The organism is Microbacterium sp. LWO13-1.2 (assembly GCF_038397725.1).
Lineage (GTDB): Bacteria > Actinomycetota > Actinomycetes > Actinomycetales > Microbacteriaceae > Microbacterium.
This window is the reverse complement of sequence record NZ_CP151634.1, coordinates 1696690-1753467: the sequence shown is the minus strand read 5'-3', so window position 1 is coordinate 1753467 and position 56778 is coordinate 1696690. Positions and strand designations below refer to the sequence as shown.

At 65.5% G+C, this 56778-nt stretch carries 53 protein-coding genes, 1 tRNA gene and 2 pseudogenes (1 of these 56 only partly in view); 13 read left to right on the top strand and 43 right to left on the bottom strand.

Annotated features, from left to right (window positions below):
- The 6 genes and pseudogenes from MRBLWO13_RS08190 to MRBLWO13_RS08165 form a co-directional block, all read right to left on the bottom strand.
- A pseudogene (locus MRBLWO13_RS08190) lies at positions 1-250 on the bottom strand (AAA family ATPase); it reaches 579 nt to the left of the window's first position.
- A gap of 255 nt (positions 251-505) precedes the next feature.
- Positions 506-649, bottom strand: a pseudogene (locus MRBLWO13_RS08185) (Mu transposase C-terminal domain-containing protein); the annotation flags it as partial.
- Positions 642-1436, bottom strand: coding sequence for a transposase family protein (locus tag MRBLWO13_RS08180; protein WP_341977799.1), 795 nt, complete (start codon positions 1434-1436; stop codon positions 642-644). The gene MRBLWO13_RS08180 and the pseudogene MRBLWO13_RS08185, both read right to left, overlap by 8 nt.
- A 66-nt stretch (positions 1437-1502) precedes the next feature.
- Complete coding sequence (locus MRBLWO13_RS08175) at positions 1503-1664, bottom strand: helix-turn-helix domain-containing protein (protein WP_341977797.1); 162 nt, start codon at positions 1662-1664, stop codon at positions 1503-1505.
- Positions 1665-1671: 7 nt separating this feature from the next.
- Positions 1672-2268 carry a recombinase family protein gene (locus MRBLWO13_RS08170; RefSeq protein WP_341977794.1) on the bottom strand — a complete coding sequence of 199 codons (597 nt, stop codon included), beginning with the start codon at positions 2266-2268 and terminating at the stop codon, positions 1672-1674.
- Between the two features lie 196 nt (positions 2269-2464).
- Positions 2465-4633, bottom strand: coding sequence for a glycoside hydrolase family 3 C-terminal domain-containing protein (locus MRBLWO13_RS08165; RefSeq protein ID WP_341977792.1), 2169 nt, complete (start codon positions 4631-4633; stop codon positions 2465-2467).
- 192 nt (positions 4634-4825) lie between these two features.
- Here MRBLWO13_RS08165 and MRBLWO13_RS08160 point away from each other — a divergent pair, with 192 nt between their 5' ends.
- Positions 4826-5362, top strand: a complete 537-nt coding sequence (locus MRBLWO13_RS08160; RefSeq protein WP_341977790.1) for a helix-turn-helix domain-containing protein — start codon at positions 4826-4828, stop codon at positions 5360-5362.
- 236 nt (positions 5363-5598) lie between these two features.
- Here MRBLWO13_RS08160 and MRBLWO13_RS08155 read toward each other — a convergent pair whose 3' ends face one another.
- A complete protein-coding gene (locus MRBLWO13_RS08155; protein ID WP_341977788.1) occupies positions 5599-6549 on the bottom strand; it encodes a LacI family DNA-binding transcriptional regulator in 951 nt (316 codons plus the stop codon).
- 223 nt (positions 6550-6772) lie between these two features.
- Here MRBLWO13_RS08155 and MRBLWO13_RS08150 point away from each other — a divergent pair, with 223 nt between their 5' ends.
- Positions 6773-7987, top strand: a complete 1215-nt coding sequence (locus MRBLWO13_RS08150; RefSeq protein ID WP_341977786.1) for an MFS transporter — start codon at positions 6773-6775, stop codon at positions 7985-7987.
- A 52-nt stretch (positions 7988-8039) separates the two neighbouring features.
- Complete coding sequence (locus MRBLWO13_RS08145; RefSeq protein WP_341977784.1) at positions 8040-10463, top strand: glycoside hydrolase family 2 TIM barrel-domain containing protein; 2424 nt, start codon at positions 8040-8042, stop codon at positions 10461-10463.
- A gap of 650 nt (positions 10464-11113) precedes the next feature.
- Here the strand turns inward: MRBLWO13_RS08145 and MRBLWO13_RS08140 are convergent.
- From MRBLWO13_RS08140 to MRBLWO13_RS08130, 3 genes are all read right to left on the bottom strand, one after another.
- A complete protein-coding gene (locus MRBLWO13_RS08140; RefSeq protein WP_341977782.1) occupies positions 11114-12493 on the bottom strand; it encodes a hypothetical protein in 1380 nt (459 codons plus the stop codon).
- A 689-nt stretch (positions 12494-13182) separates the two neighbouring features.
- Positions 13183-15153, bottom strand: a complete 1971-nt coding sequence (locus MRBLWO13_RS08135) for a hypothetical protein (RefSeq protein WP_341977780.1) — start codon at positions 15151-15153, stop codon at positions 13183-13185.
- A gap of 44 nt (positions 15154-15197) precedes the next feature.
- The gene (locus MRBLWO13_RS08130) at positions 15198-15581 is read right to left on the bottom strand and encodes a hypothetical protein (RefSeq protein ID WP_341977778.1); all 384 of its coding nucleotides are present in this window, start codon (positions 15579-15581) and stop codon (positions 15198-15200) included.
- A gap of 772 nt (positions 15582-16353) precedes the next feature.
- Here MRBLWO13_RS08130 and MRBLWO13_RS08125 point away from each other — a divergent pair.
- The 3 genes from MRBLWO13_RS08125 (at position 16354) to MRBLWO13_RS08115 (ending at position 19437) form a co-directional block, all read left to right on the top strand.
- Positions 16354-17367: a zeta toxin family protein gene (locus MRBLWO13_RS08125; RefSeq protein ID WP_341977776.1), complete on the top strand. Its 1014-nt coding sequence runs from the start codon at positions 16354-16356 to the stop codon at positions 17365-17367.
- A gap of 442 nt (positions 17368-17809) precedes the next feature.
- Positions 17810-18955 (top strand): ImmA/IrrE family metallo-endopeptidase, encoded by a 1146-nt coding sequence (locus MRBLWO13_RS08120; RefSeq protein WP_341977774.1) that lies wholly within the window; start codon positions 17810-17812, stop codon positions 18953-18955.
- A complete protein-coding gene (locus MRBLWO13_RS08115) occupies positions 18955-19437 on the top strand; it encodes a DUF4411 family protein (RefSeq protein WP_341977773.1) in 483 nt (160 codons plus the stop codon). The genes MRBLWO13_RS08120 and MRBLWO13_RS08115 overlap by 1 nt, the downstream gene beginning before the upstream one ends.
- A 115-nt stretch (positions 19438-19552) precedes the next feature.
- Here MRBLWO13_RS08115 and MRBLWO13_RS08110 read toward each other — a convergent pair whose 3' ends face one another.
- From MRBLWO13_RS08110 to MRBLWO13_RS08085, 6 genes are all read right to left on the bottom strand, one after another.
- On the bottom strand, positions 19553-20593 hold the full coding sequence (locus MRBLWO13_RS08110) for a hypothetical protein (protein WP_341977771.1): 1041 nt from the start codon (positions 20591-20593) through the stop codon (positions 19553-19555).
- Positions 20594-21066: 473 nt separating this feature from the next.
- Positions 21067-21327 (bottom strand): hypothetical protein, encoded by a 261-nt coding sequence (locus MRBLWO13_RS08105; protein WP_341977769.1) that lies wholly within the window; start codon positions 21325-21327, stop codon positions 21067-21069.
- Positions 21328-21341: 14 nt separating this feature from the next.
- A complete protein-coding gene (locus MRBLWO13_RS08100; protein ID WP_341977767.1) occupies positions 21342-22184 on the bottom strand; it encodes a hypothetical protein in 843 nt (280 codons plus the stop codon).
- 43 nt (positions 22185-22227) lie between these two features.
- A complete protein-coding gene (locus MRBLWO13_RS08095; RefSeq protein ID WP_341977765.1) occupies positions 22228-22554 on the bottom strand; it encodes a glutaredoxin family protein in 327 nt (108 codons plus the stop codon).
- Positions 22551-22796 carry an AAA family ATPase gene (locus MRBLWO13_RS08090; RefSeq protein WP_341977763.1) on the bottom strand — a complete coding sequence of 82 codons (246 nt, stop codon included), beginning with the start codon at positions 22794-22796 and terminating at the stop codon, positions 22551-22553. The genes MRBLWO13_RS08095 and MRBLWO13_RS08090 overlap by 4 nt, the downstream gene beginning before the upstream one ends.
- A complete protein-coding gene (locus tag MRBLWO13_RS08085) occupies positions 22786-23016 on the bottom strand; it encodes a helix-turn-helix domain-containing protein (protein WP_341977761.1) in 231 nt (76 codons plus the stop codon). The genes MRBLWO13_RS08090 and MRBLWO13_RS08085 overlap by 11 nt, the downstream gene beginning before the upstream one ends.
- 128 nt (positions 23017-23144) lie before the next feature.
- Between MRBLWO13_RS08085 and MRBLWO13_RS08080 the strand changes: the two genes are divergently transcribed.
- Both MRBLWO13_RS08080 and MRBLWO13_RS08075 read left to right on the top strand, forming a co-directional pair.
- Positions 23145-23723, top strand: a complete 579-nt coding sequence (locus MRBLWO13_RS08080; protein ID WP_341977759.1) for a hypothetical protein — start codon at positions 23145-23147, stop codon at positions 23721-23723.
- The gene (locus MRBLWO13_RS08075) at positions 23716-24837 is read left to right on the top strand and encodes a tyrosine-type recombinase/integrase (RefSeq protein WP_341977757.1); all 1122 of its coding nucleotides are present in this window, start codon (positions 23716-23718) and stop codon (positions 24835-24837) included. The genes MRBLWO13_RS08080 and MRBLWO13_RS08075 overlap by 8 nt, the downstream gene beginning before the upstream one ends.
- A 50-nt stretch (positions 24838-24887) precedes the next feature.
- Here MRBLWO13_RS08075 and MRBLWO13_RS08070 read toward each other — a convergent pair.
- Positions 24888-24978 (bottom strand) — tRNA-Ser (locus tag MRBLWO13_RS08070).
- Positions 24979-25071: 93 nt separating this feature from the next.
- Between MRBLWO13_RS08070 and MRBLWO13_RS08065 the strand changes: the two genes are divergently transcribed.
- The 3 genes from MRBLWO13_RS08065 to MRBLWO13_RS08055 are packed head-to-tail and all read left to right on the top strand — an operon-like array spanning position 25072 to position 28235.
- Complete coding sequence (locus MRBLWO13_RS08065) at positions 25072-26004, top strand: ornithine cyclodeaminase family protein (protein ID WP_341977755.1); 933 nt, start codon at positions 25072-25074, stop codon at positions 26002-26004.
- Positions 26005-26018: 14 nt separating this feature from the next.
- The gene (locus MRBLWO13_RS08060) at positions 26019-27002 is read left to right on the top strand and encodes a proline racemase family protein (RefSeq protein ID WP_341977753.1); all 984 of its coding nucleotides are present in this window, start codon (positions 26019-26021) and stop codon (positions 27000-27002) included.
- Positions 27003-27050: 48 nt separating this feature from the next.
- A complete protein-coding gene (locus MRBLWO13_RS08055) occupies positions 27051-28235 on the top strand; it encodes an amidohydrolase family protein (protein WP_341977751.1) in 1185 nt (394 codons plus the stop codon).
- Between the two features lie 18 nt (positions 28236-28253).
- On the opposite strand, the gene MRBLWO13_RS08050 is transcribed toward MRBLWO13_RS08055, so the two are convergent.
- From MRBLWO13_RS08050 to MRBLWO13_RS07990, 13 genes are all read right to left on the bottom strand, one after another.
- Positions 28254-29744, bottom strand: a complete 1491-nt coding sequence (locus tag MRBLWO13_RS08050; protein ID WP_341977748.1) for an aldehyde dehydrogenase family protein — start codon at positions 29742-29744, stop codon at positions 28254-28256.
- 10 nt (positions 29745-29754) lie between these two features.
- Positions 29755-30756, bottom strand: coding sequence for a proline racemase family protein (locus MRBLWO13_RS08045; RefSeq protein ID WP_341977746.1), 1002 nt, complete (start codon positions 30754-30756; stop codon positions 29755-29757).
- Positions 30756-31685 carry a dihydrodipicolinate synthase family protein gene (locus MRBLWO13_RS08040; RefSeq protein ID WP_341977744.1) on the bottom strand — a complete coding sequence of 310 codons (930 nt, stop codon included), beginning with the start codon at positions 31683-31685 and terminating at the stop codon, positions 30756-30758. The genes MRBLWO13_RS08045 and MRBLWO13_RS08040 overlap by 1 nt, the downstream gene beginning before the upstream one ends.
- 40 nt (positions 31686-31725) lie before the next feature.
- Positions 31726-33102: an MFS transporter gene (locus tag MRBLWO13_RS08035; protein WP_341977742.1), complete on the bottom strand. Its 1377-nt coding sequence runs from the start codon at positions 33100-33102 to the stop codon at positions 31726-31728.
- 86 nt (positions 33103-33188) lie between these two features.
- Positions 33189-34547 carry an FAD/NAD(P)-binding oxidoreductase gene (locus MRBLWO13_RS08030; protein ID WP_341977740.1) on the bottom strand — a complete coding sequence of 453 codons (1359 nt, stop codon included), beginning with the start codon at positions 34545-34547 and terminating at the stop codon, positions 33189-33191.
- Positions 34544-34786, bottom strand: coding sequence for a (2Fe-2S)-binding protein (locus MRBLWO13_RS08025; protein WP_341977738.1), 243 nt, complete (start codon positions 34784-34786; stop codon positions 34544-34546). Before MRBLWO13_RS08025 ends, MRBLWO13_RS08030 begins: the two co-directional genes overlap by 4 nt.
- On the bottom strand, positions 34783-35940 hold the full coding sequence (locus tag MRBLWO13_RS08020) for an FAD-dependent oxidoreductase (protein ID WP_341977736.1): 1158 nt from the start codon (positions 35938-35940) through the stop codon (positions 34783-34785). The genes MRBLWO13_RS08025 and MRBLWO13_RS08020 overlap by 4 nt, the downstream gene beginning before the upstream one ends.
- 42 nt (positions 35941-35982) lie before the next feature.
- Positions 35983-36696, bottom strand: a complete 714-nt coding sequence (locus MRBLWO13_RS08015) for an ABC transporter ATP-binding protein (protein ID WP_341978329.1) — start codon at positions 36694-36696, stop codon at positions 35983-35985.
- Positions 36693-37601 carry an ABC transporter ATP-binding protein gene (locus tag MRBLWO13_RS08010; RefSeq protein ID WP_341977734.1) on the bottom strand — a complete coding sequence of 303 codons (909 nt, stop codon included), beginning with the start codon at positions 37599-37601 and terminating at the stop codon, positions 36693-36695. The genes MRBLWO13_RS08015 and MRBLWO13_RS08010 overlap by 4 nt, the downstream gene beginning before the upstream one ends.
- Positions 37598-38746 (bottom strand): branched-chain amino acid ABC transporter permease, encoded by a 1149-nt coding sequence (locus MRBLWO13_RS08005; RefSeq protein ID WP_341977732.1) that lies wholly within the window; start codon positions 38744-38746, stop codon positions 37598-37600. The genes MRBLWO13_RS08010 and MRBLWO13_RS08005 overlap by 4 nt, the downstream gene beginning before the upstream one ends.
- A 1-nt stretch (position 38747) precedes the next feature.
- Positions 38748-39635, bottom strand: a complete 888-nt coding sequence (locus MRBLWO13_RS08000; protein ID WP_341978327.1) for a branched-chain amino acid ABC transporter permease — start codon at positions 39633-39635, stop codon at positions 38748-38750.
- A 69-nt stretch (positions 39636-39704) separates the two neighbouring features.
- Complete coding sequence (locus tag MRBLWO13_RS07995) at positions 39705-40889, bottom strand: branched-chain amino acid ABC transporter substrate-binding protein (RefSeq protein ID WP_341977730.1); 1185 nt, start codon at positions 40887-40889, stop codon at positions 39705-39707.
- A gap of 123 nt (positions 40890-41012) precedes the next feature.
- Complete coding sequence (locus MRBLWO13_RS07990) at positions 41013-41678, bottom strand: GntR family transcriptional regulator (protein ID WP_341977729.1); 666 nt, start codon at positions 41676-41678, stop codon at positions 41013-41015.
- A 124-nt stretch (positions 41679-41802) separates the two neighbouring features.
- Between MRBLWO13_RS07990 and MRBLWO13_RS07985 the strand changes: the two genes are divergently transcribed.
- A complete protein-coding gene (locus MRBLWO13_RS07985; RefSeq protein WP_341977727.1) occupies positions 41803-42576 on the top strand; it encodes a hypothetical protein in 774 nt (257 codons plus the stop codon).
- 1 nt (position 42577) lies between these two features.
- Here the strand turns inward: MRBLWO13_RS07985 and MRBLWO13_RS07980 are convergent, their stop codons facing one another.
- From MRBLWO13_RS07980 to MRBLWO13_RS07960, 5 genes are all read right to left on the bottom strand, one after another.
- Positions 42578-43039 carry an SRPBCC family protein gene (locus MRBLWO13_RS07980; RefSeq protein WP_341977725.1) on the bottom strand — a complete coding sequence of 154 codons (462 nt, stop codon included), beginning with the start codon at positions 43037-43039 and terminating at the stop codon, positions 42578-42580.
- 56 nt (positions 43040-43095) lie between these two features.
- A complete protein-coding gene (gene cydC / locus MRBLWO13_RS07975) occupies positions 43096-44781 on the bottom strand; it encodes a thiol reductant ABC exporter subunit CydC (protein WP_341978325.1) in 1686 nt (561 codons plus the stop codon).
- Between the two features lie 2 nt (positions 44782-44783).
- Positions 44784-46448, bottom strand: coding sequence for a thiol reductant ABC exporter subunit CydD (gene cydD / locus MRBLWO13_RS07970; RefSeq protein WP_341977723.1), 1665 nt, complete (start codon positions 46446-46448; stop codon positions 44784-44786).
- Positions 46449-46536: 88 nt separating this feature from the next.
- Positions 46537-47568 carry a cytochrome d ubiquinol oxidase subunit II gene (gene cydB, locus MRBLWO13_RS07965; protein WP_341977721.1) on the bottom strand — a complete coding sequence of 344 codons (1032 nt, stop codon included), beginning with the start codon at positions 47566-47568 and terminating at the stop codon, positions 46537-46539.
- Between the two features lie 11 nt (positions 47569-47579).
- Entirely contained in the window at positions 47580-48995 is a 1416-nt protein-coding gene (locus MRBLWO13_RS07960) for a cytochrome ubiquinol oxidase subunit I (protein ID WP_341977719.1), read from the bottom strand.
- A 109-nt stretch (positions 48996-49104) separates the two neighbouring features.
- Between MRBLWO13_RS07960 and radA the strand changes: the two genes are divergently transcribed.
- Positions 49105-50472, top strand: a complete 1368-nt coding sequence (radA, locus tag MRBLWO13_RS07955; RefSeq protein WP_341977717.1) for a DNA repair protein RadA — start codon at positions 49105-49107, stop codon at positions 50470-50472.
- A 40-nt stretch (positions 50473-50512) separates the two neighbouring features.
- On the opposite strand, the gene MRBLWO13_RS07950 is transcribed toward radA, so the two are convergent.
- The 8 genes from MRBLWO13_RS07950 to MRBLWO13_RS07915 all read right to left on the bottom strand — a co-directional run bounded on the left by MRBLWO13_RS07950 (position 50513) and on the right by MRBLWO13_RS07915 (position 56755).
- Entirely contained in the window at positions 50513-50920 is a 408-nt protein-coding gene (locus tag MRBLWO13_RS07950) for a dehydrogenase (protein WP_341977715.1), read from the bottom strand.
- Positions 50921-51149: 229 nt separating this feature from the next.
- On the bottom strand, positions 51150-51797 hold the full coding sequence (locus MRBLWO13_RS07945; RefSeq protein ID WP_341977713.1) for a hypothetical protein: 648 nt from the start codon (positions 51795-51797) through the stop codon (positions 51150-51152).
- A 9-nt stretch (positions 51798-51806) separates the two neighbouring features.
- Entirely contained in the window at positions 51807-52310 is a 504-nt protein-coding gene (locus MRBLWO13_RS07940; protein WP_341977711.1) for an amino-acid N-acetyltransferase, read from the bottom strand.
- A 118-nt stretch (positions 52311-52428) separates the two neighbouring features.
- Positions 52429-52812, bottom strand: coding sequence for a Rieske 2Fe-2S domain-containing protein (locus tag MRBLWO13_RS07935; protein WP_341977709.1), 384 nt, complete (start codon positions 52810-52812; stop codon positions 52429-52431).
- Positions 52809-53123 carry a hypothetical protein gene (locus MRBLWO13_RS07930; RefSeq protein ID WP_341977707.1) on the bottom strand — a complete coding sequence of 105 codons (315 nt, stop codon included), beginning with the start codon at positions 53121-53123 and terminating at the stop codon, positions 52809-52811. The genes MRBLWO13_RS07935 and MRBLWO13_RS07930 overlap by 4 nt, the downstream gene beginning before the upstream one ends.
- Position 53124: 1 nt before the next feature.
- Positions 53125-54390 carry an amidohydrolase family protein gene (locus tag MRBLWO13_RS07925; protein WP_341977705.1) on the bottom strand — a complete coding sequence of 422 codons (1266 nt, stop codon included), beginning with the start codon at positions 54388-54390 and terminating at the stop codon, positions 53125-53127.
- Between the two features lie 33 nt (positions 54391-54423).
- Complete coding sequence (locus MRBLWO13_RS07920; protein ID WP_341977703.1) at positions 54424-55581, bottom strand: ABC transporter ATP-binding protein; 1158 nt, start codon at positions 55579-55581, stop codon at positions 54424-54426.
- Positions 55582-55618: 37 nt separating this feature from the next.
- Positions 55619-56755: an extracellular solute-binding protein gene (locus MRBLWO13_RS07915; protein ID WP_341977702.1), complete on the bottom strand. Its 1137-nt coding sequence runs from the start codon at positions 56753-56755 to the stop codon at positions 55619-55621.
- Positions 56756-56778: the final 23 nt, after the last annotated feature.

Below are 56778 nucleotides of genomic sequence, written 5' to 3'. Positions count from 1 at the left end.
GGTGCGGGATCGGTTAGCGAGGGCGTAGTGCTTGGCGTCGTGGTCGCCGCGCGGCCCCCATTCGTTGATGTAGGGCTCGAGAGCGTCCCAGTTGGCGTAGCGGCGGGCAGAGTTGATCTTACCGACGCCGGCATCGCCATGGCAGATGCCGATGGTGCGTTCTTTCCGGACGGCATTGGCCTTTCCGGACGGCATTGGCGAATTCGGTGAAGCGGCGATGTTCTTTGGTCACGATGAATGTCTGGTTCATTACTCGTCCTCTTTCATATGAGCGTAGGCGGCGCCGGTGTGGAGCGGGCGCGACATCGCGCGGCTCTTCGCGGTGGGTAACGGTGGGGATACGGTCGTTGATCGTGTGCCGGAGTTGTTTGCGGCGGGCTCGGCGGACGGTTTCGATGTGGCGGAGACTCATTCGGAGATTGGGGTGGGCTTCATCGACGGCAATACAGATGAAGGTGTCGCGGTCGTAGACGCGGATCTCGGAGATGTCGTGCGGGTCGTAGCGGACGGTGATGGTGTGCCCAACGAACGGGGCAAGCGTCGGTGCGAGGTAGCGCTGACTTTGGAAGTGGATGCCGTCTCGTTGCACGACGCGGCTTTTAGGGACGGTGAGCAGTAGCCCGTCGAGTTCTTCGAGACTGTCAGGCATTCGAGGGAGCCAGCCTTCGGCGACCCAGTCGTCGCGAGGTGAGAGGCCAAGCTCGCGGTGGGTGCGTTCGTTGTACGTCGAGATGAAAGCAGCGACGGCCTGGTCGAGTGCGGGAGGTCCAGGCCAGGCTGAGGTTTTCTACTGCCTGGGCCGATGTGTCCTGGGAGGGTGGCGAGGAGTTCGGTGTTGATCGTTCGGAAGAAGCGCTCGATTTTGCCTCGGCCCTGGGGCGCCCGACTGTTGAGTGGATGATGCGGATCCGCAGCTCGATAGCTGTGCGCACAAGGTGGTGGCTGGTGAAGTCGGATCCATGGTCGACGTGCAGGATGTCAGGGATGCCGCACATCGCCCATGCGGGGTCGGTTTTTCGCCAGATCGCTTGGCGCAGGGCGAGGGCTGTGTTGAGTGCGGAGGGTGCGCCGGTGAACACGGTGTATTCGCAGATCGCCCGCGAGTAGTCATCCATGACAATCGTCAGCCAGGGCCGGTCTGGTTTTCCGCTGATGCCGGTGACGAGGAGATCGAGTTCTGTGTGGTCCGCTTGCCAGGTTTGATTCGGGCGTTCTGCTCGGCGACGTAACACGAGCTCATGCTTGTCCCGATATGAGGTGGGTCCCTCCAGAGCGAGCGTGACTAGCGCTGGATCCAGCGCCCTGACGATCTGTCTGACGGTGGCATAGCTCGGAGCTGGCTTGTCTGCCCGTTCGACTTTATTGACGGCGACGCGATGCAGCGTCGCGAGGGCAGGGCGCGGCCTGGTCAGCGCGAGCTTTTCGATGAACTTCACTGTCTCGGACGCAGTCCGGCGCAGTCCGGCGCAGTCCGGCGCAGTCCGGCGCGTGCCGGCGTCTGCTCAAGGGCGGGAATCGAAAGCGGCGCCGCCGCGGTCCCGGTACAGCTGGTGCCAGCGCTGCAGGGTGCGCAGGGCGACTCCGGTATCTCGGGCGAGGACGGCGAGGGGTACCTGGTCTTCGACGTGGAGTCGGAGGATGCGCCATCGCTCGTCACCGTTCATGGCATCGCTACACGGCGGTGTTCTCGGGGCCGGCGACGGCTTGCTGGTGACGGTAGAGAGTAGCTCGACTCCAGCCGACAAGCCGAGCAGCTTCTTCGGCCGTGCGCCCCTTCGCTCGAGCATCGGCCGCGATCGCCAGCTTGTCCGCGATCACTGCAGGGTCAGACAGAGGTCGGCCAAAGCGAGTGCCGCTCTGCCTGGCTGCAGCGATTCCGGCGTTGACTCGCTCGACGATCAGTTCGCGTTCGTACTCGGCGAGCGTGGCCAACATGTTGAGCATCAGCCGACCTGTCGATGTCGCCGGATCGATTCCATCGGATATCGACCGCACGTGAATGCCGCGGACGCGCAGCAGGTTCACGGTGTTGAGGACGTCGATCAGGGAGCGGCCGAGGCGATCGACTCGCCACACGACAACCGTGTCACCGGACTCCGTGTGCTCGAGGAGCTTCTTCATCCCTCGACGCTCGATCGCGGTCTTGCTCCCGGAGGTGACGTCGGCGAACACGTCTCGCTTTTGAACGCGGGCGACGACGAGAGCATCGAGCTGCAGCTGCGCGTCCTGACTCGACGTACTCACCCGCGTGTACCCAAGAAGTTTCACGCGCCCAATTCTGACTCAGAAACCCCTGCCGGTCACGAGACTGAGACAGTTTGCGGTAAGACGCCTTTCTAAGACAGAACCCGCCGCGAAATGCCGCGCCGCTGACCGCGCCGTTCTCGCACGAACTCGATGTCTCGAAATGCTATTGCTTTTCAAGATGCCTGCTGTGGGCGCCCCGCCGTCGCGTGGGTGCTTCTCACAGTAGGTCCAGGGTTGCCGTCGCTGCCTCCTTGTCGCCGGAGAATGCTGCGGCTTCGATGACCACCGAGGGGGAGGCGGGGACGAAACCGTCGTCAGTCCACCGGTTGGTGGGGCGGGTCGATCCTTCGACTGTGACGGTCTTGGTTTCGCCGGCCTCGAGCCACACGGGAGTGAAACCGACGAGGACGCGGCGGGGGAAGTCGTTCGCGTCGATGACGGCGTAGAGCTGCACGACGTGTCGGCCGGGCCGATCTCCGGTGTTCGATACAGAGACCGTGGCATCGAAGTGCTCGTCGACGACGGGCGAGACGGTGACCTGGTCGATGCTGAATGTCGTGTACGACAGTCCGAAACCGAGCGGGAATGCGGCGGCGTTTCCGTCGCGGTCGAGGAGTCGTTGTCCGTGCCACCGGTCGTAGGTGATTTCGGTGGCGTCGATGTCGAGGAAAGGGAGGTGGCTTTCGTCCAGGGGTATGGAGTAGGGCAGTCTGCCGGTGGTGTCATGGTGGCCGAGGAGGACGTCCGCGAGGGCGGTTCCGCCCTCGGAGCCGTTGTACCAGCCAATAAGAACAGCGGGAACTTCGTCGCGCCACTCCTCGGTGATGACTGCGCCTGCGGTGACAATGACCACGACTGTGCGCGGGTTGGCGGCGACGGTGGCGCGGATGATGTCTGCGTCGATGGGGCGCAAGCGCAGGGATCGGCGGTCGCCACCGATCGCGCTTCCCATCACCATGCCGCCATCGCTGGCCGCGTCCATCAGCGCGCCCAGATCCACGCCCTCCGGCGCAGGAGGGAACAGAGACAGGAGATTGGGGTGAGAAGTCATGATGTTGCCGAGGTACTCGCCCTCATCAGCAGAGGTGTAACCGACGACAACGATCGCAACGTCCGCGCTGGCCGCGCTGGTCGCGGCGGCGCTTGGGTCATCGGCTTCTACGAAGTCGACGCTCGCGCCTGGCAAGGCGGTGCGGATGCCCTCTAGGGGAGTTGTGACATGCGGCGTATGGACGTTCGAGGAGCCCTCGTCGCCGGTGTTGGCCAATCCTGCGAGGCGACCGATTACCGCAACCTGTCGCAGCGATGACGCATCGAGGGGAAGAAGAGGCTGACCGTTCACGTCGTCGTTCTTCAGGAGTACCGCCGCGGTTGCGGCAGCCTCTCGAGCCAGCGCGCGGTGCTCGTAAGAGAAGACCACATCGATCGAGGGCGCATCGTCGAGTTCGCGCGCGTAGAACGCGATTTGGGTGGCGAGGATGCGTCGACCGGCGCGATCGACATCGGCCCAGGATGCTCGTCCCGCGTCGAGGTCAGCCTCAAGGTGCTGGGCGCGCTGCTGCTGGAAAGGTTCCTCGACATCCAGGCCGGCGTGGAGGGACTTGCCGGCGTCGCGAAGTCCGAGGAGGAAGTCCGAGACGGTAACTCCTTGGAAGTCCCACTGGCCACGCAGAATGCTCTCCATGAGGATCTCATTCTGTCCAGCCCACTCCCCATTGACGCTGTTATAGGCGGTCATGATCCCATCGACGCCCGCTTCAACGGTGCGCCGAAAGTGCGGCAGGTAGACCTCGTGAAGTGTGGCGTCGTCGGCGGTGACGTTGACGACGAAGCGGCCGTTCTCCATCGAGTTCAACGCGAAGTGCTTCGACACGGCCATGGCATGGTGGCGGACACCGCGAGTGAGCGCGCCACCGAACTCACCGAGCGCATAGCTGTCCTCGCCATACGTCTCTTGTGCGCGCCCCCACGCAGGGTGCCGAGGAAGGTTGATGCAGACGCCACCGAAGAAATTCCCGCCTTGCGCGCGAACCTCAGCGCCGATCGCAATCCCGATCCGCTCCTCGAGAGCGAGATCCCAGGTGGCCCCGCGAGCCATGGAAACCGGGAAGGCAGTCGAGGCGCCCATGACAACACCACGCGGTCCGTCACTGAAGCGGAGACCCGGGAGGCCGACCCTGTCGACGCAGCCCATAACGATGGGGGTTCGGTTATATCCCTGGGTCATCTCCGCCATGCCTGACCAGAAGTCCTGATCACCGTCGAGCAGGCCCAGCTTTTCCTCCGCGGTCAATTGCGCGAGGAGGCTGATGGCTTCAGACTGCGCGGTGGTACCAGCACGAACGCGCTGAACAGCGTCATCGAACAAGGTGTGAGTGGTCGTCATCGACTTTCCTTATCTTCAACCTCCTCAGCTCAAGTGCTGCGGAGATGTCTCTAGGATCGAAACCCTTACCCGCATCAGTGCGGGTAAGAAGATGGTAAACATATAACCGTGACTGCGCAAGGGGAGACGACGAGCGAGCCTGCGACAGGGCGGCAATCGCGGATCCGTCTTGCGCCCGATGTTCGCCGCGCCATGATCATCGAGCAGGCCACGACGTTGATCTCCGAACGTGGGTTTAGTGCCTTCACGCTGCTCGGTCTTGCTGAGGCGTGCGGGATGACCCGACGTGGACTCGATCACTACTTCACGTCACGTGAAGAAATTCTGATCGCCGTTCTGCGTCACCGCGACGAAGTAGACGTCGCCGTTCTTGGTCTAGGGGAGATGGGGGCGGCTCTGGATCGAGAAAGCGCCTGGCGCGCCCTGGACGAGACCGTGCGTCGCAACGCTTCCCAGCGCGAGATCGTGCGGCTCTACACCGTGCTCGGTGCCGAGTCGCTCAATCCGGATCACCCGGCCCACGGCTACTTTTTGGAACGCGCCCTGACCGCCCGAAGAGCCATTGCTGCCGCAATCGGCTCCTGGCATCCGCGCCCGGAGGAGTTTGCAATTGAGGTGATCGCCATCCTTGATGGGCTACAGATCAGCTGGTTGCGAGAGCCGCACCTTGATCTGTTCGAGCTCTGGCGAGACGCCGGACCGCTGCTCGACCGAGACTCGACGCCGTAACCCCTCGCGAACGGCGCGGCACACCATGCGCCATCGGTGTGTTCACGCAACCTTGCAGTATGAGCTCGCGGGTCGGGGTGATTGGGGTAGACCTCACGATTCTCGGGCAACTCGTTATTCGCTGCCGAACCGACGTAGAGCCTCCGAATGAGACGGCCCCTTCGGTCTCAGCGATGTCGTCTGGACAGTTCCCGGCGACAGCGGCTGAGCTTCTCGTCATCACGCGGCTCGCCGCTCTACGCGGAGCCGCCCTGTACGACTTTGAGCAGATGAAGGTCGGTGAGGGGGGCGGCGGGAACGGAGCCGGACAGCCGGCTCACGATGTGGTGGACCATCACGTGTACGGCGATTGTTGTATCGACCGCGATGGTGGTAAGACGGGGCGCCATTAGTGCGCCTATCCGAGTCGCGTCCACGCCTACCAGAGCTACATCTTCAGGAACGCGACGTTCGATTTCTCGGGCTGCGGCGAGGAGAGCGACCGCGACGTCATCGTTGTAGCAGGCGATGGCCACTCCGTAGGGAAGGCGGCGCAAGACGGATATCGCGTCGAGAAGGTCGACAGATAGTCGGATCGAATTCGGCGCTGCCATGCCGTGCTCTCGGCAGTAGTCCGCTAGTCCTTGTTCTCGGGTGTCGCCGTAGACGTCGAGGCGGGCGTCGTGCAGGTGTGCGTAGACGAGGTTCTGGTGCCCCTTCGCTGCTAGGTACTCACCCTGAAGCTGACCGATGCGATAGTTCACATCTTGCCCCGCCGCCAGATCGATCAGGGTGACGCCGCTTGCTTCTATGGATTTGCGCTCCGCATTCGTGGCGGCGACGAAGGGCGCGATCACCGCGCGCGGCCGAATTGTCGTGATGAAGTGTTCAAGCAGTTCTACGGGAGAACTCGAGAAATGCAGAACGAGGGTCAGGCCGACTTGAGCGAGTTCTGCGGTGAGAACGTCGATGACGTCTTGCAGGTTCGTGCCGAACGTTGTGTTGGGCACGAGGGCGACGACGAGGTCGCTCGTTCCGGTAGCAAGAGTTCGAGCGGCCGCTGACGGGCGGTAGTTCATCGCCGCGGCCATCTCCTCCACTCGTCGAATGGTTTCTGGGGCGAAGCGCCCTCGCCCGTTCAGGATCTGACTGACAGCGGGCCGAGACACCCCCGCAGCGCGTGCAACGTCATCGCTGGTGACTGTCATGTGCCTATCCCTTCTCGGTCTCTGCAACCAGCCTAGTTGACGCGCGTAATCACTTTGGTGTTAGATCAACCGATAACGCGCGTAAGCGTTCACCCTCACAGAGTTGTGGAGACCCATGTCGATCAATAACGTTCAACCCGAAACCGGCCCGTATCAAGCGGCCGTTCCCGGTTCAGCAGTTGCACCCAATTCCGTTCTCGAGACATCGACGGGTCCTCAGCACATGAGCCGATGGCTCTGGGTCGTCTACCCCCTGGCGATGATCAGTGTCAACGTCGTGTGGGGCGGTGTGCTTCAGGTGATGCTCGGCAGGCAGGTCGCGGAGATGCTCGGCAACACGACCGGGGCGGCCGGCATGCTGGGCCTCGTGATCAGCGCCGGGGCGATCTCAAGCTTGGTAGCGCAGCCGCTACTCGGATTCCTCTCGGACAAGACGAGCAGCCGCTTCCTTGGCCGCCGTAACATTTGGATCCTGGGGTCCGCCGTCACGGCAACCATCGCCCTGCTGGTCACCGCCAGTAGCCCGAGTCCCCTCGTACTCGCCATCACCTGGGCGATCGCGATGTGGCCGCTGAGTGGTCTGCAGGCTGCTCTGACCGCCGTTCTCCCTGAGCGCGTCCCGATCCGTAACCGAGGGACCATGTCCGGGCTGGTGGGCGCTTCGTCGATCGTGGGCGGCTTCGGGGGAATCACGATCGCTGGCCTCACGACGAACCTCTTCGTAGGGTACTTGGGTATCGCTGCGATCATGCTCGTCATGGGGACAATCTTCGCGTTGACGACGAAGGACTACGTGCCGGACAGGGCGACGGTTCGCGCCTCCACGGCCGAGCGTCGGGCGGCGGCCCGCTTTCCGAGCTTCCGCAGCGCCCCGGATTTCTGGTGGACGTTCGCCGGCCGGTTCCTCATCATCTTCGGCTACAACTTCATGTCTGGCATGCAGCTGTACATCCTTGCTGACTACATCGGTGTCGGTACGGTCACTGAAGCAGCCGCCATCTTCGTCGCTGTTCAGGGTGTGAGCACTCTGGCGCTCCTCATCTTCTCGATCATCGGCGGATGGCTGTCGGACAAATTCGGACGAGTTCGTGTGTTTGTGGCCCTGTCGAGCCTCCTCTTCGCTCCTGGTGCGCTCGTCTACTTCTTGGTGCCCACTCTCACCGGCGCCTTCATTGGGAGCGGCATCCTGGGTGTTGCCTTCGGTGTCTACCTCGCCGTCGATCAATCGTTGATCACCCGAGTTCTGCCGAACATGGACAACGCCGCGAGGGATCTCGGCGTGATGAATGTCGCGAATGCCGGACCACAGGTGATTGCGCCCGCACTGGCCGGCGCCCTCGTCGCGGCGACCGGTCTCTATCAGCCTCTTTTCATCGTGACCATAATCGCCGTCATCCTCGGTGCCATCAGTGTCCGATTCATCAAGAGCGTTCGGTAATGACCGATCGCTCATCCACCCACCTATCGCACATCGTCAGAGAGGCACTCGCATGATCCGTCAACCCTTCAACAGTGACTGGAGCGTCGGTCCCAAAGGCTCGCCCTTCGACGCCTTCAGCGGTGGAACAGCAAGGACGCCCGTCCCCCTGCCCCACGACGGCCTCCGCGACCTGCCGCGCTCCGCCGACAGCCCCAACGGCAGTCACACCGGCTACTACCCGAGCGCGCACCTCGAGTACACCAAGACCATCGACGTGCCCACGGAGTGGCGTGAAAAGAGTGTGGTCCTCGACATCGAAGGCGCCTACCGTGACGCTGTCGTATACGTCAACGGCGACTTCGCGGCTCAGCGCCCGAACGGGTACGTCGGGTTCAGCGTCGCCCTGGATCCGTTTCTCCGGTTCGGCGAGGCAAACACCATCAGCGTGGAGGTCCGCACCCATGAAGATAGCCGGTGGTACACCGGCGCCGGCCTCTACCGGAACGTGTGGCTCGTAGCCACTGAGCCTGTGCACATCCCGCTTGACGGTGTGCGCATCGCGACCCCCGTCATCGAGGCCGACCTCGCATTCGTGACCACCAGCGTCGAGGTCGCCAATGAGACTCGACACACGCGCACCGTCCGGGTCGAGACAGAGATCCGCGACGATGCCGATACGGTGCTCAGTCTGCAAACCGCGCCGATCACACTCCTTCCTGGCACGACGGGGCGAGTGCACCTGCGTCACTATCTCTTGGCGCCCGCGCTGTGGGACGTCGACGACCCTCGTCTGCATACTGCGCACACTCGCCTACAGGAGGGCGACACCCTCCTCGATGAGGACGAATCCGTTTTCGGCGTACGATCCGTGACCGTCGATCCGGTACATGGTCTGCGAATCAATGGGAGCTCGGTGAAGCTCCGGGGAGGCTGCATTCACCACGACAACGGCCCGCTCGGCAGCGCCGCTCACCCACGCGCTGAGGAGCGTCGCGTCGTGCTGCTCAAGGAGGCCGGCTACAACGCCGTCCGCAGTTCCCACAACAACATCAGCCGCGCGTTCCTCGACGCCTGCGATCGCCACGGACTCCTGGTCTGGGATGAGGTGTCCGATGTGTGGACGAAGAGCAAGACCGCGTTCGATTACTCCCTGGATTTTCCCGAGTGGTGGGAGCGCGACGTCGAATCGATGGTCGCCAAGGACTTCAATCACCCGAGCGTCATCATGTACTCCACCGGCAACGAGATCTTCGAAACCGGTAGCTCAATCGGATCTACCTGGGGCCGCGCCCTTGCGGAGAAAGTGCGTTCGCTCGACAACACCCGCCTCATTACCAACGCCATCAACGGCATGGTCGCCACCATGGACGTCTTCGCGGCACAGATGTCTTCGGGCGATGAGCCCTTGAACATCAACGCGCTCATGGGATCGATGGAAGACATGATGAACACCCTTGGCTCGACGGGCCTGGTCTCCGAACGAATCGAAGAATCCCAGTCGCAGCTCGACGTCTGCGGTGTCAACTACGCCGAGGCTCGCTACGCGATCGACGCCGAGAAACACCCGAACCGCATCCTTGTGGGATCCGAGACCTTCCCGCGAGCACTCGATCGGATCTGGCCACTCGTCGAGCAGCACCCGACCGTGATCGGCGACTTCGCCTGGACTGCATGGGACTACATCGGTGAAGCGAGCATTGGACGACCCGTCTACCCAGACGATGCCGATACGCCGCGGGGCACGAGCTCCCCTTTTCCGTGGATGCTCGCTCAATCCGGCACGATCGACATTCTCGGAAATCGTCGCCCGGTCTCGTTCTGGCAGGAAACAATCTGGGGACTGCGGAACCAGCCTTTCATCGCCGTCCAGCGACCCGAGCATCATGGACGCGAAGTGTTCGTGGGTGGCTGGTCGTGGGATGACGTCGTGAGCAGCTGGAGCTGGAAAGTACCGCCCGGGTCGCCGATCAAGGTCGACGTCTACAGCGATTCCGACGAGGTCGAGCTCCGCCTCGACGGCTCAACCATCGGCCATGCTCAGGTTGGAGCCCAGAAGGCATGCATCGCGAAGTTCGACATCGAATACCGTCCGGGTGAGCTCACTGCGATCGCCATCCGAGACGGAAAGGAAATCGGGAGGAGCACGCTGCGCACGCGCAGCGACCGTATCCAAATTGCCCTCAGCGCGGATCGCACCGAACTGCGAGCAGACGGTACGGATCTCGCATACGTCAGCGTCGAGCTCGCCGACGAGACAGGAACGATCGCGACTGACGTCACCGCTGCCGTCTCGGTGGAGATTGAGGGCCCCGGGATCCTCGCCGGGTTTGGAAGCGCCCAGCCGGACACCACCGAAGACTTCGCAGCTGCGACCCGAACCACTTACGACGGACGGGCACTAGCGATCATCCGTCCCACAGGTCCAGGCACGATCACCCTGCGTGCTGCAGCGACGGGCTTGCCGCTGCAGTACCTGAATCTCACGGCGCGTTGAGTGTCGAGGGGTGTTCCGTTCACACACGGGACACTCCTCCACCCCCGACAGAGGCCCGGAAGGGCGAAAGCACAAAGTCCACCGAGAACGATCGTTACGAACCATCTCTGCGTATTGGGAAATTCCAGCCTTCTACCCGCACGATGCGGGCAAACCATCGGTGAACTACCTGGCCGAGATCGTCCATAGTTGCCTGCGGCAAGCACTTGGCTAAGTTGCGTTTGGCCCGAATAGTAGCGACCCGCTAAGACGGCACTCGAAACTTTTTTGTCTCTAGAACGAGCACGCGCATGCGCATGCGCACCACTTGGCAGCTGACGCGATGTTCCAAGCAGAGCATTTTCTCGGAGGCTCACCCCGACACCACAGCATCGCAGGGCTTGATGGATCGGTAGATCGAACCGTCTGATTGGTAAAAAGTCTCTTTGTCGGCAGCTAACGCCACACAGTGATCACAGAACACCGCCACCGATCAATCAATTCCACAACCCTGGTTATCCACTGCGGCCGCCCCACCGTAAACGATCGTTTTCGGCAGGGGCACTCAGTGACCAATGAGGAAGACTAAGGAAACTTGCGAAACCCCCACACTGCTCCGTCGGTGGTGGGGGCCTAGTTGTTTCTTGTCGAAACGGTGCACACAAAGGGCTTCAGTAGTGCGCAACGATCTCCGTGGTGCTCGAAACGAGATGACCAGCGGGCGTGATCTGACGGTGCAGGCCGTCTTCTTCAAAGACGTGTGCCGCCCCAGGGAATGCTTCGAAGGGAAGCGGATTGAGGGCGTTCGGGTTGTGGAACACAGCGAGACCGTCGATCCAGTCCTCTTCGTACCCAGGCGTCACCGTCTGCGAGAACGCTTCCTCCACACCCGTGTTGTCCTTCGAGAAGCGTCGCCCCTCGTGCTTCACGGTCACACTCGGATCCCCCATGCCCGCCGCGATGCCCATGCGGTTGAACTTTGAGAGCGTCCCAGCCGCGTTGTGGACCACGCCGCTGACGTGCTCGGAGTCCGGCAGCTTGAAGAAGCCGGAGTGGAGCACCTTCGGGCCCCACTTAAGTTGAGCGACCGGCACTTCGATTTTCTGCATCCTTCCTTCAGACTCGACTTCCTCGACGCGCACGCCGTATAGGTACTCAAAAAGCGCTGACTGGCTCCAAGTCATCGAGAGATCTTGGTGGAAGTCTTGGATGGCGATGACGAAAGGGATCGTCAGGTCCAAGCCATCGCGCGTCCAGTAGCCCTTGTCGTTCAGCTTCGCCCACAGCGGGCCGGAGAACCGAGTCGGCAGGTAGTTGTGCACGTACTCAAAGATGTCCTCCTCTGTAGTGGGGAGCGGAACGACCTGGTTGGCAGGCGGAGGGTTTGAGGTGGTGGCTTCTACGTAGAAGTCACCCACGATTCCGCGAGCGAGGAAGTCGGGAGCAGGTTTCGGCTGCTCCACTCGGTGCCCCGCCTCCCTCAGCACGGCCCACAAGTAGAGTTCCCAGACGCGCGCATCGAAGCCGGTTGTTTGGAACTGTTCGATGTACGAGCCGTCCTGGTTCTCGTACCAGCGCATCGCGACCTCGATCAGTCGCTTCGCGGCGACGGCGGTCGTACTGTCACGGAGGTACCTGAAGCGCGTGTGCAGCTTGCTCGCCTTCGCCACCTTCGCGAAGAAGTCCACCGAAGCCTTCTCGTCACCCTGCGCTCGTGCCTTGTCGTAGTCAATATGGACGCGAGCCATGCTCGCCGCCGTCCGCTCAACGGCCTCACGAATGTTCGCGTGGTCCTGAAGGATGTCCACACCGCGGTATCTCCCAGCGAGGTCCGGAGCCATGACGGTGCTGTGTAGGTCCTTGTCAGTGAGGTCGACGAAGACCGTCCCGAAGACTTGTGCGGACTCGATCTCCAGCCACTCAACCTCTTTGACCGGTGGCAACCAACCAGGGCCGCGCGCCCAGACCACGTGAGCGTTGAACCGTCGCTCGGACACCTGTCGAATCTCGACGGGTTCAACTTCTTCATTCCCCACGGTGTACCCCCTCATTGGTCGCTCCAGGGTAGCGGGGCCGAACGATCGACGGTGATGCCTCTCGCCCACGTCCGCGTGTGCTCCAAAACGATCGCTTCTGGCGGGCGCTCACCGCGGTCTCTAGTACGGAGTAACCGTCGCCGTGCCGCGTCACAAGGTGCCAGACCCTGGCGGATCCGGCTTTCGTCGAGTGAGGACTTTGAGGACGCGATAGGCGTTCTTAGCGAAGACCCCTTCTTTGACGGCGTGTCCTCGTCGGCCCCTACGCTGAGCGCATGGAGGACCACGCTTCGAATCCCGCTGGGCGACTCTGGCTGTACTTCACTGAGATGAGCAACAGGCCGGCGGGCGAGGGGGGCAACAGCCACGCGGCTGCCCACTGGCAATGCGCACTCATCGCGAAGACGGTCAGTAGACGATTCGGCAATTGCGAACGTGACGCGGCCGATTCGTCCGGATGAGAGCGACCAGCTTGCCGAGCCCGCTTCGGCGCCCTCCGAGTAGCATAGGCGCCCCGTGAGGCTCTGGTGAGCTTCGACCTCGACGTCACCGCGACCCCGCGCGCGACGCTTGTGCGGGTGCCGACATCTCAGGCCGCACAGAAGCTAAGCCGCGATCTCGCCGAGACAGGTACCTCGAACTCGATGCCGACCCCATGGGCGCTGAGCAACGTCGGACCTACACGGCTTCTCACCCCTCTAGGGCTAGGTCGACGGCCTCGCCCTGTCAGAGCACGACTCGCTATCAGGATGCAGTCGATACACCCTGTGGACAATCCCTCCACGATGCGCGTTCACCAGTACGGGCGCGATGCGGATCCGTTTGCTTTCCTCGAGTCCCCGGCCAAACCGCTGCCTGCGCCAATGCCCGCGTCGGAAGTGCGGGGACACAGGGGTGGCCGGCTGCTCGTCTCCGACGTGTCGTGTTGATCTCCAGCCTCTGTGCGTCGAGCCGACGTCGATCACTCGGATACCCGCGCCCGAACGCTTGGCGTCTCGCTGGAAGTCCGTCGTCGAGATCTGTGAATCGACCTCCGCGAGCGGTATCCCGAGTGGCACGACTGTGCTGCCATCAGGCTCATGCCAGTGGGCCCACGCCACGACCGCTGTGAGGTTGTCCACGACATCGCGGTATCGGGTGGTCGATCTGGAGGCGGGAACGACGAATCGCCCCAGGGGTGCTCCATAGGCGCCCGGGAGTGCCAGGCACCAGGCGAAGAGGTCGGCAGGTTGGCCGTCGTCGTCCGCCAGCAAGAGGATGCCTTCGATGTGCGCCCCGATCTGCTCTATCGCAGCATCGATGTCAGCGGACAACCAATCATCGTTGCCGCGACTGATGTCACGGTCCGAGATGAACTGACCGACCGTGACGTCACCTCTCAGGGAGTCATGCGCGACGGCGGAGAGTCGCTTCCACTGCTCGGCACCGGCCTCCGTCGGCGGCGGCGAGGTGGGTTCGAGGTGCGGAGGTTCCGCGAAGGCGAGGAAGACTTGCGGGTAGGGCATGATCATCTCTTTGCGGTCCGACTCGTTCATCGGCTCCGAATCCGCGAACGCCGCCGTTTGACCCGCAGGCAGCCAGTACGCCGCCGCCGCGGTTAGCCCGATCGCGAGCTGACCTCGGACGGAGCTGCTATCTGCTCCGAGCCAGCGAGAGAAACCGGCGAGGGCGTACATGTTCTGGCTGGCGAGGGCCTGTCCAGGCTGCGGGTGGGGACTGACGAGCGCGAACGGATGGCACGCCAGCCCCAGCTTCTTGGCGATCCGGCTTCGCGACTCGAAGACGTCTCGCCAGGACGACAGCATCTTTGTCGGCCCATACCCGACGTACAGATTCCGCGCTGACGGCGACGTGCTTGGCAGCGGAAGGCCGACGGTAGTGATCTCCGCCGATACCTGCGCGGTCCTCACCGAATCCACAACGTGACCTAGAGCGATCCTCGGCGCCTGCGCATCGGCACGATCATTGACGATGCCACCGGATCCCCATACGTGCACGGCGGCCGCATCGAGGTCGCCCGCACGCGATTCCCAGACGCGATCTGCGAAAGCAACAGCTTCGTCGAGGATCACTCGTTGCTCCGCGCCAGGTGATGACCGGTCCACAATCGCGTGCGCGCCGGCGTAGTCTCGCCGAACAACACCACGAGCCACGAGCTCATCTCGGTACGTGATCGGGATAATCGACGGACCAAGTTCTCCCATGTCGAGCAATATCACGAGATTCGACAGCCTCTTAGCCTCGTGAGAAGTCTCCGACGCGCCTCGACGTTCACCGCGGGCCCGTTGGATACGCGTGACCTGCTCCGCGCTCAGGCTCTTCGACCCGTTGGCAATCCACGCGTTCACTCCCAAGGCGCGACTGAACGACTCGATCTTCTCCACGCGCGTACCACCCGCGGCCAGGTCCATCGCTGCATCAGCGAAGTGGTCCCATCCCTCGTGTACTCGAGCGTGGTGTGCGCTGGCGTCGGCGTACACGGCGCGCAGGAAGTCCCTTTCAGCCCTCAAAGCGGTCGCGTACCCGGCCGCTTCGCTCGTGAGAGAGGACTGCTCGTCCTTTAGATCCTCCTTCAATCTTTCGACTCGAGCCAGCGCTGTCTCGGCGTCAGCCAACGCCGCAAGCTCGGACTGCAGTTCGCTCTCGAGCTGGGCGATGGTCGCCTCCTGGACCACACTGCGCCGGCCAGCACTCCGCGCCTTGTGCTTTCCCCGCGCCATCAGTCGACCGTCGCTGGTTCGGGGATCTCGATGCGTGTCCGCTGCCATTGCTCCCGCGAACGCAGGTCCGTGCGCCAGTCAGCCTCGCGGTTGAGCTCCACGATCACACGAGAACGCCTGGCGACACCGGGGTACTCCGCATCCGCGCGAGCAAACAGCGTGCGCACGCGATCTACCTGACGCACCTCGTGCAAGATCTGATCGCGGAGCTCTTCGATCTCCTCGCGCAGCGCATCAGTCTCGTTCGTCGCACCGCTAGACCGGTCGCGGGAAGTGCGTTCGAGGGCGACCTCTAGGACGGTCGACGTCGCGACTGTACGCTGCGCGCCCATCCGGCTCTTCCGCACCTGCGCGACTTGATCGCGAAGTCGCGCGATCAACACGGTCGGATCCTCAGTATCTTCTTCCACAACGAACCTCCATCGTGCAGGACGAAGCGCACGCGGCTCCCAGTCATTGCGATTCTGGCACGAAGGTGGGACAGCATGCGGGATCCGCTGCCCCATCCGGCTCCGCCGCTGGTGCCACTCGCTACTTTGAGAAGCGCACACCCTCGTGATCCCGCTCGAGAACTGCTCACCAACTCAGGCCCCGTCACACTTCAAGGTCTGGCCCGATGGCCACGACAAGACCAGTTATCCGGGCTATCGGCGCGAACCGCATCGGACATCGACACGAAAGCTGGGAGCTGACACGCGTCTCGCGCGCGGCAGTCACTCACATCCTTAACCGCCTTGGCAGCGCTTCGCTTCACCTGGAATCACGCGGATTGAACCTCAAACTCGATCAGGTCGATCCGAGTCGATTTGATTCAGTTGTTGCCACGGCGTGGCCGCGAGATCGCGGCTGATCTGTCACCGGAGGCACGACACCTCGCACTGTAATCTGGCCCTCGGAGGCAAGATTGGCTCGGATGTCGGTATGGCGAACGGACGACGTGGTCACGTACGACGTGATGCGGAACTCGGCGACGGCATTAACCGCACGGTTGCTCCGATCAGTCGAAGTTGACCCGCGAGCGATTGATCGCATTCGGCCCGAGGTTGCGGCCTGGTGGGACGCTGTCCTCACCGTCGACGCGTACGACCGCGCCGCCGTCGCAGAACTTGCAGCACGGATCGACACCCGCTCCCACGAACTCGATGGGGAGACATCGTGAGCGACTGGGAGCTCAGCGACGAGAGCCATCAGGAAATTCTGCGGCGCGACATCCTGCCGCTCTACTTCCCGCGCGCAGTCTCGAGCGATGATCCGACGCTTGTCTTGCTGATCGGTCAGCCCGGAGCCGGTAGGTCTCGGCCAACGGGCCAACTTATCGCAGAACACGGCGCCGACCTCGCCGCACTGAACGCGAACGATCTTCGGGCGTTCCATCCGCGCTTGCTCGAGCTCGCTGATGCTCGCTCCCCTGAAGCATCCGCGGTCCTATCTCGTGCCACCGCTGAATGGGTGCGCGGCTGCGTTCGATTCGCCCGGGAGAACCATCGCTCGCTGCTCCTTGAAGGCACATTCCAAGATCCTTCGGTCGCCATGGCCACCGCGGCACGGTTCGCTACCAAAGGGTTCGGTACGCGCGTCGTCGTTGTCGCCTCGCGACGCGCGGAAAGCTTGATGTCCGTTGTGTCGCAATACTTGCGCGAGGTGCATGCGGGCGCCCCTGCGCAGTACACAAGCCTGGCTGCGCATGATCGCGGGTTCACTGGTACACATTCGCTCGTTGCCGTCGCAGAAGAGTCGGCACCCGTGGATCGACTCACAGTGCTGGGACGCGACGGTCAGGCAGTCTTCGACGCGCAGCGCGCGGGGGCAATGGATGCTTTCGCTGGCGCAAGTGCGGCCCTGTCGATTGCACAATCGGCACGCCTGGGTCGATTCGGCGCGACTCAATGGCTAAGTGAGTTGCACCATGTCACCGACTTCGCGACATCAAGAAGCGACCTGCCGCGCGGTGTGACGCAGTCGCTCGTCGAGCTGCACGCCATTGCGATCGACGAGGTGATCCCGGAACTGCTCGTGCCCGCGGGCGGGACATTTGCAACCGTGATGGAGCAGAAGGTTTCTGCGCGTCTTGCGTCGTTGCGTCGCTCGTTGCAGCCCGAGGACTCTATGTATACATCGACACCGATCATGGTGCCGGGTGGCCCTGGGCAGACCGGACCGTCGCGGTGACGACATTCGCACGGCGACCGACGTTCTCGAAGCACAAAGCCCCGACTGCATCACGGTCGGGGGCTTCGCCGTTCGGGATCAAGATTTGATCCGGTGCTCGATGTCGTCATCGTCCCGTCGTACGCTGAAGCACCTCGATCATCCTCGATGACTTTGGGGCACACGTGCGCGAGGTGCGAACAGAGAGCGGCTTCGCGGGAAGCGTTCGCTCATCGGCCTGGCCCCGACCGCACATGGAACGGGGCCATCGAAACCCGACCCTCGTTGTGGACGTGCAACTCGCGAAGCGCTGAAGATGAAGGCTCGCGACCTATTTCCGAGGCTCGATGTCTGAGACGCATGACATGATTCGCGTTCAGTCGTTCTCGCCTAGCATTGCGCTGCTGAGTTGGTGAAGAGTCACGCCTGTGTATATTCAAGGCATGAGTGAGGGAGGGGGACCGTGACTGCGCGCATGGATGTAAGTCCACAACTTCTCGCTTGGGCTCTCGACCGCTCAGGGATGAGTGAAGGCAGTTCCCGATACGAGCGATACGCTCGCTGGGCTAACGGTGAAGGATCTCCCACATTCAGACAACTCGAGGAGTTCGCGCACGCGACCCACGCCCCCCTCGGCTATCTGTTCCTCCCGGAGCCGCCGGTTGAAACGGTGCCTATACCCGACTTCCGAACGATACGAAACGCGGGAGTGAGCGAACCGAGCGCAGACCTCCTCGACACGATCTATGAGGCCCAGCGCCGCCAGGACTGGTTCAGAACATACGCCGTGGAGCAAGGCTTCGAGCTACTACCGTTTGTCGGTTCCTCGGACACTTCTGACCAGGTGGAATCGGTCGCCGATGAGATCCGCCGGACGATTGACTTCAACATGGATCGACGTTCCCGATTCGGCTCCTGGGAGATCGCCCTTCGACAGCTGATTGACTCGATCGAGCAAACCGGCGTCCTCGTCATGGTGTCCGGCATCGTTGGAAGCAACACCCACCGCGTGCTCCGGCCGAAGGAGTTCCGCGGATTCGCGCTCGCAGACCCGCTGGCGTCCCTCATCTTCGTCAACGGTGCAGATACCAAGTCGGCGCAGATGTTCACGCTGATTCATGAGCTCGCGCACATTTGGCTTGGCGAGAGCGCCCTTTCTGATGCCCAAATGGCCGAATCAACCGCGAACGATCACGAGCTCTGGGCCAACAAGGTTGCCGCTGAGGTGCTCGTTCCGATGAGTAGCATCCGATCAGACTTCAGAGGGGAAACCAATCTCCCCGAACTGAATCGCCTTGCCCGCCTCTACAAGGTGAGCACACTGGTAGTCCTCAAGCGAATCTATGACATGGGCGCGATCGGTTGGGACGGCTACAGAAGCCAGTACGAGACGGAACTCGCACGGCTGAAGGAGATTATCGACTCACGTCGAGGCAGCGGCGGCGACTACTACAACACACAGCCACTTCGAATCAGTCAGTCCTTTGCGCGCGCCGTCATCGTGGACGCGATGGAGGGACGAACGCTGTACCGAGACGCCTTCGGCTTGCTCGGCACTGCGAAGCAGTCAACCTTCGAGGGCATGGCTAGCAAGCTGGGGGTGGCTTGATGTACTTGCTCGATGCCAACGTCTTCATTCAGTCGAATCAAGCGCATTACGGACTGGACTTCGTTCCCGCGTTCTGGGACTGGCTGGATCGGTCCTTCAGCGCTGGGTTGATCCAGAGCATCCAACCGATCGGCACGGAACTCGCAGCCGGCAGCGACTCGCTTACAGACTGGGCGGCCGCGCGTGCGGGTCTATTCGTTCCCATGGATGCGGTCTGCGGGTCTAGCCTGACCCAGCTCTCAACGTGGGCCAACGCGGGGCATTTCACCCCCGCTGCCGTCACGCAATTCCTCGGCGCAGCCGACTACCAATTGGTCGCCTACGCGCACGCGCACAGTCTCAAGGTCGTGACGATGGAGAAGTCGGAGCCGGCGCGCAAGAACAAGGTGAAGATCCCTGACGCGTGTATCGCGCACGGCGTTAGATGGGCAACACCGTTCGACATGTTGCGTCAAGAGCAAGCGTCTTTCATCCTCGCCTAGCGCAAGCATCCAAAGGAAGGCTTCATCCCCCACGGATTCCGTGGATGCATCCATCGTCTGGCTTCCGCAACCTGGTTGGCATCGTCTATTGTGTCCGCAACCTACCTAGCCACGGCTAATCAATGTTCGTCTCCGCCACCGCCTCTCGTTGCTTCCTGAACTCCGCGTTCCTACGTCCCTGCTCCAGGTACTCTTCCGAGCGAAACTCGGGGTCGTAACCGTCAGGGTTCCGCCGATTCACCCGCACCGTCCGCAGGTTGTAGTCCGTCGCGGCGAGGCGAACCGCCGTGTCGACAACAAATGAGTGGCTTGCTCGATAATGTTCGTCCGTAACATCTTCGAATCGGACTCGAACGTAGGGGCCTCGCCCAGCGTGGTGCATCGGGATGGTCGTTGGCGCGACAGCGTCGAAGTAGGCGTATCGACTGAGGTCAACCCCAATCGCCGCGAGCCGACTTCGCTCATCCAGCGCTTTCATCCATTCCTTCAACCCGTTCGTGAGCTTTCCGATGCCCAACCCATCTGAATGTTGGGCGCTCGCACCACTCGGCTCGATGTCAAACACGGACCGCCATCCATCAACACTCTTGCGGTCGCAGTAGTCGTCGATGGTCAGGTTGAATGCAGCACGAAGGTAAGTGAGAGCCCTGCTGAGATCGTTGACACGATGTGACGACTCAGCAGTTTCGATGAACTCCCGAACCTTCGGGTGCTGGACGAACAGCAGCATCGAGACACTTTCGAGGTCAATCCCGAAGCCCGTTGTTACAAGTTCTCGAACCAGCGTCTGGGTTACGTCATGGTGCCGTCGCAGCGTGGAATCAGGAACCTGGTTTCCATGGTGCTTGAAACCGACACGAGCGTTGTTGAGAGCCATGGCCGCAGCACGCAGGCCCACAATCTCATCCTGGCCGCCGACTTTTGCTGCAACAGCATCGAACAGCTTGTCGAAGTCCGCACGCGCAGGCACGCTGGCGCGAACGCGGTCGCCGACTGCGGCAAACGTCGCTTCCACCACATCCTGCATCAAGTTGATGGCCAGCGTGTTGACGGGAGGCGGAGCGGTCAACGCGTCACCGATCCCGATCAGCTGGTAGCGAATCAGGCTCAATCGTTCCGCCTCTGACTGCGTCACGCCAGGTATCTCATCATTCACGGCGTCAGTCTGGCATGGGGACCGGACACAGTTCATCGAAAAGAGCTCCCATAACCGCCGTGGATGCCTGGTCCCTCGAACTCAGGCGGAATCACGACCTCGGCGTACTCCGCTGAGCGGTCTTACTTGGCGGCTCCGTTGTTGTGCGACCGCATCGCGACCTGCGATGGCTGCAGCATCATGTGGCCCTCCCTTGCCTTCGTCATTGTCGTCGGGCTTGTCAGCCGGTTCAAGGTGGGGTGCGCCTCCGCGGCCCCCGACCACTTTTGTGGCGGCTTCCTGGTAAGTGGCTACGGACGCGACCGTAGGGGTGCGCAGTGCCGGGACCGTGGAATAGCGGACCGAGCGCAGCGAGGGAGCATATGCCGCGAAAGCCCGGAACGGAGCATCCCGCAGGGAGCTACGATGAGCCACCAGGAAGGACGCCCGTCCGACAATCCGCTGCACGACCGGCCATGGCGAGCTGGATCGCCTCACTCCTTTGCGAGTGCCGCGAGCACGGCGATGAACTCCTGGCGGTTCGCAGTGGGCTCGGTGATCATGATCCGAATCGCCATCAGCAACTCGTTGCTCCGTTCCGCGAGCAGGCCCGCGATCGGCGCGAGACACCAGTCGACGTCTTCGCCGATCGTGTAGCCGGGCTCCTCCGCTTCCTTGTCGGGATAGTAGGTGAACGCGGAGATCGCGACGCGATAGAGGGTAGCCTCGACGTCGGTTCGATCGATCGCAGGCATGGCGCTCGTGGGGGTCACCGGTTCATTCCCATCGTGTGGTTCGGTTGCAGCATCGGGTGTGGTGCGGCGGGGTCGAGGTGGTGCGGTCGCCGCGGGGGCTCGCGGTGCCGGAGTTGATCGTTGATCCGTTTGCCGATCGCGTCGAGTCGCTCTTCCTCGATCTCCTTGGCGCTGCGCCGGGGCTTCGGCTTCGGGCCCGGAGGTGTGCGGCCGAGTTCCTTCTCGAGTCGTTCCAGGACCTCCCGCTTGTCGGCGAGGATGGTCGCGGCGCGGATCCGCTTGTTCTGCCGCTTGAAGGCGGCCAGGAGTTCGGGCGGTGTTGGTGGCCCTTTGACCATGCGGTTGATCGCGCGCTTGCCCCACGTCTGAGCGAAGAACGCGTTCGCGGCCGCATCGTTCGCCGCGACGTCATCCGCGGTACTGACGTGCAGGCGGCGAACCGGCAGTCCAAGCTCGCGGCGGCGCTTCTCGCGATCGCGCCACGCGGTCTGCTTGGCCAGTTCCTTCTCACGGTTCTCTGCGTACCGGGCACGGCGCCGCGCCTTGATCTCTTCAGCGTTCTCGGCGTAGTACTTGGCCCGCCGCTCGAGTTCGTGGTGCGGATTGGCGCGGTACTTGGCCCGGCCCTTGGCGTTCTCTCGCTCCTTGTGCCCGTCCCTCCAGCGCTTCGCCCTCCCCCGCCGCAGCTCCTTGTACCGCTCCGGGTCCCGGGCACGCTGTGCTGCCCGGTACTGTCGCTGCTTCTCGAGAAGCTCCTCGCGGTGCTCCGCGTAGTAGTCGCGCGCGTAGGCACGGCGGCTTTCGATTCGAGCTTCCTTCTGGAAATAGAGCTGGTGGTAGGCGTGCGCGATCTTCACCCGCACGTCCTCGGTCTCGTGTTCGATGCGTTCGAGAGCGTCATCATCGTCGGACATGGCTTACCTTCCTCGTCAGGCTCGTCGAGGAGACCTGCACCTGTTCAACCGCAGTTCTCCTGACGTGGACGGCGAGAGCGTCGATGAGGTCGGGGCGGAAGCCCGACCAGTGGTGTTCCGGTTCGTCGTCGACGATCACGACGGGCGCTTCGGTGTAGCCGAGTTCTTCGGTGAGGAACTCGCGGATCGCCGCATGGTTGTCGCGGGTGATGTCGAGCACCGTGTGCCCGATGCCGACCGCGGCCAAGCGTCTGCAAGTCAGCGTGCAACGGATGCATGCGGGACCTGTTGAGTAGACGGTCACGGTGGTCATCGCCACACCCCTACCGAATCGACGTTGACCGTCGGTGCCGTAAGTGGATCGTCGGGAACTCGCGCACCTCTTACCGTTGAATGCCGCTGATCTACGTTGACCACGAGGACGCGGTAGCGACGAGACAGCGCCGCGCCGAGCTGCACCATGAATGCGGTCTTGCCGAAGCCGCGCCTCTGGTTCAGGATCGCGATGATGTGCAGGGTGGTATCGGGAGACGAGGGGGCCCGGTCAATGCTCATGGCGCTCGCCCTCTCGCGCCCCCTCTTCGATCCAGGCTTCGATCTCATCGAGCGCGTACACGACGACGCGTCCGAGCTTTCGATAGCGCGGACCCTTCCCCTCGTAGCGCCACATCGCGAGCGTGTTCCTCGTCACGCCGGGAAGGGCTGCCGCGAGCTCGTCTGGACTCAGGAAGACATGGCTCAGCGCGGCAGAGTCGGAGTTCGTCGTTGTTGTCATCGAAAACACCTCGTTCTGCGGATCTGATTTGACGTTTGACAGCAGTACACTCCTAAGATGTATGGTTAGTCAAGAGGTATCTGCGGAATGCGTGTGCGGTAAGGCAAAATAAGGGGGTGAAGGTCGACGTGAAGACACTTGACGGCAAGACGATGTCGACGCAGGACGCCACAGAGCCCGTCGGGTCCGCACTGCGCATTGCCCCCGCGTTCGTCGCGACCGTGATCGATGACACGACGAGTGTTGAGACGACGATCGAGGCGCACTACCTCGCCGAGCGTGGCCGGTACGTGATCACCACGATCCTCAACCGAGCCGTCTCCGCCGAGTTCAACGAGGATCGCCTGAAGCATTCCGCGCCGCAGGCGATCCTGCAGGTCGCGATCCCGCACTGCGTCGCGCTGCAGCTCGATGACAGCCCCGATGCGAAGTGGACGACGGTCGCGGACCTCACCACCGCCGAAGGACGCATTATTCCACCGTGGCTCGCACAGGCTGTAGTGAAGCGCGGCATGAAGGACGAGCGCTGGGAGGTCGTCGAGATCCTCTACGGCACCGCTGCCCTCGCAGATCTCCCGCCCGTGAAACTCATCGCGGTCGAGCTCGACGTCCCCGAGCGCACCGCATCGGATTGGATCCAGAAGGCCCGCGCGGCGGGCTGGCTGGTCGGCATGACGTCTAACGTCGGTCGACCGGCGGGTGGGTAGCGTTCTCGCGTACGTCACGAAAGACGGCCGGCGATACCGCGTTCTCTACCGACGTCCGGACGGATCCCAAGGCCAGAAGCGCGGCTTCACCACGAAGAAGGAAGCTGAGCTCTACCTGGCTCACATCGACACATCGAAAGCTCGTGGCGACTATGTCAACCCGACCGACGCCAAAGTGAGCGTCGTCCGGCTCGGCACGGAATGGTTGAACGACCGCGCCTCCGTGCTGAAGCCCTCGACATACCGATCCGTGGAGTCGGCCTGGCGCATTCACGTCGAGCCGCAGTGGGGAAAGCGTGCGATCGGCAGCATCCGGCATTCCGAGGTGCAGGCATGGGTATCGGCCCTTGCGGCAACGCACAGTGCCACCACCGTGCTGCGCGCGCACGGCATCATCGCCGGCATCCTAGACGCCGCCGTCCGAGATCGCCGCATCACGCAGAATCCGGCCCGTGACCTCCGGCTCCCGAAGAAGACTCGTGGGTCTCGCTCCTATCTGACGCACGAACAAGTCGAAGCGCTCGCATCGACGTCGCTGTATCCGACCATCGTCTACGTCCTCGCCTACACCGGGATACGATGGGGCGAGATGAGTGGACTCCGCGTCAAGAACGTCAACTTCGTTCGCAAACGGATCTTGATCGAGGAGAACGCCGTGCTCGTGAACGCGACCGTCCACGTCGGATCTCCGAAGACCAATGAGACACGTTCTGTTCCGTTCCCGGAGTTCCTCACGACTCCGCTGCGCGTCGCATGCACTGGCAAGTCGCCCGATGATCTCGTCTTCGGCAAGCGTGACGCGCACCATCGCCTGCCTCAGTCGCAGGACGGCTGGTTCGCGGCCGCCGTCAAGCGCGCACGGAAAGTGGACCATACGTTCCCGAAGATCTCTCCGCACGACCTTCGCCACACCGCGGCGAGCCTCGCGATCAGCGCCGGAGCGAACGTGAAGGCCGTGCAGCGGATGCTGGGTCACGCCTCAGCATCGATGACTCTCGACACCTATGCCGATCTCTTCGACGACGATCTTGACCGCGTTTCGGTCGCCCTCGATCAGGCTCGGTCTGACTCAGTTGTTGCCAAAGCGTTGCCACGAGGCGAATTCGGCAAGTGAAAAGCCCCCGAACTTCCGCGTAATTCCGCGGATCTCGGGGGCTTTCTCGGTGGCGGTGACGGTGGGATTTGAACCCACGGTAGGGGGTTACCCTACACAACTTTTCGAGAGTTGCACCTTCGGCCGCTCGGACACGTCACCGCGGAACAGCTTACTTCACCTGCCGCCGACGCGCGAATCCGCCAAACTCAGGCAATGCGTGACATATTACACAGCGCCCGTTAGCGTAGGAGCATGACCGACGTCCTCTCGGATCTCACCCTCGTCAGCGGCCGCAAACTCGGCGATCGCGTGAGCATGGCCGACGCCATCGCGGCGATCTCGGCTGTCCTCCGCGCAGGATTCGATCCGGAAGAAGATCTGCCGCGCACGATTCTCGACGTCCCGAACGGCCAACTCCTGCTGATGCCGTCGGCGGTCGATGGCGCCGCAGGCCAGAAGCTCGCGACCGTCGCCCCCGCGAACCCGGCGCGCGGACTCGAACGCATTCAGGCACTGTACGTCCTGCTCGACGGAGCCACCTTGGCGCCCACCGCCCTGCTGGACGGCACGGCGCTCACAAGCCTGCGCACCCCGGCGGTGTCCGCTGCCGTCGTCGATGTGCTCGCCGGCGCCGATGCCGGTGACCTCGTGGTGTTCGGCACCGGCCCCCAGGCTGTGCGCCATGTTGAGGCACTCGCCGCGATCCGGAACCTGCGGACCGTCCGCATCATCGGGCGTGACGAGTCCCGAACGCGAGCCGCCGTCGATGCCGCACAGCCGTACGCGCCGAACGCCGAGATCAGCACGGGCACCCTCGACGACCTCCGCGCCGCCGACCTGATCGTCTGCGCGACGTCGGCTTCCACTCCCCTGTTCCCATCAGACCTCGTCCGAGACGACGCCACGATCGTGGCGATCGGCTCGCACGAACCCGATCGCTCCGAGCTGGACCCTGTGCTCGTCGGGCGCTCGCAGGTCGTCGTGGAGAGTCGTCGCGTGGCCAGGACCGAAGCGGGCGACGTCATCGGCGCGATCGCCGCAGGAACGTTGCATCCCGACGACCTCGTCACCATGCACGAGTTGTTCACCGGGCAGGTCCAGCCGGCGACCGACCGCCCACGTGTTGTGAAGACCTGCGGCATGGGGTGGCAGGACCTCGTCGTCGCCCGCCTCGCCATCCGATGAAGACGGAGCAGAGAATGCACTGGAACACCGAGGACTGGCACACCGCCGGCGAACCATTCCGCATCGTCGAGGGCGTGCCCACCGACGGCGCCACCGTCGCCGAGCGACGCATCGAGGCCATCAGCGGCCAGGCAGATGCCGTGCGCCGATTCCTGTGCCTCGAACCGCGCGGCCACGACGACATGTACGGCGGCTTCATCACTCCCCCCGACGACGCCGGTGCGGACTTCGGCGTACTGTTCTGGCACAAGGACGGCTTCTCGACGGCGTGCGGTCATGGCACGATCGCGCTCGGCGCCTGGGCGGTGCGCACCGGCCGGGTGCCGTCGGATCCCGACGGCGACACTGTGGTGACCATCGACGTCCCCAGCGGACGTGTCCAGGCGCGCGTGCGCCGCAGCGCCGGACGCATCAAGCAGATCGTGTTCCGCAACGTCGAGTCGAGAGTGCTCGAGAGCGGCATCCCGCTGCACACCTCCCGCGGCGATGTCGAGGTCGATCTGGTCTTCGGCGGCGCTGTCTACGCCACGCTGTCAGCCGGCTCCGTCGGTCTCGACGTCACACCGGCCAACACCACGGCTCTCATCGCGATCGGGCGCGAGATCAAGTGGGCACTGAACGACCATCCGGCAGCCCGGCTCGCCGACTCGCGCCTGTCGGGCGTCTACGGCACGATCCTCTTCGACGATCTCGGCCGCACCTCCGCCGGCCCCTGGCAGCGCAACGTCACCGTCTTCGCCGATGGTGAAGTCGACCGCAGCCCGTGCGGCTCCGGCACCGCCGCGCGCGTGGCGCTGCTCGCGGCATCCGGGGTACTCGCCGACGATGCGGAACTCACCCACGACTCGATCATCGGCACCCGCTTCGTCGGCCGAATCGCCGAACGGACCGCGGCCGGCGTGATTCCCGAGGTCACGGGTCTCGCCCATCGGGTCGGATCGTCATCGTTCGAGCTCGACGACGGCGACCCTCTGCCCCAAGGTTTCAGCCTGCGCTGACCACGCGCAGGATCACGACACACAAGAGCAGAACCGAAGGAGAAGCGGATGCAGGTCGGATCCATCACCATCAGCGGAGCAGAAGTCTGGGACGGCGAGGCATTCGTCGCCAGGGACGTGCACATCGTCGACGGACTCGTCGCCTCGACACCCGGCGACGACGCCGAGACTCTGGATGCCGAGGGCGGCTGGCTGATCCCCGGTCTGATCGACGCGCACTTCCACGCCTACGCGACGAGCATGGACGGCATCGAGAACGAGCGCGGCCCGCTCAGCTATGCCGCGATCAACGGCACGAAGCGGCTCACAGCCGCCCTGCGCCGCGGATTCACCACCGTGCGCGACGTCGCCGGCGGTGACATCGGCTTGGCGCGCGCGATCGACGCCGATCTGTTCCCCTCACCGCGGTACCACTTCACCGGGCCGGCGCTCAGCCAGACCGGAGGGCACGGCGACCCCCGTGCGGCTCACGTCGACGTCTGCTTCGCTCATGGCCACATGTGCGAAGTCGTCGACGGCGTCGATGCGCTGCGACTCGCGGTGCGCAACCGACTCCGCACCGGGGCGCACGCCATCAAGGTGATGGCATCCGGCGGCGTCTTCTCCCTCGCCGATCCGATCCACAACCCGCAGTACTCCGCCGAGGAACTGCGGGCGATCGTCGACGAGGCCACCCGACGCGGCACCTATGTCGCCGCGCACGCCTACTCCTCCGAAGCCGTTCGACACGCCATCGACAACGGCATCCGCTCCATCGAGCACGGCAACCTGATCGATCGGGAGACGGCCGAACTGATGGCGAAGGCCGGAGCCTTCCTGGTGCCCACCCTCGCGGCCTACGACGCGTTGGACCGCCGGGGCGCCGACATCGGGCTGAACGAGACCTCCCTCGCAAAGAACGCCGTCGTGCTCTCGCACGGCCAGGAGGCGGTTCGGCTCGCCCTCGCCGCAGGCGTGCGCGTCGGGTTCGGCACCGACCTCATGGGCGACCTCGAGGACGACCAGCTGGCCGGCGTGCGTCTGCAGATCGAGGCATCCGGCGCTTCGGCGACGCTGCAGTCGATGACCGCGGTGAATGCGGAGCTCATCGGCGACCCGGCGCTGGGCCATCTCCGGACGGGCGCCTACGGCGATGCCGTGCTGCTCTCGCGCAACCCCATCGCCTCCCCCGATGCGCTCTGGGATCAGGAATCCCGGCGAGCGGTACTGCGCGGCGGTCGCGTTCTGAGCTGACCGCCGCGCCCCACGCACTCAGCCGGCGAAGGAGCCCCAACCGGTCGATCCGCCCGCGGCGCTGCGGCGCTGCGGGACGTTCCACGGGTTGTCGTCGCGCAACGGCGCCGGCAGCAGCTCCTGCGGTGCCCCCTGATAGGAGACGCCTCGCAGGAACCGGGTGATGGCGGCCGTGCCGACGCTCGTGTCGTCGGTGGTGGTCGCCGGGTATGGTCCGCCGTGCTGCATCGCGGGCGTCACCGAGACCCCCGTCGGCCAGCCGCCGAACAGCACTCGTCCGCTGGTCTCGGCGAGCGCATCGACGAGAACCTGAAGGGAGCCGTCGGCCAGTTCCTCGGGCCGCGCGTGCACCGTGGAGGTGAGGTTTCCGGGGAACAACTGCTCATGCAGAGCCGGAAGTGCCGCCTGATCCGGGTAGCGCACGATGACTGACAGCGGTCCGAACGACTCCTCCAGGAGAGCCTCACGATTCGCCAGCAGAGCATCGACGTCGACGGTCACCACGGTGGGCGTGGCGAAGGTCTGCCCGCCCTCGTCGGTGCGCACCTCGCCTTCGTTGAGAACGGTCACGCCCTCCGCTCCGAGCACGTCGGCACGACGCTGCGCGAAAGCTCGGCCGATCCCGGGATTCAACAGGCGGTGCTCGACGACACCGGCAGCGGCAGGGGCCACGGCGCCGAGTTCGGCGCCCTCCGGCACGAACAGAAAGCCCGGCTTGGTGCAGAGCTGACCGGCGGAACCGGCCACGGAGGCGACGAATCCGTCGAGCAGTGCGTCATCCGCATATGTCGCGTAGACCGGGTTGACGCTGCCGAGCTCGCCATAGAAAGGAATCGGCACGGCGCGGGATGCCGCGATGTCGGCGAGGAGACGACCGACATGGGTGGAGCCGGTGAAGGACGCTGCCCGGATGCGCTCGTCCTTCAGAAGTTCGACGCCGTTCTCCTGCCCCTCGATGAGCTGGAAGACACCATCGGGCATTCCCGCGGCGCGGAGCGCCTCGACGACCACCTGCGCGGTGCGACGCGACAGCTCCAGGTGCCCGGAGTGCGCCTTGACCACGAGCGGGCAGCCCGCGGCGAGCGCAGCAGCCGAGTCACCGCCGGCGACGGAGAAGGCGAACGGGAAGTTGGATGCCGCGAAGTTCAGCACCGGGCCGACCGGTTCCAGCATCCGCCTGATATCAGGGCGCGGGCCGATCACGTACTCCGGGTCGGCCGCATCGATGCGCACGTCGAGGTAGGCGCCGTCGACGATCTCGTCGGCGAAGAGCCGCAGTTGCCAGGACGTGCGCCGCACCTCGCCGGTGAGGCGGGCCGCGGAGAGACCCGTCTCGCGCATGGCGATCGCGATGAGCTCTTCCGCCGCGGCATCGAGTGCGTCGGCGACGGCGACCAGCGCTGCACCGCGCTCGCGCGGGCTGGTGCGCGCGAAAGCACGTGCGGCGCCTGCTGCGGCCTCGGCCACATCGGTGAGCGGACGGGTGGCGTTCACAGTGGTGTTGGTCACGTTTCCTCCATTAGAAGATGAACCCCTCGGGGAACGGATCGCTCTCATCGAGCAGGTACTGACCGAGCCCGGTGATCCAGGCCCGCCCGGTGATGGTGGGGATGATGGCCGCGCGGTCGCCGACTGTCGTCTCGCCGATGATCCGCCCGATGAACTCGGTGCCGATGAACGATTCGTTCACGAACGGCGTGTCCAGGGCGATTTCGCCGCGTGCGTGCAGCTCGGCCATCCGCGCGCTGGTGCCCGTGCCGCACGGCGAGCGGTCGAACCAGCCCGGATGGATCGCCATCGCGTGGCGGGAACGTACGGCATCCGATCCCGGCGCGATGAACTCGACGTGATGCACGTGGTTCGCCCCGGAGAGCGTCGGATGCACCGGCGGCGCCTGCTCGTTGATCGCGTCCATGATCGCGAGGCCGGCCTTGACGATGTCGTCCTTCCTGGCACGATCGAACGGAAGCCCCACCTGCTCGAGCTCGACCAGGGCGTAGTAGTTGCCGCCGAAGGCCACGGAGTACTCGATCTCGCCGATTCCGGGAACCTCGATGCGCTGATCGAGCCGATCGACGAAGCTCGGCACGTTCTCGATGGTCACATCGACCGCGCGGCCGTCCTCGACTCTGACCCGGGCGATGACGAGGCCAGCCGGAACGTCGAGCCGGATCTCCGTGATCGGTTCGGTGACCTCGACCATTCCGGTCTCCACCAGCACGGTGGCGACGCCGATGGTGCCGTGCCCGCACATCGGCAGGAATCCGGATGCCTCGATGAACACGACGCCCCAGTCGGCATCGTCGCGCGCCGGCGGCTGCAGCAGAGCACCGGACATCGATGCATGGCCGCGCGGCTCGTTCATCAGGAAGCCCCGAAGACCGTCGAGGTGCTCCATGGCGTACAGCCGGCGGTCGTTCATGGTGGCGCCGGGGATCTGGCCGACGCCCCCGGTGACGACCCGTGTCGGCATGCCCTCGGTATGGGAGTCGACCGCTTGGATCACCCGGCGCCCGCGCATCAGACGACCGCCGCCGTGCGGGCCGAGAGCGCGGCCAGAGCCCGCTCGGTGTCAGCGGTGACCTGGGCACGCTGCTCGGCGGAGAGCGGACCGCGCGGCGGACGGGTGGGTCCGCCGTAGGAGTTGCCGCAGATGTCCATCGACAGCTTGATCGCCTGCACGAACTCGGTGCGCGAATCCCAGCGGAAGACGGCGACGAGCTGCTCGTAGAGCGCCTTCGCCTCGTGCCAGTGCCCGTCCTTGCAGAGGTTGTACAGCTCGACGGCCTCCCGCGGGAATGCGTTCGGGTACCCGGCGAACCAGCCGACGGCGCCGTTGACCATGAGCTCGAAGAGCACATCGTCTGCACCGGCGATGACGTCGATGTCGCACAGCTCCTTGATCTCGTAGACCCGGCGCACATCACCCGAGAACTCCTTGATCGCGACGACTTCAGGGATCTCGGCGAGCTTCGCGACGAGCGAGGGAACCAGGTCGACCTTGGTGTCGAACGGGTTGTTGTACGCCATGATCGGCAGGCCCGCCTTGGCGACCTCCTGGAAGTGAGCGATCACCTCGCCCTCGTTGGCGCGGTACATGGTCGGCGGCAGCAGCAGCACACCGTCGGCGCCGTCTTCGCGCGCGATCTCGGCCCACTTCCTGGCCTGGTGACTTCCGACGCCGTGCGCCCCGGCGATGACGATGCCGCGCCCGTCGACGGCTTCGACGGCGACCTGGATCACCCGTCGGCGCTCCTCGTCGGTGAGGGAGGAGTACTCCCCCAGCGACCCGTTCGGGCCGACGCCGTGGCATCCGTTCGACATCAGGAAATCGACGTGCTCGGCGAACCGGTCGTAGTCGACCGCGAGGCCGGCCGGTGCGGATGCGTCTTCCTTGAATGCGAGGGTGGTGGCGACGACGACGCCACCGAGGTCCATAGTTCCGGTCATCAGAGTTCCATTCTCTTGTGGATGTTCGTGTTGTGTCAGGTCACGCGCGATCGCGTGCGGGAGCAGGAGCGTTCTCGATCGACGCCTCGTCGCGCATCGAGCGAGTATGCGTCTCCGGCATGCCGGAGATCACGATGAGGGCGAGTACGGTGACGGCGACGACGTACCAGGCGGGCGCGATCGTCGAACCGGTCACGCCGATGAGCCAGATGGCCAGCAACGGGGCGGTGCCGCCGAAGATCGTGAACGCGAGGTTGTAGCTGATCGACGCACCGGTGTACCGGACGCGAGCGGGGAAGAGCTCGACGAACGCCGGACCGGCAGGCCCGAAGAAGAGACCGAGCGCGAGACCCAGCAGCCCCTGGCTCGCGATCGCGGCTCCGAGGGTGCCGGTGGAGACGAGCAGGTACGCAGGGACGGCGATGAGCGCTCCGAAGGTGCCCGCGATCAGCAGCATGCGGCGTCGCCCGATCCGATCGGAGATCGCGGCCGAGATCGGCACCGTGACGAAGGTGATCAGCAGCGCGATGCTGTTCGACAGGAGCGCTTCAGACGAGGGCAGGCCGATCGTCACCGTCATGAACGAGTAGAAGTACCCCGTGAGCGAGTAGTAGCCGAGGCTCGCGACCGCGGCGATGCTGAAGCAGGTGAGCATATTGCGCCACTGCTCGCGGAAGACGGTGCGGATCGGCGCGGACTCGACCTGGCGCGTCTCGCGCATCTCGGTGAACGCCGGCGACTCGTCGACCCGGCTCCGGATGTAGAGGCCGACGATCGCGAGCGGGGCGCCGAGGAGGAAGGGGATGCGCCATCCCCAGCTCTCGTAGGCTTCGACGGGCAGCGCGGTGGTGAGGAAGAGCACCAGCAGCGCGGCGACGACCGGGGGCAGGTTCGACCAGGTGTACACCAGGCCGACGTTGCGCCCGCGGGTACGGATCGGCGAGTGCTCGGACACGAACGAGTTCGAGCCGATCGTCTCGCCCGCGGCCGAGAGACCCTGCACCATCCGGAGCACGATGAGCAGCAGCGGCGCGAAGACACCGATCACCGCGTAGGTCGGCAGAAGCCCGATGAGCATCGTCGAAAGCCCCATGATCAGGATGACCGCGGCGAGCACGCGCTTGCGGCCGAACCTGTCGCCGAGGTTTCCGAGCAGGAATGCACCGATCGGACGGGCGACGAAACCGACGGCGTAGATGGCGAACACGGAGAGCAGCGCAGCAGCCGGATCGCTGTTCGGGAAGAACTGGCTCGCGATCACCGGGGCGGCGTACGCGTAGACCGCGAAGTCGAACCACTCGACGAAATGCCCGATCGCGGAGGCGGTCATCACCTTGCGGACGCGACGGACAGACTCGGCAGAACTCTCGGTGTCCGCCGTGCCGGGCGGTGGGGCGCTTGCGGTTCTCTGCGACATGGGTCGTCTCCTTTGACGGGGGTAATGTGTAACATATTACTCATCCCGGTCGAGCGATTGCAAGGACCGATCGTCGAGTTTCGGCGTCAGTCGCCCGACTGTCCGGCCAGCTCGCCCAGTCGGATCGGGGCGAGGATCGGCCTGCGGTCGAATCCGGATGGCCGCCCGCCCGCCTGCGCCATGATCTCCTCCACCGCATGCCCGCATGTGCGCCCCTGGCACGGGCCGAGACCGGCACGGCTGGCGAGCTTCATGGCGCGCATCGGCGCGTGGGAGCTCTGCTCGATCGCCTGCTTCGCGACCCCCTCGCATCGACAGACGACGGTGTCGTCGTCGAGCCAGTCCGTCCACCCCTGTCGGATGCCGTGCGCTCGTTCGAGCCGGGCGGCGAACGCCCGCATCCGGCGCCTGACCGCGAGCGGCCCCCGCAGCCGGCTGTCGTCGATCGAGCCGCCCGCTGCGAGGAATCCGGCGATCGCACCCTCGGCGAGTGCCGCGTCCGCTCCACCGATACCCGTCACCTCGCCGGCGGCGAACACCAGCGGATTGCTCGTGCGTTGCTCGTCGTCGACCGCGACGAACCGCGCTCCGTGCTCGCCCACGATCGCGCATCCCAGAGAGAGGGCAGCCTCCAGACGCGGAGTGAAGCCGTGTCCGAGCGCGACCGCATCGCAGACGATCTCCCGCTCGGTGCCGGGGATCGGTCGCCAGGCGGCATCCAGCGACGCGACCACTGCGGCCTCCACTCTGCTCTCGCCGAGAACGCGCACCACCGCACTGCCTGGACGATAGGGGATGCGGTGCCGGGCGAGGGCGGCGACGTACTCGACGAGCTCGCCCGCCTTGCCTGCGAGCTGCCACGGCCGCGGCAGCCATCCCGCGGCGAGCGCGCGAACCGTTGATGCCTCGTGCACGCCCACGACCTGCGAACCCGTCAGTGCGAGCGACTGCGCGACGGGGAGCAGGAACGGACCCGAGCCGCTCACGATCGTCCGGCGCCCGACAGTGACTCCGTCGCGCTTTGCGAGCGCCTGCGCCGCACCGGCGGTCGTGACGCCGGGCAGGGTCCACCCCGGCACCGGCAGCGCCAGGTCGTGCGCACCGGTCGCCACGACAACGGCATCCGCCTCGATGGCGAGCGAGCGCCGAGAGGGTCCGTCGGCGCTTCCGGCGAATGCACGCAGCGTGACGGATGCCGCGACGTCCGCCGACCAGACACTGGCTCCCGTGTGCACGGTCGCCTGCTCGAGCGCGCCGCGAAGCCGGTCGAACCGCGCCCGCCCGTGCGTGAGCCGAGGATCGGTGATCGTGTCGTGATGCCGCCAGAACTGCCCACCGAGACCGGCCCCTTCGTCGACGAGGGTGACCTCGGCCCCGAGTGCCAACGCCGCCTGGGCCGCGGCAAGACCGGCAGGTCCTCCGCCGAGAACAGCCACCCGCCTCATGCGCGCACCTCGCGCTCGATCACGTCGCCATCGGACGCCGCGCGCTGACACGCGCGCACACCGGACAACCCGTTCACGGTGACGAGACAGTCATGGCAGACGCCGATTCCACAGAAAACGCCGCGCTCTCCGGTCTGGGCGGTGCGCCATGCGATGCGTCCGGCGCCGATGAGCACCCCCGCGATCGTCTGACCGTCGCGGCCCTCGAAGCGCTCGTCGTCGACGGTGATGCGGATCATGGGTTCTCCTGCAGGCTGGCCCGACCCGGCAGGAACGGTCCGGGATCGAGATCGGTGTCCGCGCCGAGCACGGCGTGGGAGATGAGTGCGGCCGTCGCCGGTGCCAGCCCGATTCCGGCCCCCTCATGGCCTGTGGCATGGAAGAGGCCGTCCACGAGCGGGTCGGCGCCGATGACCGGCAGGTGATCCGGTGCGTACGGGCGGAAGCCGAAGTAGCTGCGCAGCAGCGTGGTCTCCGCCAGGAACGGGAACAGACGGATCGCCTTCGCCGCGATCGCCGCAGAAGGACCGGTGCCCGGATGCTCGTCGAAGCCGACGCGCTCCCGACTCGACCCGATCAGAACGGTCCCGCCCGGGGTGGACTCGACCACCGTCGACGTCTGCAGCGCAGCGTTGCCCGAACCCACCGCTCCGACGTAGTCGCTGTCGTACACCTTGTGGAAGACCCGCTGCGGCATCGGGGTGGTGACCAGGATCACGCCCCGTCGCGGTCGGATATCCAGTCGTGCGCCGAGCCGCGCCGCGACCTCGCCGGACCACGGTCCAGCGCAGTTCACCACGGCATCGGCTTCGATCGGCCCGGCATCCGTCGCGACACCACGCAGGCGGCCGTCGTGCATCAGGCCGCCGACGACCTCGGCGATCCGTAGCCGCGCGCCGCGGCGCAGCGCGGTCGCGAGCAGAGCCTGCGTCGCCGTCGAGGGCTGCAGCTGAGCGTCGTCGGGGTAGTGCATGGCGAGGGCGACGTCGGGGGCGAGATGCGGTTCGGCGGCCCGCAGTGCGGCCGCATCCAGAGCCACCGCGCGGATTCCGATGTCTCGCTGCGCAGCGGCGAATCCCTCGAGCGCTCCCTCTCCCCCCGGAAAGGCGACCACGATTCCGCCCTTGGCCTCGAACTCCGTCCCGGGCTGCCCCGAAGGACGATCCGCATCGAGGCGCGCAGCGAGCCCGCGCCACATCTCGTTCGAAGCGATCGCGAGATCGGCCTCGGGGCCGGGCTCCTTGTCGCTGACGAGCAGATTTCCCTCGCAGCGGCTCGACGTCTCCGCCGCCACTCCGGTGCGGTCGATGACCACGACCTCCGCCCCGCGCTCGGTGAGCTCCAGCGCACACGCAGCACCCACGATGCCCGCGCCGATCACGACGATCCGCACAGCGCGCTCCCCTTCTTCATCGTCGGCCTGGTGGTCATCCTCTCAGCCGCCGAGATAGGCATCGATCACCCTGGCATCGGCGGCGAGTTCGGCCGCCGGCCCCGACAGCGTCGTCTGCCCGGTCTCGATGACATACGCGCGGTCGGCGATCTTCAGCGCCGCACGGGCGTTCTGTTCGACGAGCAGAACGGTGGTGCCTTCGGCGTTGACCGCCTGGATCGTCTCCATGACCTGCTTCACCACCAGCGGCGCCAGCCCCATGGAGGGCTCGTCCAGCAGCAGCAGCTTCGGTCCGCCGACGATCGCACGGCCGATGGCGACCATCTGCTGCTCACCGCCGGACAGCGTGCCGCCCTGCTGCTTGCGTCGCTCTGCCAGACGCGGCATCAGCGCGTACACCTGCTCGACGCGCTGCGCGACGAGCTTCTGCTCGCGCACGGTGTATCCGCCGAGCAGCAGGTTCTCGTGCACGCTCATCGTGGAGAAGATCCGCCGCCCCTCTGGCACATGGATCAACCCGGCGGAGACGATGTCCCAGGGCTTTGCGGTCGCCAGATCCAGCTCACCCCATCGCACGACGCCGGACTTCGGACGCACCAGACCGGAGAGCATGTTCATCGTGGTGGATTTTCCGGCACCGTTGTTGCCGAGCAGGCAGACGATCTCGCCCTCCTGCACCTCGAAGCTGAGCCCGCGCAGAGCGTGCACCCGGCCGTAGTAGACGTCGGCGGCTTCGATGGACAGCATCCTCATCAGTCCTTCTTCTTACGGGGTTCGGCGAGCAACGACAGGTCCACGGTGCCCGTCTGCAGCTTCGTCTCATCGAGCGGCTCATCGTCGACACCGAGATACGCCTCGATCACGAGCGGGTTGTTCATGATCTCGTGCGGAGTGCCGACGGCGATCTCCTTGCCGTAGTTGAGGACGACGATCCGCTCAGCGAGCTCCATGATGAGCCCCATGTCGTGCTCGATCAAGACCACCGCGACACCGAGGTCACGGATCCGTCGGATGAGCTGCATCAGCGCCTGCTTCTCATTGAAGTTCAGACCGGCCGCCGGCTCGTCCAGCAGCAGAAGCTTGGGGCTGCTCGCAAGTGCCCTGGCGATCTCCACCCGTCGCTGCTCGCCGTAAGGGAGCTGCGTGACGTAGAGGTTCTCGTCTCCGGCGAAGCCGACGAAGTCCAGCCACCCCCTGGCCTGCTCGGCGCACCACTGCTCGGCTCGGCGGTAGCCGGGCGAGTGCAGCAGGGTCGCCCAGAACCCCTCGCGAAGGTTCGCGTGCATGGCCGTCTTGACGTTGTCGATCACGCTGAGCTCACGGAACAGGCGCAGGTTCTGGAATGTGCGCGCCATCCCCCACTTCGTCACTCGCGACGGCAGCACCCGGTAGAAGCCGAAACTCTGCAGCAGGTCGACCAGGCGCAGGGTGCGCCAGACGGTCGGCGGCTCGCGCACGATGCTGTTGCCATCGAACTCGACCGATCCGGATGTGGGCAGGTAGAAGGCGGAGATGCAGTTGAAGGCGCTCGTCTTGCCCGCGCCGTTCGGGCCGATCACGGCGAGGATCTCCCCGGCGTCGACGGAGAAGCTCAGGCCGTCGACGGCTTTGACGCCGCCGAACTGCAGCCGGAGGTCTTTGACCTCGAGGAGCGCGCTCATCGGGTTCCCTCACTGTCGTCGAGATTCTCCTCGGGTGCGGGAACCGCCGCGAACCCTGCCGTCGGCGGCGGAATCGGTCGTCTGCGCTTGAGCCAGGGCAGCACCGCGGTCGCTGGCCACAGGCCCGACGGACGGAACAGCATCACCACCACGAGAAGGACGCCGAAGATGAGGAAGCGCCATTCGGAGAATTCCCGCAGCAGTTCGGGCGCCAGCGACACGAACAGGGCGCCGATGATCACGCCGGGCGTCGAGCCCATGCCGCCGAGCACGACGGCCATCAGGATCAGCGCCGAATAGAGGAACTGGAAGCTGTTCGGGCTGATCGCCGACAGGTGCGTGGCCATGAGCTGGCCGGCGATGCCGGCCCACACCGCGCCGATGATGTAGGCGGTGATCTTGGCGACGTAGGTGTTGATACCCATCGCCTCGGCGGCGTCCTCGTCATCGCGCACGGCCTTCCACGCCCGGCCGAGCCGCCCTCTGGCCAGGCGCCCGGCGCCGATCACTCCGACGAGCACGACGATGGCCGCGACGAAGTAGTAGAAGACGACGCGCTGCGGGAACTCGATCCCGAGCACGGTGAACCCGTCTGCGAAGCTCCAATCGCCGAAGGACCAGGTCGGGATCCCGTGGATTCCCGAAGGCCCGCCCGTGACGTCGAGGTTGTTCGCCGTGATTCGGATGATCTCCCCGAAACCGAGCGTGACGATCGCGAGATAGTCACTGCGCAGCCTTAGGGTGGGCGCGCCGACGACGATGCCTGCGAGGACGCAGGCGAGGATGGTCGCCGGCAGCGCCGCCCACATCGGCCAGCCGAGCTCGGTGGTCAGGATGCCGGAGATGTACGCGCCGACGGCGAAGAAGGCGATGTACCCCAGATCCAGCAGTCCCGCGTAACCGACGACGACGTTCAGCCCCATGCAGAGCATCACGTAGATGAGCGCGCTGGTCGCGATCGACATCGTGTATCGCGATGCGTCGAGGAAGGGCAGCACGACCAGCAGGACGACGCACAGGCCGCCGAGCGCGCGAAGGAATCCCTGCTGGGAGGAGAGGATGCCGCGTGCTGCCGGCTGCCGGTCGAACAGTGGCGATGGTGCACGCAGCGCGGCGTCGCGCAACGGTGCGGAGAGACGAGGCATGTCACATCCTCTCTACGACGCGAGCTCCGAGGAGCCCGGTCGGCTTGAAGGTGAGGAACAGGATGAGGAAGGCGAAGGAGAACACATCTCGCCATTCGCCGCCGAACCAGGCCGAGCCGAAGGACTCGAGCATGCCGAGGAGGAGACCGCCGAGCATCGCACCGTAGAGGTTGCCGATGCCGCCGATGACGGCAGCGGTGAACGCTTTGAGGCCGATCATGAAGCCCATCAGGAAGTCGATCGAACCGTAGTACGCGCCCGCCATCACGCCTGCGGCTCCGGCGAGCGCCGAGCCGATGAAGAACACCGTGGCGATGACGCGGTTCACGTTGATCCCCATCAACTGGGCACCCTGCGGATCGAGGGCGATCGCGCGCATCGCGCGCCCCTGCCTGGTGCGTTCGACGACGTGCGCGAGCACCAGCATCAGCACTCCGGCGATGATCACCAGCACGATCTGCGCGGCGGTGATGCGCATGCCGGCGAAGTCGAACCCACTCGACTCGAGGCGCACGGGGAAGGCTTCCGGGTTCGGGCCGAAGATCTGCCTGACCGCGTACTCGAGAGTGAACGAGACGCCGATCGCGGTGATCAGGACGGCCAGGCGAGGGCTTCGTCGCAGCGGCCGGTAGGCGATGCGTTCGATCCCGACGCCGATGAGACCGGTGGTGACCATCGAGAGCAGCATGATCACCAGCAGCAGCGGGATCGAGGATTCGCTCGAGATGCCGAAAGCCGAGAGCGTGGCGAACCCGGTGAAAGCGCCGAGCATGTAGATGTCGCCGTGCGCGAAGTTCAGCAGCTTGATGATCCCGTAGACCATGCTGTAGCCGAGAGCGACGAGGGCGTAGAACGAGCCGACGATCAGGCCGTTCCAGATGAGTTGCATCACTGCAGATGTCCTTCCGCGTCGTTGGGACGCCGATGGAGTGGGGCGGCGTCAGCCGCCCCACTCACGTCAGTCCTGCAGATCGTCTTCGAGGATGAACGCACCGGATGCCGGATCGATGCCGACGATCACGAAACCGCCGCCGGAGAGCGTGTGGTCCTTCGTGAACGTGAGCGGGCCGGCGAACGTGTCGAAGTCCTTCAGCCCTTCGAGCGCGGCGACGACCTCGTCGAATTCGGTGCTCCCTGCGTCCTCGATCGCCTGGGCGATCACTCGGACGGCGTCGTACGACTGCGTCGAGTACGGTCCGGGCGCGGCGCCGGCGAGCTTCTCGTAGTCCGCGATCCAGGCATCGGCGCCCTCGATCATGTCGGGGGTCTGGGTGAACGTGCCGAGGACGTTGTCGGTGTATCCGTCGCCCGCGATCTCGGCGAACTTCGCGTCGACCGAGCCATCGCCGACGAGGAAGGCGCCGGCGTAACCGGCATCCGTCGCCTGCCGGACGATGAGTCCGCCCTCCTGGTAGTAGCCGGTCCAGTACACGAGTTCGGGCTTCTCGCTCGCCAGCTGGGTGGCGACGGCCGCGTAGTCGTTCTCACCAGGCGTGACGGTCGCTTCGAACGAGACGCTGAGCCCGGCCTCGGTCGCCTGCGTGACGAAGGATGCCGCCAGATCTGCGGAGTATGCGGTCGCATCGTCGATCACCGCGACGCTCTTCATGCCGCTCTTCTCCGCGTAAGCGACCGCTGCGGCCGCCTGCTGGGTGCCGGTGCCGTTGATGAGGAAGACCCCGGGGAGGCCCTGCTTCACCAGCTCGTTCGAGTTGGCGGCGGGGATCACCATCGGGATGCCGGCCTCATCGAAGATCGGAAGCGTCGGCAGCGTGGCGCCTGAGCAGTAGCCGCCGACCGAAGCGACGACGCCCTCGGTCACGAGCTTGTTCGCTGCGGATACGGCGGCAGTCGCATCGCAGGCGTCGTCTTCCACCTGCAGTTCGAGCTTGCGTCCGTCGATTCCGCCGTCTGCGTTGATCTCGTCGATGGCGAGCTGGGCGCCGTTCTGCATGTATTCGCCGAAGGCGGACTCGCTGCCGGAGAACGGAGCGAGCATCCCCAGCTTGATCGTGCCGGATTGGTCAGCGCCTCCCCCGTCGTCGGAGCCGAGGCCGCCGGAGCAGCCTGCTGCGGCGAGCAGGACGCCGGTCGCCGCGGCGAGGGCGAGGATCTGACGGGTGCGCTGTGTACGGGTCTTCATGAGGGTCTCCTGGGATGCGTCGTTGCAATTCCACACTTGATAGCATGTGACACATTACTCATCGGACCGGCAGAGCGAAACCCCTCGGGCCGAATCGATGCACCCGCGAACTGCGCTGAGGCGTCAGTCCTCGTCGCGGCCGCTCCAGATGCCCCCCACGTGCCGGATGTGCCTCCGCATGAGCGCCTCGGCCGCCGCGCCGTCGCCGGCCACCAGCAGATCCACGAGTTCCGCGTGCTCGAGGGCCGTCGACATCAGGGTGTCCGTCTCGGCGAGATGCGCGAGCCCGACCAACCGCGTCTGCTGACGCAGCTCGCGAACCAGTTCGACCAGCTTGCGGTTGCCGGTGCATTCGAGAATCCGCAGGTGAAATGCCGTGTCAGCCGTGAGGTACTCATCGAAGCGCCCCTCCTGGCCCGCCTCGACGATGCGATCAGCCAGGGCGCGCAACTCCGTGACCGTCTCGTCGTCCAGAGTCCCGGCGACGGTGACCATCGTCGGCGCCTCGAGCAGCATTCGCACGTCGCTGAGCTCGCGCAATTCCTCCGGCGACACCTCGGTGACCTCGAAGCCGCGATTGCGAATCGGGCGGAGGAATCCGCGTCTCGCGAGATTCAGAATCGCCTCGCGCACCGGGGTGGCGCTCACACCGAACTCGCCGGCAAGCGTCGGCACCGTGAGAACCTGCCCTGGCGGAATCTCGCCGGAGATGATCCGTGACGAGAGCTGGGCCTCGATCTGCTCTCGCAGGCTCTCCGCCGAGGCGAGAGTGGCCATCACGCCAGTCATCGGACCGATCCAAAGTGCGTCATATGGCACATCGTACTGGTGGACCGTCGAACGCGGGATCGATGCCGACGAAACAAGACGACGCCGGGCTAGGCTCGAAGAGGAGACAGCCGGGAGGCGCAACATGAGCTTCATCACATCCGAAGCACTGGCCGAGACGGGCTACGTCGTCCTCGACGACCACGATCAGGCCGCCGATCCCGCCGAGTGGCTCGACCTGGAATACATCGGCTGGCGCTCCTCCGGCATCACCCGCTTCGCGCCGCTCACCAGCTACGCCGGTGACGTCGACTGCAACGGCTTCTGGAACCACACCCCGCCCCGCACCGACAAGGACGGCGTGTGGGTCGCGGGTCAGGCCGACAAGGCACCGATCCTGGTGCAGCGCGCGCAGGAGCCGGGCGCCAACGTCGGCCGCTGCCGCGTGATCGAACTGCAGCCCAACGACTACGCCGACGCGATCTACAACCTGCACCAGGACGACAACAACCGGCTCAACGACGACGGCACCGGCTGGGTGGTGCGCGGATTCTTCAATCTCACCGACGACTCCGACTCGATGCTCATCCTTCGTGCAGATCGCTTCGACCCCGCCACCGAGGTGCGGTTCGCGCTCCCCGCTGGTTCGCGGATCATCGTCGACACCCAGCGCTTCTGGCATGCGGTGTGGCACCGCGGCACCGCTCCCCGCTACGCACTGATCACCTCGTGGACGTCCGGGCCCGAGCTCGACACCTACATCGCGGCGAACCACGGCGACCCGCATCCGCCCACCGTCGATCTCGACCCGCAGACGATCGAAGACGCCCAGGTCGAACTGCACCGCCGCATCGAAGAGCGCCGCCGCGCCTTCGAAGCCCAGGGCATCGTGATGGAACCGCCGGTCTCGCTGGCCTGACTCAGGCCTCGACGAGAGCGGCGAGATTCCGCAGCGAAGACGTCATGCCTTCGATGTGGTCTTCCGCGGAGATCCCGGGTGGAACGTCCTCGGCACGGAAGATGACGTGGGCGCCTGCCTCTCGCGCCGCGACTTCCCAGGTCATCCGCATGACACCGGCGAACGACGGATCCTCGGCTTCGAACTCGATCTCCTGAACCGCCCGGACGCCGGGCATCAGCTCGACGAACCTGCCCTCGACGACATCCTGATCAGCGCTGCTCTTCCCCGGAGCACCCGTGGCATCCACATAGGTCAGCACCATCCGGTAGTCACCGCCTGGCCGCGCGTCGAAACGCTCGAAGCGCGCGGTCATGCCTTCCGGAGGCAGCCACTTCACGAGTGCTTCCGGATCAGTGAGTGCGCGGAAGACCCGCTCCGGCGAGGCGTTCATCAGCAGATCTGCTTCATCTGTCCGTCTCATGCCCCCACGCTACGGGGGCATGTGGAGGGATGCACCCACTCGTCGAGGCCGGGCGATCAGATCGTGCGCCCCGCTTCGATGCGCACGACGCGATCCACCGTGCCCGCGGGCGGGGCGACATGCGAGATCAGCAGGACGGACTGCTCGCCGACCGCTTCCAGCAGATCGCGCAGCAGCGCGTCGGATGCCGCCGGGTCGACGCCCGCCGTCGGCTCATCGAGCACCAGCACGGGGAACCCGCGCAGCAACACTCGGGCGAGAGCGATGCGCTGCGCCTGACCTCCGGACACCAGCGCCCCGCGGTCGCCGACACGCGCGTCGAGCCCGCCGCGGTCGCGCACCCAGTCGGCGAGCCCGACCCGGTCGAGCACGGCCAGCAGCTCGTCGTCGGTGGCGGTGTCGCGCGCGAAGAGGAGGTTCTGCCGGATGTCCTCGTCGAACAACTGCGGGCTCTGCTCGCACAGTCCCACGACCGCGCGCAGCGAAGGCCCGGAGAGCGTTGCCGCATCCATGCCGCCGACGGAATACTCGCCCTCCACCCGGAGGAACCCGACCAGCGCCGCGGCGAGGGTGCTCTTCCCGGCACCGCTGGGGCCCGAGACCAGCACCCGCTCCCCCGGCTGCAGATCGAGATCGACGCCGCGCAGCCCTTCCGCCCCGCCCGGCCACGTCGCGTGCACGTTCCGCAACCGGATACTCCCCTCGACCCCACCGGCATCGACGCCCTCGTCGCCGCGCAGCTCATCGGGCATTCGCTCCGGCAGCACGTCGACCACGCGCCGAGCGCTCGCCCGGACGCTGCGCCACGAGGCCGCCGCCACCGGTGCTGCACCGAAGATCTCGAACACCACCATCGGCACCAAAACCGCAACGGCAAGCCACGGGCCGTCGATCGCTCCGGTCGACAACCCAGGAGATGCCGCGGCGAGCGCCCAGACCGAGGCAGCTCCCGCCATCGTCGACACGACGCCGGCGGCGACCGCCTGAGCGAGGGACGCCCGTGTCACCGAGGCGCGGAGTGCGGCGTCGGCGTCCTGCACACGTTCCCGCGCAGCGAACTCGGCCCCGTACGCGATCAGCACGTCCAGACTGCCGAAATAGTCCACCAGAGCCGCCGACAGCTCGGCCCTGCGCAACGAGACCCGCGTCTCGGCACGTGATCCGAGTATCCAGCCGAGACCGATGGCCGCGCCGGCGGCGACGATGAGGCACGCGGCGAGGGTCAAGGCGGCCGGCGGAGACACGAAGGCGATGAATCCGACCGCGCCGATAGCGACGACAGCGGCGACGGCCAACGGCTGCACGACCCGCAACGGCAGGTTCTGCAGATTCTCGACATCATCGACGAGAGCCGACAGCACCCGGCCACGATCGGTGCGGCCGAGCCCTGCGGGAGAAAGCGGGATCAGTCGGCGCACCATGTCGGCGCGGGTGACCGCCAACTGGCGCAACGCGGCATCGTGCCCGCTGAGCCGCTCGAGGTAGCGGGTCACGGCCCTCGAAACCGCGAAGAAGCGCACCCCCACGACCGCGATCGAAAGCGGCACGAGCGAATCCACGATCGAGGCGCTGACGATCAGCCACCCGCTCACCGCGAGCAGGCTCACGGCAGCTCCAGCCGACAGCACGCCCCAGAGGAGACCGGGAAGGAATCGGCCGAGCGGCGGCTGCGCGCCGCGGAGCACTGCCCTTTCTCTGGCCGTCACGCGGGCGGAGGGAGCACGCCTCGCATCGGATCGGATGCTCACACGCTCACCCCCAAGGCGATGACCTGATCGGCGATCGTCCGCGCGGAGCGGCGGTGCGAGACGAGCAGGATCGTGGCGCCCGCTTCCGCTCTCCTCCGCAGCGACAACCAGAGTCGCGCCTCGGTGTCGGCATCCAGAGCACTGGACGGCTCGTCGAGAACGAGCACTCTCTGCGGATCCGCCGCGTGCCGGTAGAACGCCCGAGCCACCGCGACCCGTTGCCCCTGTCCGCCCGACAGGCCGCTGCCCTGCACACCGAGCTCGGCCGCAGGGTCGAGATCATCGGCGCAGGCGTCGTCAAGGGCCGCGCGAATGCCCTCGGCATCCGCTGACGGATCTCCGAGCGCGACATTCTCGGCGATCGTGCCGCGGATGAGCCCCGGCGCCTGCCCGGCCCAGGCCAGCCAGTCGGCGGGCGCGAGGTCGCGCAGATCGCTCCCGCCAAACGTGGCCGCGCCGTCGAAGTCCGCCGCGCCACGCAGGGCAGCGAGGAGGCTCGACTTGCCGGAACCGCTCGGACCTTCGATGAGAGTGATCGTTCCCGGCTCGGCCGCGAACGAGACCGGCGGGAGGTCACGGACCCCGAGGTCGGAGATGACGAGGTCTGTTCCGCGCGTCCACAACTCCGGAGATCCGGGCCGATTCTCTCCAAGAACACGCGCTTCGGCCGTCTCCGACACAAGATCTCCGGAGTTGTGGACACGATCGGCGCGCGCCCCCGCGGCATCGAGCACCTCGAAGATCTCCTCGGTCGCCGCGACGCCCTCGGCCGCGGCGTGGAACTGCACTCCGACCTGCCGGATCGGCAGGAAGGCCTCCGGTGCGAGCAGCAGCACGAACAGCCCGACCTCGAGCGAGAGCTCACCGGACAGCAGCCGGAAACCGACCGACACGGCGATGAGCGCGACGGCCAGCGAGGACAGCAGTTCCATCGCGAAGCCGGAGAGGAACGAGAACCGCAGCACCGTCATCGTCTCGCGCCGGTACTCGTCTGCCGTGGTCTCGATCCGCTCCGCCGCTCGCTGCTCCCGGCCGAACAGACGCAAGGTCGCGAGCCCCTGCACGGTATCGGCGAAGCGCACGGCGAGCCGCTGCAGGGTCTGCCATTGCCGACGCTGCACGGTGCGGGTGGCCATCCCGATGAGGATGAGGAAGAGCGGGATGAGCGGCAGCGTGATCGCCGCGGCGAGTCCGCTCGGCCAGTCCTGCCACCACATCACCGCGAGCAGCACCGGTGTCGCGACGACGGTCAGTACGAGCTGCGGGATGTACCGCGCGAAGTAGGCGTCGAGCGCGTCCAGCCCGTGCCCGGCGGTCACGGCGAGACCGGCCTGATTCCGCTGCGCGAGCCAGCCCGGCCCCAGCCGGCCGACCGCTCGGATCAGGGCGGCGCGCAGCTGGGCACCGGTCCGCGCGGCGGCGCGCGTGCCTGCGGCATCCGAGATGGCGATCAGCGCCCCGCGCAGAACGGCCGTGAGCAGCAACCAGATGAGGGATGCGGTGACATCTCGTCCCGCGAGCGCGCCTGTGACGGCATCCGTCAGCAGCCAGGCGAACGCGATCACGACCCCGGTCTGCACCACCGCGATCAGTGCGGATGCCGCGACGAACCCGCGTACCGCCGCCGCGTATCGAAGCAACCGCGGATCGACGGGTTTCATGCGCAGCCCCTCACCCTTCCGGTCGCACTTCGTGTCCTCATCCCAGCTTCGCACCCGCACGACGTGCGACCGCACCGCGACGAGGACCTCACGCGTGCGCCGGAGCCGCCTCGATGGAGCGGCGGGTGACGCGCTTGCGGAAGATCCAGTACGTCCAGGCTTGATACGCGAGCACCAGAGGCAGGGCGACCAGCGCCGTCCAACTCATGATCTGCAGCGTGTACGGCGTGCTCGAGGCGTTCGCGATGGTGAGGCTGTTGACGGCCGGGTCGATCGTCGACGGCATCACGTACGGGAAGAGCGCGGCGAACAGCATCACGACCGCAGACAGCACGGTGACGACGCCGGCGAAGAACGCCCAGCCGTCCAGCCGGCGAAGAGAGAGCACCACCAGGCTCACCAGGAAAACCGCGGCCACGGCACCGGCAGCGATCACCATCCACAGCAACGGCGCCTCGCGCTGGGCGGCCAGCACGATCGTCCAGACGACGGTCGCAGCCGCCGCGAGGATCGTCGGAACGGCCGCCCGAGCGACCAGCCTCCGCGCATCTTCAAGCACCCGACCGTCGGTCTTCAGCGCCACGAAGCACACTCCGTGCAGGAAGAACAGCAGCAGGGTCGTGACGCCGACCAGCAGTGCGTACGGGTTCAGGAGGCCGAAGAACCCGCCGACGTAGACGTGGTCGGCGTCCAGCGGGACGCCCTGCACGATGTTGCCGAACGCCACTCCCCAGAGGAACGCCGGCACGGCCGAGCCGATCACGATCATCCGGTCGAACCGCGCCTTCCATGCGGCATCCTCGCGCTGGTGCCGGTACTCGAAGGAGACGCCGCGCAGGATCAGGGCGAGCAGGATGAGAAGCAGCGGCAGGTAGAAACCGCTGAACAACGTGGCGTACCACTCCGGGAACGAGGCGAACAGGCAGGCGCCGGCGACGATCACCCACGTCTCGTTGAGATCCCAGATCGGCCCGATGGTGTTGATGACCTGCCGGCGCGACACGTCGTCCTTGCCGAGGAACGGCAGAGACATCCCGACGCCGAAGTCGAACCCGTCGAGCACGAAGTACCCGACGAAGAGGAAGGCGACGATCCAGAACCAGAGGGTTGCGAGGTCCATGAACATTCCTCTCAGTACACGACCGACGGCAGCTGGGCCGTCTCGTCATGAGGTTGCTCGGTGGTGTCAGGGCCTTTCTGCGCGGCCCTCACGATGAGGCGGATCTCGACGACGGCGAGAGCTGCGTAGATCGCGGTGAAAGCGACCAAGGAGATGAGCACCTCGAGTCCGCTCACGCCCGGCGAGACGCCGTCCTGTGTCGTCATCAGGCTGAAGACGATCCAGGGCTGCCTGCCCATCTCGGTGAAGACCCAGCCCATGATGTTGGCGCCGAGAGCGAGCGGGAACGACCAGATCGCGAGCTTCCACATCCACGGGGCCGGCTGGCGCTTGGCGCTGCGGCGGGTGATCCAGAGCCCGACGACGGCGACGAGCGCGGCGGCCATGCCGAGGCCGATCATCCAGCGGAAGCCCCAGTAGGTGACCCAGAGCACCGGCGCGAAGTCGGTGATCCCGGTGTCGGCGAAGCGCTCGGCGTATTCGGCGTTGAGGTCGTTGATGCCGTGCACGCATCCGTCGAGGGTGTGCGTCGACAGCAGCGACAGCAGGTACGGAACACGGATGCTGAACAGCTCGGTCTTGCCGTCGGGAGTGCCGAGCGTGAACAGGCTGAACGCGGCATCCGGCCCGCAGACCGTGTTGAACGTCGCTTCCGCCGCGGCCATCTTCATGGGCTGCGTCTCGTACATGGCGAGGCCGAGCTGGTCGCCGGTGAGCGCGACTCCGGCGGTGGAGATGATCATCGCCCACAGCCCGAACTTCAGCGAGATGCGCATGGTGTCGTAGTGCTGCCCGCGGGAGAGGTGCCAGGCGGACACCGAGATCACGACGCCGGCGGCGAACATGAACGCGCCGAAGATGGTGTGCGGGAAGGCGGCGAGCGCGACCGGGTTGGTGAGGAGGGCACCGATGTCGACGAGTTCGGCACGGTTCGTCGTGGCGTTGTACTCGTAACCGACCGGATTCTGCATGAACGCATTCGCGGCGATGATGAAGTATGCGGAGAGGATGCTGCCGATCGCGACGCACCAGATCGTCGCGAGGTGCAGCTTCTGGGGAAGCTTGTCCCAGCCGAAGATCCACAGGCCGATGAAGGTCGCTTCGAAGAAGAACGCCAGGAGCCCCTCGAACGCCAGCGGGGCGCCGAAGACGTCTCCGACGAAGCGGGAGTAGTCCGACCAGTTCATGCCGAACTGGAACTCCTGCACGATGCCGGTGACCACGCCCATCGCGAAGTTGATGAGGAAGATCTTCCCGAAGAAACGAGTGAGGTGCAGGTACTCGACCTTGCCGGTGCGCACCCAGGCGGTCTGGAAGATCGCGGCCACCACGACCATGCCGATCGTCAGGGGCACGAAGAGGTAGTGGTAGACGGTGGTCAGCCCGAACTGCCATCGTGAAAGGACCAGCGGATCAAGCCATTCCATGCGCGACTCCTTCTCTCCTGCTTCCATTCTGTCGGGCCGCGACGGCCGACGTGGGCCGAAAGTCCCTCTTGCCGATAGGCATGTCGGATGCGCCCGATAGCCTGATTGCATGGCCACCCGCAAACCCGCTCCCCCTGCTTTCGTCTGCACGGAATGCGGGTGGACGACGGCGAAGTGGGTGGGTCGCTGCGGCGAGTGCCAGCAGTGGGGCACCGTGTCCGAACAGGCCGCTCCGACAGGCATCCTCCGTCGGATGACACCGCTCGCCCCGCACGCCGATCGCGCCGCTCGGCCGATCACACAGATCACCACGGAAGACGCACCGCGGCGCACGAGCGGCGTCGGTGAGTTCGACCGCGTGCTCGGTGGCGGCATCGTTCCGGGAGCCGCGATCCTGCTCAGCGGCGAGCCGGGCGTCGGCAAGTCGACGCTGCTGCTCGAAGTGGCGGCGCAGTCGGCCCGTGCGGGCCGCCGCGTGCTCTACGCGAGCGCCGAGGAGTCACCCGCTCAGGTGCGACTGCGCGCCGAACGCACCGGCGCGCTGCACGATGAGCTGTATCTCGCGAGCGAGACCGACCTCGCCACGATCCTCGGCCACATCGACGAGGTACGACCGCAGCTCGTGATCGTCGATTCCGTGCAGACCGTGTCGTCTTCACTGACCGATGGTGCGGCAGGGCAGCCCAGTCAGGTGCGAGAGGTCGCCGCCACACTCATCCGAGTCGCGAAGGAACGCAGTCTGCCGATCATCATCGTCGGTCACGTCACGAAAGACGGCCAGGTGGCCGGCCCGCGGGTGCTCGAGCATCTCGTCGACGTCGTGTGCCACTTCGAGGGCGATCGCCAGACATCGCTGCGCTTCATCCGCGCGTTGAAGAACCGCTTCGGTCCCACCGATGAGGTCGGATGCTTCGAGATGACCGGCGGCGGCATCGCCGAGGTCCCCGATCCGTCCGGGTTGTTCCTCTCGCAGGGCGCGACCGAACCGGGCACCTGCGTCGCGATCGCGTTGGAGGGCAAGCGGGCGCTGCCGGTCGAGGTTCAGGCCCTGACGATCCCGTCGTCCGCGCCCAATCCGCGCCGGGTCGTGCACGGTCTCGACGCCTCACGGGTCGCGATGGTGCTCGCGATCCTCGAGAAGCGGGCCAGCATCAAGACCAGCATGCTCGACGTCTACGTGTCGACAGTGGGCGGCGTGCGATTCACCGAGCCGGCCGCCGATCTCGCCATCGCGATCGCCGTGGCCGGATCCGTGCAGCTGAACTCCGTGCCGCGCACGGTGGCCGCGGTCGGTGAGCTGAGCCTGGCCGGTGAGATCCGCCCGGTCACGCAGGCGGCACAGCGGCGTTCCGAAGCAGCGCGGCTCGGGTACGAGCAGGTCGTCGACGACCGCTCCAAGACGCTCCGGGCTGCACTCAACGATGTGCGGGCGCGGAACACCAACCGTCGGCCCGACGGCGAGATCCCGCCGTTCTGAGGTTCCGGTCCGTGACCGAGGCCGGCCGGTCGGCTTCGACTCAGGCGTCGAGGGCCTTCAGCAGCTCGTCCGGGGCGGCCTGCATCGGATGCGGGCCCGCGATGTCGAGGAAGACCGTCGTGATCGGATGCGCAGCGAGGAACTTCCGCAGCCAGTCGGCGTCGTAGATCCCGACTCCGGGCGGCAGATTCGCCGGCTTGTTCTTCGCGTCGCTGAAGAGCAGCAGGGCGAGGTCGCCGCTGTCCGGGTTGCGATAGGTCCAGACCTCGCCGCTGTCGCGCGGGTTATCGCGCGCTCCCGGCTTGATCAGCGGGACGACGGTCGTGCCGTGGCGGAGTGCCAGTGCGACCGCGGCGATGTCCTGCTTCTCCAGCGCCTGCGCCAGCGCGTCGGAGCGGAACTCCTCGGGGGCGGGTTTCTTGGAGGCCTTCGCCTTCTTCGCTGCCATGAGTCCAGCCTAAAACGAAGAGGGCCCTCTCGAGTTCTCCAGTGGGGACTGGGGTACTCGAGAGGGCCCGGAGCTCTCGCGCGGCGGATGTCGAAGCGCTGGGGACGCTGTAGCCGACGCCACTGGGGATGGCTTACGCCGCGAATACCCGAGAGTCACCCCATGGTATCCCAAAGGCGAGGGTCTTTGGGGCACCGCGCCCCCGCACCACGCCTCGATCAGAGCGATCTCACTCGAGCAGGATCTGCTGTGTTCCCTGGCTTTCGAAGCCGCCGATCGACACGGCGACGTGATACGACGAACCGCCGCCTGGCGCTCGCGGACGATTCTCGTCCGCGCATGTCTCGACGCTGGATCGGGTGCGGTCCCAGGTGACCGGCTCCTTACTGGTGACCGTCGTTCCCGCGACCAGCGTCGCGATCATGCTGCTCGGGTTCTCCTGGCAGTCCGTGGAACGCCACCAGACGTCGTCGCCGCTGGAGACCGTGAACACCTGCATGGTCGACCCGACATCGAGCGTGCAATCGGTCTTCCCGTCGTTGGTCAGCGAGATCGACAGCTGGGGCAGGACACCTGCGGGGTAGACGTCCGCATCGGCGACGGCAGTGACCTTGATGTCCGTCGCCTTGCAGGCGACGATCGCGGGGGTCTCATCGGTCGTCGACTCCGGCGTCGGGGTTTCTCCTGCGGTCGGCGTCGTCGTCGGTGACGAACTCGTCGTCGATGACGGCGTGGGGTCTGCTCCCGGCTCAGCTCCGGCCCACGGCTGGGCGACGAAAAGCCAGACTCCGACCCCGATCGCCGCGAGGAGGACGATCAGCGCGCCGACCACCACAAGACGCCGTCGGCGATAGACGGCTGCAGACGAACGGGTCATGCGTCCAGGCTAGTTCAGCTGTTTCAGCATCCGCGTGTTGCCGAGCGTGTTCGGCTTCACATGCGCCAGGTCGAGGAACTCCTCGACGCCGGCGTCACCGCTGCGCAGCAGCTGCGAGTACACGTCGGGATCGACGACCTGTTCGCCGATCGGGGCGAAGCCGCGCCGACTGAAGAACTCGACCTCGAAGGTCAGGCAGAACAGCCGCGACAGCCCGAGGGCCTTCGCGTTCTCCTCGAGGCGATCGACGATGGAGCGCCCGACTCCGTGGTGCAGCCAGTCATCGCGGACGAGAAGCGTGCGCACCTCACCGAGGTCCTCCCAGATGACGTGCAGCGCGCCGCATCCGATCAGCACACCATCCGCTTCCGCGACGACGAATTCCTGCACCGCGCCGTAGAGGATCGCGAGATCCTTGCCCAGAAGGATGCGCTGCTCGACGAGCGGTTGCAGCAGGTTCCTGATCGCGACGATATCCGCGCTCCGCGCCGGCCGTACGATGATCTCGCTCACAGGACAAGCCTAGAACCCCGCGCCTGTGACATCCGTGAGGCAGCGTCTGAATCGGAACGGGAACGACGGAGGGGCGGATGCTGTTCGCATCCGCCCCTCCGATGACCACGTCGCCACCTCAGAGCGTGACCACGACCTCGTTGCCGTCGACCCGGACCGGGATCGGACGCAGGCCGACACTCGCATCCGCCGGATGCTTGCCGGTGAGCACGTCGAACTCGAAGCCGTGCCACGGGCAGACGATGTTGCGGTCGGTCGGGTGAAAGCCCGGACCGCCGCTCTTGAGGTCCTCGCGGACGAGCTGGACGGTGCGCGGCATGATCTTGCCCTGGCAGACGGGGCCGCCCTGATGCGGGCAGACGTTGTACCAGGCGCGCACCTGATCGGCGTAGAAGTAGAGTCCGAGCTCGGTGCCGTCCACATCGACGACGATGCGCTCGCGCTCCTTCAGGTCGTCGAGTCGAGCGACGACGACGTCACGGCGAACGACCCGGGCGCTCATTCGGCCCTCCGGTACCAGATCGCCATGTCGAAGAGGTTGACATCGGCGGCGTCGAGCAACGCGGTCACGAGGACCACGGTCTCGGTGGCGTTGAGGGCGTCCGCGCGGATCGGCCAGGAGATCTTGCCGACCCGATCGGTCTTCGCCGAGAACAACCGCGCAGCGGCGTAGAGCACGTCGGCGATCTGCTCGTCGGAGACCTCGGCGCCCAGTTTCTCCTCGGCGATCTGCGCGGTGACCTCACCCAGGCGGGCGATGAGGACACCGAGTTCTTCGATGGCGGACGTGGTGGTGGTGCTGTCAGTAGTCATGTCACGAGATCCCTGGTCGGTCCTGGAGCACCTGCTCCGCTGGAGGCTTCTGTCGGTCGGTGGGGAGATTGAACACCCGCGCGGCGTTCAACCCGAGGATGTTCCGTTTTGCCTGCTCGGAGAGGAACGGAAGCCGCGTGATCGTCGACGGCGCGTCCCAATCCCAGTGCGGCCAGTCCGAGGAGTACAGCAACTGCGTCTCGGCGTTGAACGACTTCATGGTCGCCTCGAGCAGCTCCATGTTGGTCCGCTCCATCGGCTGCGTCGTGTACCACATCTCCTTCATGTACTCGCTCGGCAGTCGCTTCAGACCCGGCGCCTCGCTCGGTCGCATGAGCACCTCGTGATCGAGACGCTGCATGAGGAACGGGATCCAGGCCAGCCCGCTCTCGACCCACACCATCTTGATCTTCGGGAAGCGCTCGGGCATCGCGTTGATGATCCAGTTCGTCACGTGAATCTGGTTGTAGTGCGTGAACGAGAGCGCGTGCATCGAGAGGAAGCGGTTCAGCTGTGCGAACGAAGGGTCGCCCCAGTGGTATCCCGAGTGGAACGCGAGCGGCTTGCCGCTGTCTTCGATGAGCTTGTAGAGGCGGGTGTACACATCGGAGTGCACGGGGTTGTTGCGCGTGGAGCACACCGTGTATCCGATGATGCCGTCGTTGTCCGCGTACTTCTCGACGAGTTCCTCGCAGACCTCGGGGGTGTTGCACGGGAGGTACAGCATGCCCTTGAGGCGAGGATTCGGCGGCAGGATCACCTCGGTCAACCAGCGGTTGAAGGCCCGGCCGAGCACGACCTCGACCTCGTCCTGCGGGTGCATTCCGAGAAGGAGCATCGCACTGGGGAACACGACCTGGAAGTCGAGCCCCATCGCATCCATCCCCCGGCGGGCGGCGGTCACGAAGGGATGCCCCTCTTCGCCTTCGATCGGCTCCTTGCGACCCTGGTGCCCGATACGCCCGCCGACGCTCTGGTGCGACATCCCCGGCTGGATGTTCAGCAGGGCGTTGTTGCCGGCGAACTTCCCGAACTGGTCCATGCCGATCTGGCGCCAGACGTCATTGTCGATGAGGTCGAGCACCTCACCCCAGAAGTGGTCCTCCGAGACGTGGGCATCGATGTCGACGATGAAGTAGTCGTCGTAGTCGTCCCTCGCCTGCTTCGTCGCATGGGCGAGGACATCTCGGGTGTCGGAGCGTCCGCCGATCTCGGCGAGCTCGCGGACGCGCGGTGCGTCGGATCGGGGGGTGGGGAGATCACTCATTTGTCATTCTTCCTCTCTGAAGTCGTGGCCGCGTCAGCGCGGAGAGACGATCGCGTTCGTCTGGATGGTGAGGTAGGCGTCTTCGGATTCCTGCCGAGTGATCACGACAGCGCGGGCAGGGTTGACGGCGAGTTCGAGCTCATCGCCCGCCTTCGGCACGTCGTCGATGCTCAAGTCCGATGTCTCGACCCGCACGCGAAGAGGCAGTCCATCGGCGCGGACGAGCAGGTTCACGGCACTGCCGAGGTAGGTCGTGCGCTCGACGGTGCCGGAGAATCGGCCCGCGCCCGACGTCGAGGTGACGGCATCCGTCCGCACGTGCGCCGCCCGGAAGGCGACGTCGGCGCGCTCGCCGACGGCGACGTCCGTCGTCGCGGTTCCGGCGATCACCAGGGAGGTGCCGTCGACCCGGATGTCGGCGATTCCCCGGTTCACGGCGACGACCGTGCCGGGGAGGATGTTCTGGAACCCCATGAAGTCGGCGACGTAGGCCGACTGCGGTCGATCGTAGAGTTCGGCGGGCGCGCCGTCCTGCACGATCTCCCCCTCGCTCATCACGATGATCCGGTCGGAGAGCGTGATCGCCTCCTCCTGATCGTGCGTGACGTACACCGAGGTGGTCTCGAACTGGTTGTGCAGCGCACGCACCTGCTGACCCATCTGGTAGCGCAGCTTCGAGTCGAGGTTCGAGAGCGGCTCGTCGTAGAAGATGATGCCCGGCCGGGCGGCCAGCGCTCGCGCCAGTGCGACGCGTTGCTGCTGACCGCCCGACAGTGCGGTGACGGGGCGTTTCTCGAAATCGGCGAGCCCGACGGCGACCAGCATCTCGCGCACGCGCTTCTGCCGATCCTGGCTGCCGATCTTGGCCACCTTGAGCGGATACGCGACGTTCTCCGCCACGCTCAGATGCGGCCACAGCGCATAACTCTGGAACACCATGCCGACCTGTCGCTTGTCGGCCGGCACGAAGGTGCGCCGGTCCGTGTCCACGACGATGCGGTCACCCATGGTGATCCGGCCCGTGGTCGGACGCTCCAAGCCGGCCAGGCAACGCAGCGTCGTCGTCTTCCCGCAGCCCGAGGGGCCGAGGAGGGTGACGAACTCGCCCGAGTCGATCGTGAGATCGAGCCCGTGCAGAGCCGGCTTATTGCCGTACTTCTTGGTGAGTCCGGAAACCAGGACCTCAGTCATGCTGATATCTGCTCTCTGTGTCGTCCCGCTGGGTGTGCTACTGGGCGTTCGGGTTCTTGAACGTCTTCTCGATGAAGTCGAAGAAGGGCTGGTTGAACGCGGCATCCGGGTTGGCGAACGGGAGCTTGTCGATCTGGTCGAGCGAGGCCATCCCCTCCGGTCCCGGTGCCGTCGGCGTGTTGCCGTAGGAGAGGTCCTTCTCCGCGATCGCCTGCTGGCCCTCTTCGGTGAAGATCCAGTTCACGAACAGCTCTGTCGCGTCGGCCGCCGGGCCGTCCTGCGCGACGCACATGCTGGACCGGCTGAGGAAGTTGCCTCCTCCTTCGAGCGGGAAGACGAACTCGACGTTCGCGCCCTTCTCCTTCTGCAGCAGGTAGTAGCCGTAGAAGACTCCCGCCCCGACGGGGAACCGCCCACTGGCGACCTCGGCGGCGACGTTGCGCTCCGGGTCGACGTACTGCACGTCCTGCGCGGCGAAGTCCTCGACGAACGACTCGCCGAACTTCTCCTGCTGGCCATCGGGCCGCAGCATTCCGGTGAAGATGTGCCGCAGCGCACCGGCGTTCGGGTCGCCCATCGCGACCTTGCCCTTCCACTCCGAATCGAGCAGGTCGTTCCAGCCCTTCGGCGCTTCATCGGCGCTGACCTCGTCGGTGTTGTAGACGAAGCCGAACATCCGGTACGCGAAGTAGATCAGGCGATCTTCCTCTGCCGTCGGAGGCTCCCAGCCCTCCGGGCCGGTGACGACGTCGACGGGCGTGCAGATGTCCGCTTCACGGGCGGCCTGGATCGAGTCGCCGCCCCACCAGAGGTCGCCGACACGCTGACCGGTTGCCGCCTCGGTCTGCATCGTCGTGAGGATCTGCGCGTCGGCCATGTCCTTGAGGGTCACGGAGAGGCCGGGGAAACGCTCGGTGAAGACCTCGAGGAGCGCTTCGGAGGTGCTTGCCGACGGACCGTAGAAGACGATGTCCGTGCTGCCGGAGTCGACGGCGGCCTGGTACAGCTCGTTGAGCTTCTCCGACGCCTTCGGCGTCGCTCCGGGGATCTCGATGCCCTTCGAGCCGCCGTCGGTCTTCGGTTCCGGCGCGGCCGAAGAACAGCCGGCGAGCGCGGCGAGCGCGCTGATCGCAACGGCGGCGGTCGCGAGGCGGATTGCGGAATTGAACTTCATTATTCTTCTCCTTGGTCATAGTG

Bases quoted from the DNA above. Each gene is read 5' to 3' on its own strand.
- MRBLWO13_RS08040 (WP_341977744.1), bottom strand. From the start codon at position 31,685: ATGACCGGAACTATGGACCTCGGTGGCGTCGTCGTCGCCACCACCCTC.
- MRBLWO13_RS07935 (WP_341977709.1), bottom strand. From the start codon at position 52,812: ATGAGCGCCCGGGTCGTTCGCCGTGACGTCGTCGTCGCTCGACTCGAC.
- MRBLWO13_RS08005 (WP_341977732.1), bottom strand. From the start codon at position 38,746: ATGCCTCGTCTCTCCGCACCGTTGCGCGACGCCGCGCTGCGTGCACCA.
- MRBLWO13_RS08085 (WP_341977761.1), bottom strand. From the start codon at position 23,016: ATGACAACAACGACGAACTCCGACTCTGCCGCGCTGAGCCATGTCTTC.
- MRBLWO13_RS08010 (WP_341977734.1), bottom strand. From the start codon at position 37,601: ATGAGCGCGCTCCTCGAGGTCAAAGACCTCCGGCTGCAGTTCGGCGGC.
- MRBLWO13_RS08155 (WP_341977788.1), bottom strand. From the start codon at position 6,549: ATGACAGTCACCAGCGATGACGTTGCACGCGCTGCGGGGGTGTCTCGG.
- MRBLWO13_RS08095 (WP_341977765.1), bottom strand. From the start codon at position 22,554: ATGACCACCGTGACCGTCTACTCAACAGGTCCCGCATGCATCCGTTGC.
- MRBLWO13_RS07925 (WP_341977705.1), bottom strand. From the start codon at position 54,390: ATGAGTGATCTCCCCACCCCCCGATCCGACGCACCGCGCGTCCGCGAG.
- MRBLWO13_RS07945 (WP_341977713.1), bottom strand. From the start codon at position 51,797: ATGACCCGTTCGTCTGCAGCCGTCTATCGCCGACGGCGTCTTGTGGTG.
- cydB (WP_341977721.1), bottom strand. From the start codon at position 47,568: ATGGACCTCGCAACCCTCTGGTTCTGGATCGTCGCCTTCCTCTTCGTC.
- cydD (WP_341977723.1), bottom strand. From the start codon at position 46,448: ATGAAACCCGTCGATCCGCGGTTGCTTCGATACGCGGCGGCGGTACGC.
- MRBLWO13_RS07995 (WP_341977730.1), bottom strand. From the start codon at position 40,889: ATGAAGACCCGTACACAGCGCACCCGTCAGATCCTCGCCCTCGCCGCG.
- MRBLWO13_RS08165 (WP_341977792.1), bottom strand. From the start codon at position 4,633: ATGACGACCACTCACACCTTGTTCGATGACGCTGTTCAGCGCGTTCGT.
- MRBLWO13_RS08035 (WP_341977742.1), bottom strand. From the start codon at position 33,102: ATGTCGCAGAGAACCGCAAGCGCCCCACCGCCCGGCACGGCGGACACC.
- MRBLWO13_RS08030 (WP_341977740.1), bottom strand. From the start codon at position 34,547: ATGAGGCGGGTGGCTGTTCTCGGCGGAGGACCTGCCGGTCTTGCCGCG.
- MRBLWO13_RS08000 (WP_341978327.1), bottom strand. From the start codon at position 39,635: ATGCAACTCATCTGGAACGGCCTGATCGTCGGCTCGTTCTACGCCCTC.
- MRBLWO13_RS07990 (WP_341977729.1), bottom strand. From the start codon at position 41,678: ATGACTGGCGTGATGGCCACTCTCGCCTCGGCGGAGAGCCTGCGAGAG.
- MRBLWO13_RS07980 (WP_341977725.1), bottom strand. From the start codon at position 43,039: ATGAGACGGACAGATGAAGCAGATCTGCTGATGAACGCCTCGCCGGAG.
- MRBLWO13_RS07915 (WP_341977702.1), bottom strand. From the start codon at position 56,755: ATGAAGTTCAATTCCGCAATCCGCCTCGCGACCGCCGCCGTTGCGATC.
- MRBLWO13_RS08160 (WP_341977790.1), top strand. From the start codon at position 4,826: ATGATCATCGAGCAGGCCACGACGTTGATCTCCGAACGTGGGTTTAGT.
- radA (WP_341977717.1), top strand. From the start codon at position 49,105: ATGGCCACCCGCAAACCCGCTCCCCCTGCTTTCGTCTGCACGGAATGC.
- MRBLWO13_RS07930 (WP_341977707.1), bottom strand. From the start codon at position 53,123: ATGACTACTGACAGCACCACCACCACGTCCGCCATCGAAGAACTCGGT.
- MRBLWO13_RS08090 (WP_341977763.1), bottom strand. From the start codon at position 22,796: ATGAGCATTGACCGGGCCCCCTCGTCTCCCGATACCACCCTGCACATC.
- MRBLWO13_RS08025 (WP_341977738.1), bottom strand. From the start codon at position 34,786: ATGATCCGCATCACCGTCGACGACGAGCGCTTCGAGGGCCGCGACGGT.
- MRBLWO13_RS08150 (WP_341977786.1), top strand. From the start codon at position 6,773: ATGAGCCGATGGCTCTGGGTCGTCTACCCCCTGGCGATGATCAGTGTC.
- MRBLWO13_RS07985 (WP_341977727.1), top strand. From the start codon at position 41,803: ATGAGCTTCATCACATCCGAAGCACTGGCCGAGACGGGCTACGTCGTC.
- MRBLWO13_RS08175 (WP_341977797.1), bottom strand. From the start codon at position 1,664: ATGAACGGTGACGAGCGATGGCGCATCCTCCGACTCCACGTCGAAGAC.
- MRBLWO13_RS07960 (WP_341977719.1), bottom strand. From the start codon at position 48,995: ATGGAATGGCTTGATCCGCTGGTCCTTTCACGATGGCAGTTCGGGCTG.
- MRBLWO13_RS08140 (WP_341977782.1), bottom strand. From the start codon at position 12,493: ATGAGGGGGTACACCGTGGGGAATGAAGAAGTTGAACCCGTCGAGATT.
- MRBLWO13_RS08065 (WP_341977755.1), top strand. From the start codon at position 25,072: ATGACCGACGTCCTCTCGGATCTCACCCTCGTCAGCGGCCGCAAACTC.
- MRBLWO13_RS08145 (WP_341977784.1), top strand. From the start codon at position 8,040: ATGATCCGTCAACCCTTCAACAGTGACTGGAGCGTCGGTCCCAAAGGC.
- MRBLWO13_RS07920 (WP_341977703.1), bottom strand. From the start codon at position 55,581: ATGACTGAGGTCCTGGTTTCCGGACTCACCAAGAAGTACGGCAATAAG.
- MRBLWO13_RS07950 (WP_341977715.1), bottom strand. From the start codon at position 50,920: ATGGCAGCGAAGAAGGCGAAGGCCTCCAAGAAACCCGCCCCCGAGGAG.
- MRBLWO13_RS08115 (WP_341977773.1), top strand. From the start codon at position 18,955: ATGTACTTGCTCGATGCCAACGTCTTCATTCAGTCGAATCAAGCGCAT.
- MRBLWO13_RS08055 (WP_341977751.1), top strand. From the start codon at position 27,051: ATGCAGGTCGGATCCATCACCATCAGCGGAGCAGAAGTCTGGGACGGC.
- MRBLWO13_RS08045 (WP_341977746.1), bottom strand. From the start codon at position 30,756: ATGCGCGGGCGCCGGGTGATCCAAGCGGTCGACTCCCATACCGAGGGC.
- MRBLWO13_RS08060 (WP_341977753.1), top strand. From the start codon at position 26,019: ATGCACTGGAACACCGAGGACTGGCACACCGCCGGCGAACCATTCCGC.
- MRBLWO13_RS08105 (WP_341977769.1), bottom strand. From the start codon at position 21,327: ATGCCTGCGATCGATCGAACCGACGTCGAGGCTACCCTCTATCGCGTC.